The organism is Pseudomonas veronii, from assembly GCF_001439695.1.
Lineage (GTDB): Bacteria > Pseudomonadota > Gammaproteobacteria > Pseudomonadales > Pseudomonadaceae > Aquipseudomonas > Aquipseudomonas veronii.
The window spans coordinates 115343-173013 of sequence record NZ_JYLL01000004.1 but is presented as its reverse complement, the minus strand read 5'-3'; the positions used below and the strand labels follow the sequence as shown (position 1 = coordinate 173013).

Annotated in this window: 49 protein-coding genes (1 of these 49 cut by a window edge); 20 read left to right on the top strand and 29 right to left on the bottom strand. The window is 61.7% G+C overall.

The annotated features are described in order from the left end of the window. The 6 genes from TU80_RS06940 to TU80_RS06915 all read left to right on the top strand — a co-directional run. Window positions 1–160: the 3' portion of an ABC transporter substrate-binding protein gene (locus TU80_RS06940; protein WP_057004109.1), read on the top strand. The gene continues 1115 nt to the left of window position 1, outside the view; 160 of the gene's 1275 nt are visible here — the last part of the coding sequence; its start codon lies off the left edge, out of view; it ends in the stop codon at window positions 158–160. A 21-nt stretch (window positions 161–181) separates the two neighbouring features. Beyond that, window positions 182–1144 (top strand): carbohydrate ABC transporter permease, encoded by a 963-nt coding sequence (locus TU80_RS06935; RefSeq protein WP_057004108.1) that lies wholly within the window; start codon window positions 182–184, stop codon window positions 1142–1144. After that, a complete protein-coding gene (locus TU80_RS06930) occupies window positions 1141–1983 on the top strand; it encodes a carbohydrate ABC transporter permease (RefSeq protein WP_046383410.1) in 843 nt (280 codons plus the stop codon). Before TU80_RS06935 ends, TU80_RS06930 begins: the two co-directional genes overlap by 4 nt. Before the next feature lie 27 nt (window positions 1984–2010). Beyond that, complete coding sequence (locus tag TU80_RS06925) at window positions 2011–3156, top strand: ABC transporter ATP-binding protein (RefSeq protein WP_057004107.1); 1146 nt, start codon at window positions 2011–2013, stop codon at window positions 3154–3156. Continuing rightward, on the top strand, window positions 3153–4655 hold the full coding sequence (locus TU80_RS06920) for a glycoside hydrolase family 32 protein (RefSeq protein ID WP_169850538.1): 1503 nt from the start codon (window positions 3153–3155) through the stop codon (window positions 4653–4655). The genes TU80_RS06925 and TU80_RS06920 overlap by 4 nt, the downstream gene beginning before the upstream one ends. A 75-nt stretch (window positions 4656–4730) precedes the next feature. Next, a complete protein-coding gene (locus TU80_RS06915) occupies window positions 4731–5723 on the top strand; it encodes a LacI family DNA-binding transcriptional regulator (RefSeq protein WP_046383407.1) in 993 nt (330 codons plus the stop codon). A 14-nt stretch (window positions 5724–5737) separates the two neighbouring features. Here the strand turns inward: TU80_RS06915 and TU80_RS06910 are convergent, their stop codons facing one another. Next, window positions 5738–6106 (bottom strand): winged helix-turn-helix transcriptional regulator, encoded by a 369-nt coding sequence (locus tag TU80_RS06910; RefSeq protein WP_057004105.1) that lies wholly within the window; start codon window positions 6104–6106, stop codon window positions 5738–5740. A gap of 148 nt (window positions 6107–6254) precedes the next feature. Here TU80_RS06910 and gstA point away from each other — a divergent pair, with 148 nt between their 5' ends. Further along, the gene (gstA, locus tag TU80_RS06905) at window positions 6255–6884 is read left to right on the top strand and encodes a glutathione transferase GstA (RefSeq protein WP_046383405.1); all 630 of its coding nucleotides are present in this window, start codon (window positions 6255–6257) and stop codon (window positions 6882–6884) included. 6 nt (window positions 6885–6890) lie between these two features. Here gstA and ppsA read toward each other — a convergent pair whose 3' ends face one another. Together ppsA and glgA are read right to left on the bottom strand one after the other, a co-directional pair. Beyond that, on the bottom strand, window positions 6891–9347 hold the full coding sequence (gene ppsA, locus TU80_RS06900; protein ID WP_017845789.1) for a phosphoenolpyruvate synthase: 2457 nt from the start codon (window positions 9345–9347) through the stop codon (window positions 6891–6893). Beyond that, window positions 9344–10936: a glycogen synthase GlgA gene (gene glgA, locus TU80_RS06895; protein WP_057004104.1), complete on the bottom strand. Its 1593-nt coding sequence runs from the start codon at window positions 10934–10936 to the stop codon at window positions 9344–9346. The genes ppsA and glgA overlap by 4 nt, the downstream gene beginning before the upstream one ends. A 250-nt stretch (window positions 10937–11186) precedes the next feature. Between glgA and TU80_RS06890 the strand changes: the two genes are divergently transcribed. Together TU80_RS06890 and TU80_RS06885 are read left to right on the top strand one after the other, a co-directional pair. Then, entirely contained in the window at window positions 11187–11996 is an 810-nt protein-coding gene (locus tag TU80_RS06890; RefSeq protein ID WP_057004103.1) for an ABC transporter ATP-binding protein, read from the top strand. Continuing rightward, window positions 11993–12772: an ABC transporter permease gene (locus tag TU80_RS06885; RefSeq protein WP_169850537.1), complete on the top strand. Its 780-nt coding sequence runs from the start codon at window positions 11993–11995 to the stop codon at window positions 12770–12772. Before TU80_RS06890 ends, TU80_RS06885 begins: the two co-directional genes overlap by 4 nt. An 18-nt stretch (window positions 12773–12790) precedes the next feature. On the opposite strand, the gene glgP is transcribed toward TU80_RS06885, so the two are convergent. Then, a complete protein-coding gene (glgP, locus tag TU80_RS06880) occupies window positions 12791–15292 on the bottom strand; it encodes an alpha-glucan family phosphorylase (protein WP_057004102.1) in 2502 nt (833 codons plus the stop codon). Window positions 15293–15316: 24 nt separating this feature from the next. Next, window positions 15317–16522 (bottom strand): acetate/propionate family kinase, encoded by a 1206-nt coding sequence (locus TU80_RS06875; protein WP_057004101.1) that lies wholly within the window; start codon window positions 16520–16522, stop codon window positions 15317–15319. A 431-nt stretch (window positions 16523–16953) separates the two neighbouring features. Here TU80_RS06875 and arcD point away from each other — a divergent pair, with 431 nt between their 5' ends. Beyond that, on the top strand, window positions 16954–18444 hold the full coding sequence (gene arcD, locus TU80_RS06870; RefSeq protein WP_057004100.1) for an arginine-ornithine antiporter: 1491 nt from the start codon (window positions 16954–16956) through the stop codon (window positions 18442–18444). An 87-nt stretch (window positions 18445–18531) separates the two neighbouring features. Beyond that, window positions 18532–19074, top strand: a complete 543-nt coding sequence (locus TU80_RS06865) for an Hsp20/alpha crystallin family protein (RefSeq protein ID WP_046383400.1) — start codon at window positions 18532–18534, stop codon at window positions 19072–19074. 322 nt (window positions 19075–19396) lie between these two features. Here the strand turns inward: TU80_RS06865 and TU80_RS06860 are convergent, their stop codons facing one another. From TU80_RS06860 to TU80_RS06850, 3 genes are all read right to left on the bottom strand, one after another. Further along, window positions 19397–19651: an Lpp/OprI family alanine-zipper lipoprotein gene (locus tag TU80_RS06860; protein ID WP_017845783.1), complete on the bottom strand. Its 255-nt coding sequence runs from the start codon at window positions 19649–19651 to the stop codon at window positions 19397–19399. A gap of 116 nt (window positions 19652–19767) precedes the next feature. Next, complete coding sequence (polX, locus tag TU80_RS06855; RefSeq protein WP_057004099.1) at window positions 19768–21555, bottom strand: DNA polymerase/3'-5' exonuclease PolX; 1788 nt, start codon at window positions 21553–21555, stop codon at window positions 19768–19770. Further along, window positions 21552–22085 carry a c-type cytochrome gene (locus TU80_RS06850; protein WP_169796383.1) on the bottom strand — a complete coding sequence of 178 codons (534 nt, stop codon included), beginning with the start codon at window positions 22083–22085 and terminating at the stop codon, window positions 21552–21554. Before TU80_RS06850 ends, polX begins: the two co-directional genes overlap by 4 nt. A 275-nt stretch (window positions 22086–22360) precedes the next feature. Between TU80_RS06850 and TU80_RS06845 the strand changes: the two genes are divergently transcribed. Beyond that, window positions 22361–23707 (top strand): erythromycin esterase family protein, encoded by a 1347-nt coding sequence (locus TU80_RS06845; RefSeq protein ID WP_057004097.1) that lies wholly within the window; start codon window positions 22361–22363, stop codon window positions 23705–23707. Between the two features lie 21 nt (window positions 23708–23728). Here the strand turns inward: TU80_RS06845 and TU80_RS06840 are convergent, their stop codons facing one another. The 6 genes from TU80_RS06840 to groL all read right to left on the bottom strand — a co-directional run bounded on the left by TU80_RS06840 (window position 23729) and on the right by groL (window position 28793). Continuing rightward, complete coding sequence (locus tag TU80_RS06840) at window positions 23729–24418, bottom strand: phosphoribosyltransferase (protein WP_057004096.1); 690 nt, start codon at window positions 24416–24418, stop codon at window positions 23729–23731. Window positions 24419–24462: 44 nt separating this feature from the next. Beyond that, window positions 24463–25347, bottom strand: a complete 885-nt coding sequence (locus TU80_RS06835; RefSeq protein WP_046383395.1) for a universal stress protein — start codon at window positions 25345–25347, stop codon at window positions 24463–24465. A 47-nt stretch (window positions 25348–25394) separates the two neighbouring features. Continuing rightward, window positions 25395–25790, bottom strand: coding sequence for a hypothetical protein (locus tag TU80_RS06830; protein WP_057004095.1), 396 nt, complete (start codon window positions 25788–25790; stop codon window positions 25395–25397). A 30-nt stretch (window positions 25791–25820) separates the two neighbouring features. After that, window positions 25821–26432 (bottom strand): Spy/CpxP family protein refolding chaperone, encoded by a 612-nt coding sequence (locus tag TU80_RS06825; protein WP_046383394.1) that lies wholly within the window; start codon window positions 26430–26432, stop codon window positions 25821–25823. Between the two features lie 126 nt (window positions 26433–26558). After that, complete coding sequence (locus tag TU80_RS06820) at window positions 26559–27119, bottom strand: nitroreductase family protein (RefSeq protein ID WP_057004094.1); 561 nt, start codon at window positions 27117–27119, stop codon at window positions 26559–26561. Window positions 27120–27173: 54 nt separating this feature from the next. Then, window positions 27174–28793, bottom strand: a complete 1620-nt coding sequence (groL, locus tag TU80_RS06815) for a chaperonin GroEL (protein WP_057004093.1) — start codon at window positions 28791–28793, stop codon at window positions 27174–27176. A 253-nt stretch (window positions 28794–29046) separates the two neighbouring features. On the opposite strand from groL, the gene TU80_RS06810 reads away from it, so the two are divergent. Further along, window positions 29047–29544, top strand: coding sequence for a BCAM0308 family protein (locus TU80_RS06810; protein WP_046484231.1), 498 nt, complete (start codon window positions 29047–29049; stop codon window positions 29542–29544). A gap of 14 nt (window positions 29545–29558) precedes the next feature. On the opposite strand, the gene mgtA is transcribed toward TU80_RS06810, so the two are convergent. Beyond that, window positions 29559–33140 carry a magnesium-translocating P-type ATPase gene (mgtA, locus tag TU80_RS06805; RefSeq protein ID WP_082643808.1) on the bottom strand — a complete coding sequence of 1194 codons (3582 nt, stop codon included), beginning with the start codon at window positions 33138–33140 and terminating at the stop codon, window positions 29559–29561. A gap of 198 nt (window positions 33141–33338) precedes the next feature. On the opposite strand from mgtA, the gene TU80_RS06800 reads away from it, so the two are divergent. Beyond that, window positions 33339–33908: a GNAT family N-acetyltransferase gene (locus TU80_RS06800; RefSeq protein ID WP_057004092.1), complete on the top strand. Its 570-nt coding sequence runs from the start codon at window positions 33339–33341 to the stop codon at window positions 33906–33908. A 21-nt stretch (window positions 33909–33929) separates the two neighbouring features. Here the strand turns inward: TU80_RS06800 and TU80_RS06795 are convergent, their stop codons facing one another. The 7 genes from TU80_RS06795 to TU80_RS06765 all read right to left on the bottom strand — a co-directional run bounded on the left by TU80_RS06795 (window position 33930) and on the right by TU80_RS06765 (window position 42247). Further along, window positions 33930–35618 carry an HAD-IIB family hydrolase gene (locus tag TU80_RS06795; RefSeq protein WP_057004091.1) on the bottom strand — a complete coding sequence of 563 codons (1689 nt, stop codon included), beginning with the start codon at window positions 35616–35618 and terminating at the stop codon, window positions 33930–33932. Window positions 35619–35655: 37 nt separating this feature from the next. Continuing rightward, window positions 35656–36381, bottom strand: coding sequence for a dienelactone hydrolase family protein (locus TU80_RS06790; protein ID WP_046383389.1), 726 nt, complete (start codon window positions 36379–36381; stop codon window positions 35656–35658). Between the two features lie 296 nt (window positions 36382–36677). Continuing rightward, window positions 36678–37811: an NAD(P)H-hydrate epimerase gene (locus TU80_RS06785; protein ID WP_057004090.1), complete on the bottom strand. Its 1134-nt coding sequence runs from the start codon at window positions 37809–37811 to the stop codon at window positions 36678–36680. A gap of 66 nt (window positions 37812–37877) precedes the next feature. After that, window positions 37878–39314, bottom strand: a complete 1437-nt coding sequence (locus TU80_RS06780; protein ID WP_017845767.1) for an NAD(P)(+) transhydrogenase (Re/Si-specific) subunit beta — start codon at window positions 39312–39314, stop codon at window positions 37878–37880. 9 nt (window positions 39315–39323) lie between these two features. Further along, window positions 39324–39665 carry an NAD(P) transhydrogenase subunit alpha part 2 gene (locus TU80_RS06775; RefSeq protein ID WP_017845766.1) on the bottom strand — a complete coding sequence of 114 codons (342 nt, stop codon included), beginning with the start codon at window positions 39663–39665 and terminating at the stop codon, window positions 39324–39326. Beyond that, window positions 39662–40801 (bottom strand): NAD(P) transhydrogenase subunit alpha, encoded by a 1140-nt coding sequence (locus TU80_RS06770; protein WP_017845765.1) that lies wholly within the window; start codon window positions 40799–40801, stop codon window positions 39662–39664. The genes TU80_RS06775 and TU80_RS06770 overlap by 4 nt, the downstream gene beginning before the upstream one ends. A 63-nt stretch (window positions 40802–40864) precedes the next feature. After that, complete coding sequence (locus TU80_RS06765) at window positions 40865–42247, bottom strand: NAD-dependent succinate-semialdehyde dehydrogenase (protein WP_046383385.1); 1383 nt, start codon at window positions 42245–42247, stop codon at window positions 40865–40867. Between the two features lie 399 nt (window positions 42248–42646). Between TU80_RS06765 and TU80_RS06760 the strand changes: the two genes are divergently transcribed. Next, complete coding sequence (locus TU80_RS06760) at window positions 42647–44491, top strand: response regulator (protein ID WP_057004089.1); 1845 nt, start codon at window positions 42647–42649, stop codon at window positions 44489–44491. A 10-nt stretch (window positions 44492–44501) separates the two neighbouring features. Here the strand turns inward: TU80_RS06760 and TU80_RS06755 are convergent, their stop codons facing one another. The 3 genes from TU80_RS06755 to TU80_RS06745 form a co-directional block, all read right to left on the bottom strand. Further along, window positions 44502–45182: a BON domain-containing protein gene (locus TU80_RS06755; RefSeq protein WP_017845762.1), complete on the bottom strand. Its 681-nt coding sequence runs from the start codon at window positions 45180–45182 to the stop codon at window positions 44502–44504. A 126-nt stretch (window positions 45183–45308) separates the two neighbouring features. Next, window positions 45309–46691 carry an MBL fold metallo-hydrolase RNA specificity domain-containing protein gene (locus TU80_RS06750; protein WP_057004088.1) on the bottom strand — a complete coding sequence of 461 codons (1383 nt, stop codon included), beginning with the start codon at window positions 46689–46691 and terminating at the stop codon, window positions 45309–45311. Window positions 46692–46726: 35 nt separating this feature from the next. Continuing rightward, window positions 46727–47647, bottom strand: a complete 921-nt coding sequence (locus tag TU80_RS06745) for a universal stress protein (protein ID WP_057004087.1) — start codon at window positions 47645–47647, stop codon at window positions 46727–46729. Between the two features lie 283 nt (window positions 47648–47930). Between TU80_RS06745 and TU80_RS06740 the strand changes: the two genes are divergently transcribed. The 3 genes from TU80_RS06740 (at window position 47931) to TU80_RS06730 (ending at window position 50940) form a co-directional block, all read left to right on the top strand. Continuing rightward, window positions 47931–48578, top strand: a complete 648-nt coding sequence (locus TU80_RS06740) for a BON domain-containing protein (protein WP_057004086.1) — start codon at window positions 47931–47933, stop codon at window positions 48576–48578. 79 nt (window positions 48579–48657) lie between these two features. After that, window positions 48658–50481: an ATP-dependent zinc metalloprotease FtsH gene (gene ftsH / locus TU80_RS06735; protein ID WP_057004085.1), complete on the top strand. Its 1824-nt coding sequence runs from the start codon at window positions 48658–48660 to the stop codon at window positions 50479–50481. A gap of 33 nt (window positions 50482–50514) precedes the next feature. Beyond that, complete coding sequence (locus TU80_RS06730; protein WP_046383380.1) at window positions 50515–50940, top strand: potassium channel family protein; 426 nt, start codon at window positions 50515–50517, stop codon at window positions 50938–50940. A gap of 3 nt (window positions 50941–50943) precedes the next feature. On the opposite strand, the gene TU80_RS06725 is transcribed toward TU80_RS06730, so the two are convergent. Next, the gene (locus TU80_RS06725; RefSeq protein WP_057004084.1) at window positions 50944–53313 is read right to left on the bottom strand and encodes a phosphoketolase family protein; all 2370 of its coding nucleotides are present in this window, start codon (window positions 53311–53313) and stop codon (window positions 50944–50946) included. Window positions 53314–53675: 362 nt separating this feature from the next. On the opposite strand from TU80_RS06725, the gene TU80_RS06720 reads away from it, so the two are divergent. Further along, the gene (locus TU80_RS06720) at window positions 53676–54305 is read left to right on the top strand and encodes a helix-turn-helix domain-containing protein (protein ID WP_017845755.1); all 630 of its coding nucleotides are present in this window, start codon (window positions 53676–53678) and stop codon (window positions 54303–54305) included. Between the two features lie 30 nt (window positions 54306–54335). Continuing rightward, window positions 54336–55319 (top strand): zinc-dependent alcohol dehydrogenase family protein, encoded by a 984-nt coding sequence (locus tag TU80_RS06715; RefSeq protein WP_057004083.1) that lies wholly within the window; start codon window positions 54336–54338, stop codon window positions 55317–55319. 13 nt (window positions 55320–55332) lie between these two features. Here TU80_RS06715 and TU80_RS06710 read toward each other — a convergent pair whose 3' ends face one another. From TU80_RS06710 to TU80_RS06700, 3 genes are all read right to left on the bottom strand, one after another. Continuing rightward, window positions 55333–55584 (bottom strand): Lpp/OprI family alanine-zipper lipoprotein, encoded by a 252-nt coding sequence (locus tag TU80_RS06710; RefSeq protein ID WP_017845753.1) that lies wholly within the window; start codon window positions 55582–55584, stop codon window positions 55333–55335. Window positions 55585–55694: 110 nt separating this feature from the next. After that, complete coding sequence (locus TU80_RS06705; protein ID WP_057004082.1) at window positions 55695–56615, bottom strand: universal stress protein; 921 nt, start codon at window positions 56613–56615, stop codon at window positions 55695–55697. Window positions 56616–56666: 51 nt separating this feature from the next. Continuing rightward, the gene (locus TU80_RS06700; RefSeq protein ID WP_017845751.1) at window positions 56667–57581 is read right to left on the bottom strand and encodes a universal stress protein; all 915 of its coding nucleotides are present in this window, start codon (window positions 57579–57581) and stop codon (window positions 56667–56669) included. Between the last annotated feature and the right edge of the window lie 90 nt (window positions 57582–57671).

Sequence of the window (57671 nt, the reverse complement as noted above, 5' to 3'; positions counted from 1 at the left end):
GGTCATGCGCCCCGCCTCAGTCACTGCCGAGCGCTATCCACGGGTCTCCAATGCGTTCTTCGATCGGGTGCATGGCGTGTTGGCGGGTGAGTTGCCCGTCGATCAGGCGCTTGCCGAGCTGGAAAGCGAACTCACGCGCATCAAACGCCGGAACTGGTAAGCCACAAGGAAGGAAATCACCATGTCTGTCTCTACTCCCCACGCCTCCTGTGACGAGCCCCTGCTCGCCAGGGAGACGCCCATACAGCGCCGCCGCCTGCGCGCCGCCTGGCTGTTTCTGACACCGATGTTGCTGTGCCTGGCCCTGGTAGCGGCCTGGCCGCTATTGCGCACATTCTGGTTCAGCCTGACCGACGCCAACCTGGCGGACACGCGTGGCGCAACCTTCGTCGGCTTTAGCAATTACCTGTTCTACAACGGCTCCGGCTGGTCGGGCATCCTGGTCGATCCACAATGGTGGAACGCGGTGCGCAACACGCTGCATTTCACCATGGTGTCGGTGGGCCTGGAAATCGTCCTCGGGCTGCTGGTGGCATTGCTGCTGAACATCAAGTTCACCGGCCGGTCCCTGGTGCGTGCGTTGATACTGATTCCCTGGGCGATTCCTACGATTGTCTCGGCGAAAATCTGGTCGTGGATGCTCAACGACCAGTTCGGCATCATCAATCACCTGATGCTGAGCCTCGGCCTGATTGACATGCCGTTGGCCTGGACGGCTGATGCGAGTCTGTCGATGTGGGCCGTCATCATCGTCGACGTCTGGAAGACCGTGCCCTTTGTCACGCTGCTGATGCTGGCGGCCTTGCAGATGTTGCCGAGCGATTGCTACGAAGCCGCCAGGGTCGATGGCATTCATCCGCTGCACGTGTTCTGGCGTGTCACGCTTCCACTGTTGATGCCTGCATTGCTGGTGGCGGCGATCTTTCGCATCCTCGATTCGCTGCGGGTATTCGACGTTATCTATGTGCTGACCTCGAACTCGTCGAGCACCATGAGCATGTCGGTCTATGCGCGCCAGCACCTGGTGGAGTTCCAGGACGTGGGCTATGGCAGCGCGGCGTCGACGTTGCTGTTCCTGGTCGTCGCGGTGATTGCGTTGCTGTATCTCTACCTCGGACGTCGTCAACTGGAGGTGCGCTCATGAGCCCGCGTCTACTCAAAAAAGCGCTGTTGCGCCTCGGGTTCTGGTGCCTGATCGGAATTTTGCTGCTGTATGCGGTCTTCCCTTTCTACTACGCCATCGTGACGTCGCTGAAGCCATCCAGCACCTTGTTCGAGGTGAGCTACTGGATCGACCGTCCCGACTTCTCCAATTATGCGGCGGTACTCCATCAACCCTCGTTCCTGAAAGCTATCGGCAACTCGCTGGTGGTTGCGCTGTGCGTCGTGACGCTGGCGTTGTTCCTCAGCCTGACCGCCGCCTATGCCTTGGGCAGGGTGAAGTTCCGTGGGCGCGGCACAGTATTGATGATGGTGCTTGGCGTCTCGATGTTTCCCCAGGTCGCGGTACTGTCGGGGCTGTTCGAAGTGATCCGCGCCCTGGGCCTGTACAACACGTCCTGGGCGTTGATCCTGAGCTACACGATTTTCACCCTGCCCTTCACCGTCTGGGTGCTGACCACATTCATGGGCCAACTGCCCCATGAGCTGGAAGAGGCGGCAATCATGGATGGCGCTTCGCCGTGGGTCACGCTGACGCGGGTGCTGTTGCCGCTGCTCTGGCCCGCCCTGGTCACCACTGGCTTATTGGCCTTTATCGCAGCGTGGAACGAGTTCCTGTTCGCCCTGACCTTCACCCTCACCGACACGCAACGCACGGTACCGGTCGCCATTGCCTTGATTTCCGGCGGGAGCCCCCATGAGCTGCCGTGGGGACTGTTGATGGCCGCTTCGGTGCTGGTCACGGTCCCATTGGTGATTCTGGTGCTGATCTTCCAGCGCCGAATCGTATCCGGCCTCACTGCCGGCGCGTTAAAGGGTTGATGCCCAACAAATACAAGGAACAGCATCGTGATCAAATTGAAACTGGACAACGTGAACAAACAATTGGGCGGCGCGCGGATTCTTCGCGACGTCAGCCTGGAGATTGCCGCGGGCGAGTTCGTGGTGTTCGTTGGCCCTTCGGGCTGCGGAAAATCGACCCTGCTGCGACTGATCGCCGGGCTGGATTCGATCTGCGGCGGCGACCTGCTGATCGACGGACGACGGGTCAACGACCTGGAACCGCGTGAGCGCGGCGTCGGCATGGTGTTTCAGTCGTATGCGCTGTACCCGCACATGAGTGTCTACGACAACATCAGCTTCGGTCTCAAACTGGCCAAGACGGAAAAGAGCAGCTTGCGCGAGCGCGTGCTGAAAACTGCGCAGATCCTGCAACTGGACAAACTGCTGCAACGCAAACCAAAGGAACTGTCCGGAGGCCAGCGTCAGCGTGTGGCCATGGGCAGAGCCATGGCGCGGGAGCCGGACATTCTGTTGTTCGATGAACCGCTTTCCAATCTGGACGCATCCCTGCGGGTGCAGATGCGCAACGAAATCGCCCGTCTGCATGCTCGACTGGGCTCGACCATGATCTACGTCACCCACGACCAGGTGGAAGCGATGACCCTGGCCGACAAAATTGTCGTGCTCAACGGCGGCCGCGTGGAGCAGGTCGGCTCACCGCGCGAACTCTATGAACGCCCGGCCAGGCGCTTTGTCGCCGGTTTTCTCGGTTCGCCCAGAATGAACTTTATGCCGGCGCGCCTGCATGCCCCAGGCAAAACCAGCCTGATCGACACCCCAGTAGCGGGCATGACTGCCCTGCCCTTCGACAGCTCGAACCTGCCGGCAGACGCGCAGCTGAGCCTGGGGATTCGCCCGGAGCACCTGTCGCTCAAAGCGGCTGAGGGCGCCAACGGTGTCGTCGTGACCGGGGTCGAATACCTGGGTAGCGAAACCTATGTACACCTCGAATCGGGTCAGGACGAACCCCTGATCTGCCGTTGCGAGGTCAACGCCGGATGGCAGGTGGGCGATCGGGTCGAGCTGCAGCTGGACACTGACAACCTGCACCTGTTCGACGCCGACGGCACCGCCTTGAAACGCCATCCGGCCGCCGCCGAACACCTGCCCGATGACGTCGCTCTGCATTCATTCCGAGCACGCGCCCTATGACTTTGTCCTTGAATACCCTGAGCGAGCCAATGCCTTCAGCCCTTGACCTTGCGCAGCGCGCACTGCATGACGGTGCGTCTCGCGTCGTCGACGACTATCGCCCCGGCTATCATATTGCGCCACCGGCCGGCTGGATGAACGACCCGAACGGGGTCGTGTACTTTCGTGGCGAATATCACGTGTTCTATCAACATTACCCATTCGAAGCGAAATGGGGCCCGATGTATTGGGGGCACGCCAAGAGTGCCGACCTGGTTCATTGGCAGCACCTGCCCATTGCGCTGGCGCCCGGCGATGAGTGCGACCGTGACGGTTGTTTTTCCGGTAGCGCAGTGGTGTGTGGGGATACCTTGGCACTGATCTATACCGGGCACACTTGGCTTGGGGAAGTGGGCGACGAACGCTCGATCCGTCAAGTCCAGTGCCTGGCCACCAGTGTCGACGGCATCCGCTTCGTCAAGCATGGCGCAGTCATCGAGACCGCGCCGCAAGACAACATCATGCATTTTCGCGACCCCAAGGTATGGAAGGAGGATGACGCTTGGTACCTCATTGCCGGCGCACGCCTGGGCGACAGGCCGCTGCTTCCGTTGTACCGCTCCACCGATCTGCACACCTGGGAGTTCCTTGACTATATTGCCGCGGGCAGCGACGGCGATGGTTATATGTGGGAGTGTCCGGACCTGTTTCGACTGAACGGACGCGACGTGCTGCTGTATTCCCCGCAAGGCATGCTTGCCCAAGGGTACGAACGGCTGAACAAATACCAGACGGGTTATCGAGTGGGCCGACTCGACAGCGCGTGGCACTTCACCGGCGGGCCGTTTATCGAGCTGGATAACGGCCACGATTTCTACGCCGCGCAGACCCTCGTGGCCGCCGATGGTCGGCGTCTTGTCTGGGCCTGGCTCGACATGTGGGAAAGCCCGATGCCGAGCCAGGCGCATCACTGGAGCGGCATGCTCGGATTGCCACGCGAACTTGAACTGTGTGCCGATCGCCTGCGCATGTTTCCGGCCCGGGAACTCACCGCACTGCGCGGGACGCTGCTGCCGGCTACCGCGTGGTGGGAGGCGTCGGGAAGCCGCTGGGTGCCGCAAGTGAATGGCGATATGCTGGAAATCCATGTGCATCTGGATTTACTCGGCTGCACCGACGGCCACTTGGGAGTCGCCTTGCGTTGCAGCGACGATGGCCAGGAACAAACCCTGCTCTACTACGATGCGGCGTTGCAGCGCCTGGTTCTTGACCGCAGCCGCTCGGGTGCGCAAGTCAGCGGCCAGCGCAGCGTGGCGATAGACCCGACACAAGGGCAACTGGCACTGCGGGTGTTCCTCGATCGTTCGTCCATTGAAGTGTTCGACGAAAACGGCAGCTTCAGCCTGAGCAGTCGCCTCTACCCGCAGCCCGGCAGTCTGGGGGTGAAGCTCTTTGCAAGCGGGAGTGGTGGGCGTGTCGCCATTCCCAAGGCATGGCCACTCGCCTCGGGATGGTTATGAACCGTGTCATTCGAGTCGCGAGAAGCGCAGGCCATGTGTCATGATTCGGCCTCAACCTGACCGGTCTCGCTTCGCATGACTTCAGTGAAAGACGTTGCACAGCTAGCCGGCGTGTCCCTGATGACGGTTTCCCGAGCGCTCAACAACCCGGAAAAATTGAGCCCCGAAACCTATCAACGGGTGCGCCGCGCCATCGACGAATTGCAATTCGTGCCCAGCCTGTCGGCGCGCAGGATTCGCGGCGACAACCTCCAGACTCGAACCATCGGCGTATTCGCGCTGGACACCGCGACAACCCCGTTCGCCGTCGAACTGCTGCTGTCCATCGAACAGACCGCGCAGCAAGCCGGCTGGAATGTATTTATCCTCAACCTGTTAAGCAACCCGCCCACCGACCAGAACATCGACCTGATGTTATCGCACCGTCCCGACGGGTTGATCTTCAGCGCCATGGGGCTGCGCCAGGTGTGCATTCCCGAGCGATTGAAGAGCACCCGCCTGGTGCTCGCCAATTGCCTGGCGGATGACAGTCGCCTGGTCAGTTATGTGCCCGACGATGAAATGGGGCAGTATCGAGCCGTACATCACGCCTTGAGCCAAGGCTATCGGCGCCCTCTGTTGATCAATCTCCCAAAACAGAGCCTGGCGTGGGGGCTGCGGCAAAAAGGCCTGCAGCGTGCCTGTCAGGCATTCGGGCTGTTGCCTGAGGCACTCCTGCAATATGACCTTTCCGATCATGACGCCTATGGTGAAACCGCGACCATCCTCGACCGGCACATCATCGAGGGTCGCCCCCAATTCGACATTCTGATCTGTGGCAACGACCGGATTGCTTTTTGTGCCTACCAGGTGTTGTTGGGCCGCGGGCTGAAAATCCCCGATGATGTCGCCGTGCTCGGCTACGACAATATGATCGGTATCGCCGAACTGTTCATCCCACCGCTGACAACGGTACAACTGCCGTACTACGAGATCGGTCGCAGGGCCGCCCGACACCTGATCGACGCCGTCGAGGTATCGGGAGCCCAGTCAGTCGATTGCCCGTTGGTTGCCAGGGCGTCGCTCTAAGGGCAGCCATTGCCTCAACCACGCGCACTGTCAGTCAAGACCGAAGACATGCTCACAATCTCCTCACATGGGCGACTCTTGACCCACAGCCCAAACTCTTTCATTACCGTAACGACCGGTTCCAATCGTCGCCCGTCCACGGTGAGTTCGTACTCAACCGTCACGGGTACGGTGGGGAACACCGTCCGTTTGACCAGCCCGGCTTGCTCAAGGGCGCGCAAGTCGAGGGTCAGCATGCGTTGCGAAATAGCCGGAATGTCGCGCCTCAGCGCATTAAAACGCTTCGGCCCATCGAGCAGGTAGGACGCAAGAAGCAGGCGCCAGCGGCCACCCAACAAACGCATCGCTTCTTCGACCGAGCAGCCAGAGATGTTGTCTTTCATAGTCAGAGTCCTGGCCGGGTGTAGGTATATTTTTTGTACCTATACTACAAAATAGTGCGTTCTTCCTATTTTATACCGGGCATCTAGAATCAGCTGAAGCGCGCTCTCCATTGGATTGACAGCGCTCCCCCTGTTCTGGAGTTTGCCAATGAAGTTGTACTACATCCCCGCGTCTTGCTCGCTTTCGCCCCACATCGTTCTGAATGAATTGGGTCTCGATGCCACGCTGATCAAGGTCGATCACAAGACGCACCTTACCGACTCGGGCGCCAACTACTTCGAGGTCAACCGTCTGGGCTACGTACCCGCCATCGAGCTGGACGATGGCACGCTCCTGCGTGAAGGCCCGGCAATCGTGCAGTATTTGGGCGACCTGAAGCCGGCGCTTGGGCTGGTTCCCGCTCATGGCACCCTCGATCGATACCGACTTCAGGAATGGCTGAGCTTCCTGTCGTCTGAGATTCACAAGGGCTACATTCCGCTGTTGTACGCCACACTCGCAGGTCAATACGTCGAGACTGCCAAGCCAAAGCTGGAAAAGCGCTTCGCCTGGATCGACGAACAATTGAGTACCCGTCCATACCTCATGGGCGATGCCTTCACGGTGGCGGATGCCTATCTGTTCGCATTGACCGGCTGGGGCCAGGCCTCTTGGCTGACCAGCTATTACAAGGCCGACATCCACTTCGAGCACTTGCATAACCTCCGGGCCTGGTATGACCGGGTCAAGGTGCGTCCTGCAGTGCGCAAAGCATTGCGAGACGAAGGCCTTGCGTGAAAGGCCTCACGTGCCGATGTTGCCCCGGTCGGCCTCATCGCTCGGTAACCGCTGCGCCTGCACCGCCAGCACATGCCGAATCGTCGCCAGCACCGCGTCCGGGCTTAGGCTCATTGAATCGATGCCAATCGACACCAAAAACTCCGCCATCTCGGGATAATCCGACGGCGCCTGCCCGCAGATTCCCGAGTGTCGGCCGTTACGCTTGGCGCCTTCTACCGCCAGGCGAATCATCTGCTTGACGCCCGGGTCGCGCTCATCGAAATCGAAGGCGACGATTTCCGAGTCGCGGTCCACGCCGAGCGTCAACTGGGTCAGGTCGTTGGAACCGATCGAGAAGCCGTCGAACAGTTTGGCGAACGCGTCGATCTGGATCACGTTGTTGGGTATTTCGCACATGATGTAGACCTCCAGCCCGTTTTCTCCGCGCTGCAGGCCATGGCTGGCCATGGTCGCCAATACCCTTTCGCCCTCCGCCACGGTGCGGCAAAACGGGATCATCAACTTGATGTTGGTGAGGCCAATGTGTTCGCGCGCCCATTTCATCGCCGCGCACTCCAGCGCAAACCCTTCGGCATAAGCCGGATGGCTGTATCGGGACGCGCCGCGAAAACCGATCATCGGGTTGTGTTCTACCGGCTCGAAATACTGCCCACCCAGCAGGGTCGCGTACTCATTGCTCTTGAAGTCGCTCATGCGTACCACGCACGGTTTTGGGTACACCGCTGCGGCAATGGTGGCGACGCCTTCGGCCAAGGTCTTGATGAAAAAATCCGTAGGGTCCGCATGCGCGGCGCTCAGCACGGCGATTTTTTCACGGGTGGCGTCATCCAGCTTTTCCGGGTGGACAAGGGCCATCGGATGGACCTTGATGCATTCATTGATGATGAACTCCATGCGCGCCAGACCGATCCCGTCGACCGGCAGCGAGGCCAGGCTGAAGGCCTGGTCGGGGTTGGCCAGGTTCATCATGATGTGCGTGTCGGGATGCCCGAGTTGGCTGAGGTCCGTTTCCTCCACATCAAAATCCAGGATGCCGTCGTAGACCGTTCCGATTTCGCCTTCGGCGCAACTGACGGTCAACAAGGCGCCGGTTTTGATTGTCGCTGCCGCATTGGTGGCGCCCACGATCGCGGGAATACCCAGCTCCCGCGCCACGATGGCCGCGTGGCAGGTGCGTCCGCCGCGGTTCGTCACAATCGCGGCGGCGGTTTTCATCACCGGTTCCCAATCCGGAGTCGTGGCTTCGGAGACCAGCACTTCGCCCGGTTGAAACTCGCTGAGCTGTTTCACATCGTTGACGATACGGGCCTTCCCGGCGCCGATGCGGGTGCCGACCGCCTTCCCCTTGAGCAGCACTGGCGAGCGTTGCTTGAGGTGATAGATCTGCAGCACGCTGCCTTTTTTCTGCGAGGCCACCGTTTCGGGGCGCGCCTGGACCATATACAAGTGGCCATCGATCCCGTCTTTCGCCCACTCCATGTCCATGGGTTTGTAGAAACCGGCTTTGCTCGAATAGTGGTTTTCAACCTTGATGGCATAGTCAGCCAGGACCATCACATCCCCGTCCGAGAGGCAAAAGCGCGTTTGTTCTTCGTCGGGTGTTTCGATATTCGCGGTGTACTCCTGCGCGATGTTCCCGGTATTGAGGGTATCGGTAAACACCATCTTCTTTTCTTTGCTGCCCAGGCTACGCTTGAGCACGCCACGATAACCGGCGACGAAGCTGGGTTTGTGTACGTAGAAACTGTCCGGGGCCAGCGCGCCCTGCACCACATTCTCCCCAAGCCCCCACGCGGCGTTGATGAACACGACATCCTTGAAGCCGGTTTCCGTATCCAGGGAAAACATCACGCCACTGGCCCCGAGATCACTGCGCACCATTTTCATGATGACGACGGCGAGATCGACTTTGAAGCAATCAAAGCCGTTGTCGTATTTGTAATGGATCGACCGATCGGTGAAGTTGGAGGCCAGGCAACGCTTGTAGGCATCGAGCAGCGCATCTTCATTGGCGATATTGAGATAGGTCTCGTTCTGCCCGGCAAATGACGCCTGCGGCGAGTCCTCGGCGGTTGCCGAGGAGCGCACGGCCAGTGAAAGGCTGTTGCCATATTCGCGCTTGAGCTGGGCGTAACTGTGCAGTATCGCGCTCTTCAGGTCTTCCGGCAGCGTACAGCCATACACAATCGCCCGCGCCCGTTTACCGCGGGCTTGCAGGTCCTTGATGTCGTTGGGGTCGAGGCCGTCGAGCGCGGCATGCAGCGGCGCCCACGCCTTGTTGTGCTCAAGGACATAACGGTACGCGTCTGAAGTAACGGCAAACCCGTTGGGTACGCGGATGCCCTGGCCTGTCAGGTTCTGGTACATCTCTCCCAGCGAGGCGTTCTTGCCACCGACCTGTGCGACGTCGTTGATACCCAAGTCCTTGAACCAACGAATGTGCGGCTGTGAATGGGTCACGATATCTCTCCATTGAGTGAGGGGGCCGCCAGGGATACCCGATTGGCCTTCAGCAATCGCAGATACAGGGCGCTGTAAGGCTTTATGGCTTGGTGCCAATCGAACGGCTTGCGCATGGCGCGGCAACGCATTGCATTGAGCAGTTCAGGGTTGGCGAACACCTTGATCGCCCGCGTCAGTGCTGCCGCGTAGCTTTCCACGGTGGGTTCCTCGAACAGAAAACCGCTCACGCCATCTTCGATCGTGTCGGCCAGCCCACCGGTATTACGGGCTACCGGTAATGAGCCGAAACGCTGCGCATACATCTGGCTCAGGCCGCACGGTTCATAGCGCGACGGCATGAGCAGGAAGTCACTGCCGGCAAACATGCGCCGGGCATCCGTTTCGTTGAAGCCGATAAGCACACCGACCTGGCCCGGGAAGCGCTGGGCCAGCTCCCGTGCGGCCTCCTCTTCCTGCGGTTCGCCACGGCCGATGATGGCGATCTGCCCGCCCTGCCTGACGATGTGCCCGGCAACGCCAATGGTCAGATCCAGGCCTTTCTGGAAGACCAGACGCGATACCACCGCGAACAGAGGCCCCGTCGACGGCTTGAGATTGAACAACTGACGGACATAGTGGGCGTTCACCGCCTTGCCGAGCCAATCGTTAGCGGCAAACCGGCAGATCAAGTGCTCATCGGTTTCGGCGTCCCAACTGGCGTCGATACCATTGGCTATGCCGCTGAGCAGCCCTTGTTCGGCTTTGCTCTGCAGAAAGCCGTCCAGGCCGCAACCGAACGCTGGCGTGGTGATTTCCCGGGCGTAGGTCGCGCTGACGGTGGTGATGTGGTTGGCATAGGCCATGCCGGCCTTGAGCAATGAGAGCTTGCCGTAGAACTCCATACCGTCCGAGGCCAGCGCGTGCTCGGGGATGCCCAGTTCGCGCCGGGAACCGCTGCTGACCATGCCTTGATAGGCAAGGTTATGGATGGTGAAAACGCTCGGCGTGGCCTGCCCACGCCAGCGCATGTACGCCGGCGCGAGGCCGGCCGGCCAATCATGCGCGTGTACCAGCTCCGGACGCCACTGGCACTTCACCGCGCCTGCGGCGAAGTCGGCTGCAGCCAGGCCGAGACGGGCAAACCGGATATGGTTATCCGGCCAGTCACGGCCATTGTTATCCCCGTAAGGAGTGCCTTCACGCTCATACAGTTCGGGACAGATCACCAGGTAAATGACCAGGCCATCCGTCATGTCCATCCGCCCGATCTTGCACGCCGGCAATGCCGCATGGCCCTCCAGCTCGCTGATCACATGGACCGGATTTCCACTGTTGAGCACTTGCGGGTAACCCGGCATCAACACGCGCACATCGTGCAGGGGATGCAGGGCCCGGGGCAATGCCGCCGATACATCGCCGAGCCCGCCGGTTTTCACGAGGCCGGCCAATTCGGAGGTCACGAACAAGACCTTGGCTCTCGCCGCCACGCTGGTAATGGCCGGTGAAACCGGCGCTAGCGCCAGCGGATCAACAGTCGAGGTAACCCATTCACTGACCGGCAGATTGAAACGTTCAGCCTGCGGGGAAATGGCGGCTGCGCCCATGATCCTTTTCCTTTTTGTTGAGTCGAGAGTGCGGGAAGACGGTTAAGTCAGTCGCACGAGTATCTGGGGTTGCTCCCAATGGCCTCTGATCTTTATCAACAAATGCGCTTTGCTGCCGCGTGGGACAGCGCCCATTGCGACAGACGACACCTCAGCCTGGCGTTGTTGATTTAGCTCAATGATTTTCCATGGCGCAGGTGTAGAAATTTTAAAGCGAGGGCGTGCGTCCCCGCCCCAGCCTACGGAAGCCACCATGCCCGATGCCAGCGAACCCTTTGCCATCGCCACCCACCAGTTGCGCAAATGCTTCGATCACTTCGTGGCACTCGAAGGGTTGAGCCTGCAAGTGCCGCATGCCTGCATATTCGGCCTGTTGGGCCCGAATGGAGCCGGCAAGAGCACTGCCATCAAGATGCTCACCACCTTACTGGACCCCACTTCCGGCTCGGCGACGGTGGCGGGTTTCGATATCGCGCGCCAACCCGTCGAGGTGCGCCGCCATATCGGCTACGTGCCGCAGATGCTCTCGGCGGACGGCGCATTGACCGCCATCGAGAACTTGAACCTTTCGGCGCGGTTGCAGGGGTTGCGCGGTGCCGAGCGCCGGGCCCGGGTCAAAGAAGCGCTCGCGTTCGCCGGGCTGGAGGCGACGGCCTCAAAACTGGTTCGTGCCTATTCCGGCGGCATGATCCGTCGCCTGGAAATCGCCCAGGCCACCTTGCACAACCCCCAAGTGCTGTTTCTGGATGAGCCGACCATCGGCCTGGACCCCATCGCACGCCGAACCGTCTGGGAACGCCTGGAACACTTGCGCGAGAAAGGCACGACGATCCTGATCACCACCCACGACATGGAAGAAGCCGACACGTTGTGTGATGAACTGGCAATCCTCCATCAGGGACGCCTGGCCGTCGTCGGCAAGCCCGAGTCGCTCAAGGCGCAAGTCGGCGAAAATGCCAGCCTGGACGACGTCTTCGTGCATTTCAGTGGCGTCGGCCTTGAACAAGGCGGCGATTACCGTGGCACACGCGATAGCCGTGATGCGATCCAGAGGTTGGGATGAACCGCCTGCTCAGTTACCTCAACGAGACATTCGCGGTCTGCGACGCCGAGGTGCGCAAGCTGATTCGCGACCCTACCGAGCTGCTGTCCAGAGCCATCCAGCCGGTGCTGTGGCTGGCGGTATTCGGCCAGGTCTTCAGCCAGGTGCGCGGCATTCCCACCGGTAACCTGCGTTATCTGGACTTCATGGCCCCGGGCATTCTGGCGCAGAGCATCCTGTTCAGTGCGATCTTCTACGGCATCGCCATCATCTGGGAACGCGATCTGGGGATCGTGCATAAACTCCTGGTCACCCCGGCGCACCGCAGCGCGTTGATCATGGGCAAGGCCTTCGCCGCAGGCCTGCGCGGGCTGGTGCAAGCGGCCGTGGTCTATCTGGTGGCGATTGCCTTGCACGTTGAAATCCGTTGGGAGTTGATGCCGATCCTGACAGTGGCCGCTGGCGTCTTCGTGGGCTCGTGTATCTTCTCGACGTTTTCCCTGGTCATCGCCTGCATCGTCAAAACCCGGGAGCGCTTCATGGGCATCGGCCAAGTCCTGACCATGCCGTTGTTTTTCGCCTCCAACGCGATTTACCCCCTGGAGTTGATGCCCGGCTGGTTGAAAGTGATTGCCGTGTGCAACCCGCTGACCTACCTGGTCGATGCATTGCGCTCAGGCATGATTGTCGGTGGAACCAGTGTGTATGCCCTGACCACCAGCTTTGCGGTGATGCTCTCGGTGTTCACCGTTCTTCTGCTGTTGGCCGCCAGGCTTTACCCCGGTTTGGCTCGCTGACAATAGGCGTATCGCAGCTCAACGCTGCCACGCAATCAATGGGTTTTCCGCTGGCAGAAAGGCATCCGCGTGCCAGGCGCGAACCCTCGGAGTGTAGTGCTCCAGCGGGCGCGTGGCGGCGACCGAAATGGAATAGATATAACCCTGGATGGCGCCCGGAATCACATCGACGGCTTTCATCAGCAAGCACTCTGCGGGGTACTCGTCGCACAGGCCGCCATAGAGTTCCACCTTGACCCACAGAGGCGAGATCTCACCCAAATAGACCGGCACGCGAACGCACAGGCAGTCGCCATCGCGATGCCCCTCGACCGCGCCGAAGTGAATATTGTCCCAGGCCGCCGTCAACGCCTTCTGCCAGGCACGGAGCGTGCGCGCCAGTGCCGCGTTATCCTCGCGGCGGCGTCGAAACGCCTGAATCGCCGGTTGGTAAAGATGCTCCAGGTATTCCTGCAGCATGCGATTGCTGCTGTAGTACGGCCCCAGCTGCGACATGCTGGCGCGCATGCGTTGCACCCAGTCGCGTGGAATACCCTGTGCATCGCGTGAATAGAACGTGGGGACGACCTCGTTTTCCAACAGGCCGTACAAGCGCTCGGCGTCGACGTCGTCATCGCTCGGCGCGTCATCCCCGATCGCCCAGCCATAGGCGGGCTGGTACGCTTGTGCCCACCAACCATCGAGTTCCGAGAGGTTCAACCCGCCGTTGACGAGCACCTTCATGCCACTGGTGCCGCAGGCTTCCCAGGGCCGACGCGGGGTGTTGATCCAGACATCGACGCCTTGCACCAGGTGTTGGGCCATTTCCAGGTCGTAGTCTTCCAGGAACACCACATGCCGGCGCAGCCCCGGGCGATGCACGAAGTCGAGCCATGCCTGGATCAGTTGCTTGCCGCGCTCATCGGCGGGATGAGCCTTGCCAGCGATGAGCAGTTGTACCGGATGCTGCTCGTTGGTTAACAGCCGCGCCAGGCGGTCGCTGTCGTGCAGCAGCAGGTTCGGGCGCTTATAGTCGGTGAAGCGTCGCGCAAACCCGAGCGTGAGGCAGTTTGGGTCAAACACCTGCCCGCCCTCCGCCACCTGCTGCGCCGACTCGCCACGCTGCTCGAGCTGCCAGGCCAGGCGCTTGCGCGCATAGGTCACCAGGTCGCGCCGTTGCTCGGCAGCCATGTTCCACAAGGCCTCGTCGTCATTGTTGGCGACCGTCGCCGGCAGCAACTCGACTGCGCCGCGCCAACGCTCCTTGCCGCAGCTTGTGGTCCACAGATGATCGGACCACATTGAGTCCCAGGACGGCACATGCACACCGTTGGTGACATGCCCCACCGGTATCTCTTGAACAGGCCAGCGGGGATACAAATCGCTGAATAGCCGTCGGCTGACCTCGCCGTGCAAGCGGCTCACGCCATTGGCTTGAGCGCACCCACGCAGCGCCAGAAAAGCCATGTTGAAGGGTTCATCCGCGTCCGACGGATTGCGTCGGCCCAACGCCAGCAACTCGTGCGAGGTGAGGCGGCAGTCGTCGAGATAGCCGCGGGCATACTTGAGTACCAGTTCCGCGGAAAACACATCGAAACCCGCAGCCACTGGCGTATGGGTCGTAAACACGTTGCCTGCCCGCGTCGCCCACCAGGCTTCCTGGAACGATGTGCCCTTCTGATGCATGAAGCGCCGGGCACGCTCCAGCACCAGCAGTGCAGCATGACCTTCGTTGAGGTGGCACACATCGACATTGATCGCCAACGCTTCGAGTGTGGCCCAGCCGCCGATGCCAAGCACCACTTCCTGCAGCAAGCGCATCTCCGAACCGCCGCCGTACAACTTCGAGGTGATGCCACGGTCGCTGGCGCCGTTGAGCAGGTCATTACTGTCGAGCAGGTACAGGCTGGTACGCCCGACGATGGCCTGCCACACGCGTAAATACAGGGTCCGGCCGGGAAGCGCCAAGGGGATTTTCAACCACGCGCCGTCCTGTCCAAACGTCGGCTGGATCGGCAGGCTGGTGGGGTCGTTATAGGGGTAGGCCTCCTGCTGGCGCCCCATCGCGTCGATGGATTGTCGAAAATAGCCTTCCTGATAGAGCAACCCCACCCCGAGCACCGGTACGCCCATGTCGCTTGCCGTCTTCAGGTAATCCCCGGCCAGCACACCGAGCCCGCCGGCATAAAGCGCCAGCGCCTCGCTCAGGCCGAATTCCATGCTGAAGTAGGCGATCTGCTTGGAATCGCCGGCGTTTGTCTGCTGCGCATACCAACCCGGCTCGCTGAGGTAGTGCCGATGCTCTTCGATGGCGTGCGCGAGGGTTTGCGAGAACGTCGCATCTCGGCAGAGTTCTCCTAGCCGGTGCGGCGAGGTGTTCTGCAGTATCAGCCAGGGGTTGTGGGTACGCTCCCACAGCTGCGGGTCGATGCTTTTCCAGAGCTCGTCGAGCGCATGGTTCCAGGTCCAGCGCAGGTTAAGCGCAAGCTCGGTCAATGCGCGCAACTGCTCTGGCAGTTCGCGTGGCAAGAATGCATACACGTCGACACCTCAAGGCGATAGTGGCTAAAGCGCCTCGCTCGATGCCGGCGCCGGCAGCAAGGCCAGGCTGTGTCGAGCGATGACTGCATTTTCATCAGTGGCGATGACCCAGGCCGATACCGGGCTGTCCGGCGTCGTCAGGCAGGCTCCGGTGGGCGGGTGCTGGTTGCGGGTTACGCCTAACCAGGCGCAACCGTCGAGAATCCCGTCACGCACGGTGGGTGCATGTTCGCCAATGCCGCCGGTGAACACCAACGCGTCGAGCCCGCCGAGCAATGCGGCCAGCGCGCCGATTTCCTTGACGGCACGCCGTACAAACAACTCAATGGCCTGCGCGGCCCCTTCGGCGTGGCTGGCCAGCAGCGTCCGCATGTCACTCGCCACACCGCCAGAGACGCCCAGCAATCCGGACTCGTGGTACAGCAGGTGTTCGACCGCCGCCGTGCTCATGCCGCGTTCGCGCAGCAGGTACAGCACGATGCCGGGGTCCAGGTTGCCCGGGCGGGTGCCCATCAACAGCCCGTCCAGGGTGGAAAACCCCATGGTGGTGCCGCAACTGATGCGGTTACGCATCGCGCACAGGCTGGCACCGTTGCCCAGGTGTGCGACCAGGGTGCGCCCGGCCGCCGCGCGCGGGTCGTAATCCGCCAGGACCCCGGCAATGTACTCGTAGGACAAACCATGGAAGCCGTAACGCCGCAGGCCCGCCTCGCTCAGTGCCCGGGGCAGGCCGTACAAGGTTTCCAGCGGGTCGAGCGTGTGGTGAAAGGCAGTGTCGAAGCAGGCCACCTGAGGCAGCTCGGGATGTTCGCGGGCCATATGGAGAATCGGTGCCAGGCACAAGGGCTGGTGCAACGGTGCCATTGGAATCAGTCGTTGTATCTCGTCGATCAGCGCGCTATCGACCCGCGCAGCCACTTCCCGACGGGCGCCGCCATGGACCACCCGATGCGCCGCGCCGACAATCTGCCATTGGCGGTTGCTGCCCAGCCAACGCATCAGGTTGCCCAGGGAAACTGCGTCCATGCAACTGTCGGCGCGCCATTGCTCCTGATGTTCGGCCTCGGATCCTGGGGCCTGGTACGCCAGCGTTGCCCTGCCCTGGCGCACTTCAATCATGCCGCTGCCCAGGCAATGGACCGTTGGTGCCGCCACGAAGTAAAGGGAAAACTTGAGGGTTGAAGAGCCCGCATTCAGCACCAACAACGCCGGGCAAGGGGCATCCATCATGCGCGGCTCCACAGCGCCGGGGAATCCACGGCCTGACGGGAGCCGCCAAGCAGTAACCGTAATGCTCGCATCATGGGCCGCCTCGACACTCGATGAGGTTACAGGGAACCTTGCCCCAGGTTGGCCTAATCCTGGCATCCACGGGGCGCGGCGGCTTGATCTTCCTCAATAAAATGTGCCCGTTACGGTTCAGCGCGTTCCTGGCGCATCAATATCATCGACGAACAACACTTTGGCGTTTAACGACGAAAACACCCGAGGGAAAATTTTTTTGAAAAACAATTCAATCAGTTAAGTATTGCGACTGATCCGCAGACACTTACATCTGATCTAAATCAACCAGACCCAGCCCCTTCGCGCAGAAATTAGATGCAGCAGTCGCACCCTCGCATTCGACGGTGCAGATACTCACGTTTTCGTGGAGGCTCGTCATGGCTACGCATCTGCAAGGCTCTCAACCGATCGTCCCGCCGGCTGTCCAACCCGTGGCAGGCAGTCTGCGCAAGGTAGAACCCAAGCGCTTGTCGCTGAGCTTGTTGATTGCCCTGGTGGTCGGTTCGATGATCGGCAGCGGCATTTTCAGCCTGCCGCAAAACATGGCTGCCAGTGCGGGCGCCGGTGCGATTCTGATCGGTTGGTTGATCACCGGCGTCGGCATGCTGTCGCTGGCGCTGGTCTATCAGACCCTGTCCAACCGCCAGCCCGCGCTGGACAACGGTGTGTTTGCCTATGCACGTGCGCTGGGTGGCGAATACCTGAGCTTCAACTCCGCCTGGGGTTATTGGATCAGTGCCTGGATCGGCAACGTCAGTTACCTGGTGATCCTGTTCGCTGCGCTGAGTTACTTCTTCCCGGTGTTTGGCGAAGGCAATAACAAGGCGGCGATCGCCGGTGCGTCCGTGGTGTTGTGGGCGTTGCACTGGATGATCCTCAGGGGCTTGCGCACCGCTGCGCGGGCCAATGCGTTGACGACGGTCGCGAAGATCGTGCCGTTGCTGTTGTTCATCGGCCTGGTGATCGCCGCGTTCCAGCGTGAAACGTTCACTGTCGACTTCTGGGGCTCGCCGGCGTTGGGCAGTACGCTCGATCAAGTCAAAAGCACGATGCTGGTCACCGTTTGGGTGTTTATCGGGATCGAGGGCGCCAACGTGTTTTCTGCCCGTGCGGCGGAGCGGGCCAATGTCGGGCGGGCCACGGTGATCGGTTTTGTCATCACGTTATTGCTGCTGATTTCGGTGTCCTTGCTGTCGCTGGGGGTGCTCAAACAACCGGAACTCGCCGCCTTGAAGAACCCCTCGATGGCGGGCGTGCTGCAGGCCGCGGCCGGGCCATGGGGCGCAGTGCTGATCAGCATCGGCCTGATCGTTTCGGTCGGCGGCGCCCTGCTCGCCTGGACGTTGCTGGCGGCCGAGTCGGTGTTCACGCCCGCCAAGGAAAAGGTCATGCCTGTCTCGCTGGGCGTGGAAAACACCCAAGGCGCGCCAGCCAATGCGCTGTGGCTGACCAACGGCTGCATTCAATTGTTCCTGCTGCTGACCTTGTATTCGAGCGCTACCTATCTCGCGCTGATCTCCCTGGCCACCTCGATGATTCTATTGCCGTACCTGTTCAGCGGCCTGTATGCGCTGAAACTGACCTGGAAGGGTGACACCTATGCCGGCCACCGCGGCCTGCAATTGCGCGACATGGCCATCGCGGCCGTCGCCACACTGTATTGCATGTGGTTGCTCTATGCCGCCGGGCCGAAATACATGCTGCTCAGCGCCCTCCTCTACGCCCCGGGCTCGTTGATCTACCTGGGCACCCTGCGCGCCCGTCAGGGACAAGCGCTCAGCGGCCCCGAGACCGGCCTGTTGATCATCATCTGGGCGGCCGCGGCCTATGCCGGCTGGATGCTGTGGTCGGGGACGCTGACCTTGTAACGATGGGCTTGCCCCCGTGTTCTGTCCTGGCAGGCCGCGCAGAGGCCGTTCTGCTGCCTGCCTTCTATCTGAGAGGAGTACCGAAAGATGAGCAATTCCGCAAAAAAAATGCCGGTCACTACCGAACACAAATCCGACCAGCATCCCGTGACGACAGACCTGTGGCGGCCGCTGGAAAAACTGCGGCAACAGGTGGACCACCTGTTTGATGACTTCAATCTCGGTTCCGGCCTGTCGCCCTTCAGCCGGGGGCTGTTCGACGTTGAACCGTTCTGGCGTCGCGAGCTGATCGGCCATGGCATGCCTGCCGTGGACATCACCGAGAAAGACAAAAGCTACGAGATCACCGCCGAAGTACCCGGCATGGATCAGAAAGACATTGAGGTCAAACTGTCCAACGGCAGCCTGATCATCAAAGGCGAGAAACAGGAGGACAAGGAAGAAAAACGCAAAGGCTACCACCTTAGCGAGCGTCACTACGGTTCCTTCGAGCGGGTGTTCAACCTGCCCAAAGGTATTGATGCCGATAAGATCGACGCGAGTTTCAGCAAAGGCGTGCTGTGCATCTCGTTGCCGAAAAAGCCAGAAGCCATGAAAGCGGATAAAGTCGTGCCGATCAAAGGCGAATGAATCCCAGGCTGCACTGCCCCTTGGCGGGAAACCGACAAGGGGCTTTTTTTATCTGCAGTGGTTCAACGCTTCATCCCCGGAAAATATCGAACAGCTCGATCTTCAAGAGCGTGCGAATGCACAGGTAACGCCTGCCGAACGTCAGCCTAAGCCACATGTTCAGCGTCAGTCCGTTACGCGAAGAGATGATAGTCGGGGAAAACCACGCCAATGCTGTTGAGTCGACGCGCAGGTGCCAGATGTGCTGCCTGGCAGGACTGGTTGCAGGCCTGCGGCTGTCTTGCAGCAAACCCGACGACGTGTCGGGTGCTGCAACCGTTCACTATTTGCGGCTGGCTTTTTCGAGCATCCGGCTGGCGCGCTCATTGGCCTGGTCGGCAGTCTGTTGCGCCTGATTGGCCGCCATCGCCGCCTGCTCCGCTTTCGAGTAGGCTTCATCGGCTCTGGCGCGTGCCGACAGCGCAGTGCTTTGAGCAGCCTCCAGGCGTGCATCCAGTTCTTTGGCCGGTTTGTTACTGCAACCAGCCGATAACGCGAGGAGGACGCTGAGCAACACTACGGGTAAACGCATATTCATGGGTATTCTCCTTGAGGGTCGTAGCAGGAACGCTCCGGCTACGGTTCAAGTATCCGGCGCCGTCGGTGCGGGGCTCTGATTTTTGTCAACTTTCGACCAAGAATCAGACCGAACCGTCAGTTCCCGGCGCCTTGCGGACGTCCGCCTGCCGTAGCGGCCAACAACGACTTCAGCGCGCTCAGCGAACGGGTATTGAGTACATCGCCCTTTTCCAGCCAGGCACGCCGGGCTTGCGCGACGCCGTAGCGCAAGTATGCAAAATCCGCGGTGCGCTGGGCATCCGAATTGATGCTGATCAGCACGTGTTGGTCTTTGGCGTATTGGCATTGAAGGTCGAACAGGTCCATGCGCTGGGGTTGCGCGTTGAGTTCCAGGCAGCAGCCGCGTGCAGAGGCGGCCCTGATGACGGCCGACAGGTCCATGTTCAACGGCGCGCGCTGATTGATCAGGCGACACAGCGGGTGCGCCAGTAGCGTGAAATAGCGATGATCCATGGCCCTGAGCAGGCGTTGCGTCTGTTGCCGCAGCGTCAGGCCGAAATGCGTGTGGACCGCGCCCACCACAAGGTCCAGGCGAGCGAGGACAGCGTCTGGCAGCCCTAGGCTGCCATCTTCCAGTATCTCGACTTCAACCCCCTTGAGCAAGGTGATGCCGCGCAGGCGGGCGTTGAGCGCATCGATCTGGTCGATCTGCTTCAGCAGCCGCTCGCTGTCCAGGAAATGATCGGTGATCGCCAGGTATTCCAACCCAGCTTGCTGCGCGGCCAGTGCCATCTGTTCCAGGGTATTGGCGCCATCCGCGTCGCAGGTGTGCGCGTGCAAGTCACCCTTGAGATCACTCACTTCCACCAGCCTGGGCAAACGCCCGCTGAGTGCCGCCGCGACCTCACCGCGATCTTCGCGCAGCTCCGGCGTGATCCACGGCAACCCCAGGGCCTGATAAACCGAGACCTCCGTGACACCCGCCAGGCGTTCCTGGCCCTTGAACACGCCATACTCGTTGAGCTTCAGGCCCTGTTCCCGCGCCTGCTTGCGAATCGCAATGTTGTGCGCCTTGCTGCCGGTGAAATACACCAGCGCGGCGCCCCAGTCCGCGGGCTTGACCACCCGCACGTCGACTTGCAGGCCGGAGTCCAGTACGACACTGGCCCGCGTGCGGCCTTTGACCAATACGGTGGACACCTCCGGGTGCTTGATCAGGTGTGCAGTGACCGCCACTGCGGGCTCTGCTGCCACCAGGATGTCGATGTCGCCCACGGTATCGCGCATGCGCCGCAGGCTGCCGGCCAGCCTCGCGTCCTCGACCCCGGGCAGTTGATGCAGATACTCGATCAACTGCAGCGCCACGGGCTCGACAACGCCCAGCGGCAACCGGCGATCCTTTCCGAGCCCCTTCTGCGCGGCGCTCAATAAGCGCGCCTCAAGCCTTTCGCCAAAACCGGGCACGTGGCGGATGTGGCCCTGCTCGGCGGCCTCGCACAGTTGCTGCGCGGTTTCGATTCCCAGGCCGTGATACAGGTGTTTGATGCGTTTGGGGCCGAGGCCGGCGATGGACAGCAGTTCAACCAGCCCAGGCGGCAATGTCGAGCGCAGGCGTTGCCGTAGCGCACAATCACCGGTGCTGGCGATTTCACTGATCTTGGCCGTCAGATCGACGCCGATACCCGGCAGTTTCGGCAAGGTTTCCCCACGTGCGATGAGCGGCGCCAACTCGACCGTCAGCGCCCTCAGCGTGCGCGCCGCAACCCGATAAGCGCGGATGCGAAACGGGTTGGCGTCATCGATTTCGAGCAGGTCGGCGATATCGTCAAACACCGCGGCAATCTCCTCATTGCTCACCGCCCGCGAGCGCTTGACCGTCGACGCCGGCGCGCTCGGCGCCTGCGGTACGGCCGTGAGCTTCATGGCCCCAGCCTGGCCATGTAATGCGCGACCGCCTCGGCATCGGCGTCCGACAGTGTGTGCGCAATCTGGCTCGTCAGGTCACCGCGCTCACGCAGGTCGGCCTGTTGAAACACCTGGATCTGGCGAATCATGTAAGCGGCATGCTGGCCTGCCACGCGTGGGGTCTGGCCATGGCCCCGGCCCTCGGCGCCATGACAGGCGCTGCACTGAGCGATGCCGGATTCCGGCACGCCGTGGCGAAAGATCAATTCGCCCCGCGCGTCAGGCGTTTCGGCTTCAGCCTGCATGGCCGGCTGTTTTGAATAGTAGTCCGCCAGTTCAGTGATCTGCGATTCGGTCAAATGGGTAAAGCCCCACATGTATTGAGTCGAGGCTTTATCCATGCGCGTATGGTTTTTGAAATCCGTCAACTGCTGCTTCAGGTAGTCTTTTTGCTGGCCGGCCAATTTGGGAAACAACGGCGATACCGACTCCCCCGTCAGCCCGTGGCACAGCGAACACACGTCGTTTACCAAGGCCAGCGCGGGCATGGATGCGGTTTTTTGCGATGCCCGGTCGCGGGTGTCGGTACAGCCCACAAGGGCCACCACACAGAGGGCAAGCGTCAGGTGTGATCGATTGATAGAGCACCTCATATCACAAGCCTCCATGAGCAGCGTCGGTAGCCGGCGCGTAACGGGTTCATCCACCTTGGCCCAAGGCCGTGCGGGCTTTATTGACAAAACTCAATGATTCACCTGAGTCAGGGTGTAGGAATAGATAAACACTGAACGGGACGACGGCCGTGAGCACACCCGCCCAACGCATGCTGGATAAACACTATGGCGCGTCTCGGCAGGTCGATAGAGCCGCCATCGCGGCGGTCCTGCACCAATTTGCCGAGCCTCTGCCGGCGTTCGATTCTGCGGCGTTCGGCGAAATGTTCGATCGCTACGCGGATGCGCGGGTGGTGCTGATCGGCGAAGCCAGCCACGGCACCAGCGATTTCTATCGCGCCCGGGCCGCCATCACGCAACGCTTGATTGAGCGGCATGGCTTCTCCATCGTCGCCGTTGAGGCCGACTGGCCCGATGCAGGGCATGTCGACAAATACGTCCGAGGGCTGGCCCCGTCGGCCTGGAAACGCCATATCTTCAGCCGCTTCCCCACCTGGATGTGGCGCAACGCCGAGGTCAAAGCCTTTGCCCACTGGTTGCACCGCTACAACCATCAACGCGCCAGTGAAGACCGCGTGGAGTTCCGTGGCCTCGACGTTTACAGCATGCGCAACTCGATCCATGAGGTGCTGCACTATCTGGACAGCGTTGACCCGCAACTGGCCCAGGAAGCACGGCGGCGCTACGGCTGCCTGACGCCCTGGCAGGATGACCCGGCCTTGTACGGTCACTTCGTCGAACGCAATGGCCTGATGCCCTGTGAACCGCAGGTGGTCGAACAACTCAACGTGATGCTGGCCAAGCAATTGGCCGGGCTCATCCAGGATGACGAAAGTTTTTTCAACGCCACGCAAAACGCCCGCGTGGTGCGTGCGGCGGAACAGTACTACCGCGCCGTCTATCGCGGCTCGACCGCGTCGTGGAACCTGCGTGACCGCCACATGTTCGACACCCTGCGCGCCCTGCTGGAGCACCGGGGCCCGCAGGCCAAAGCGGTGGTCTGGGCGCACAACTCGCATATCGGCAATGCCGCTGCCACGGAGATGGGCTGGAAGGGCCAGTTCAACATCGGCCAGCTGTGCCGCAGTGCCTATGGGCGCGACGCCGTGCTGATCGGCATGAGCACCGACCGTGGCCACGTGGCGGCGGCCGACGATTGGGACGCCGAGATGCTCATCAAGGCGGTGCGGCCTTCCCGTCCCGACAGTTGGGAGCATCAGTTCCTCGAAGCCGGCGTGCCGGCCTCGCTGACCGACTGGCGCGACCCGCAGCGCGTCGAGCTGCGCACGGTGTTGTCCGCCACCCTGCTGGAACGCGCGATTGGCGTGATTTACCGGCCCACAACCGAACGCGACAGCCACTACTTCGAAGCGGTATTGGCCGAACAGTTCGACGCCATGCTCTGGTTCGAGCAGACGCAGGCGGTAAAGGCCCTGGCACTGCCCAAAAACGAGGCGCTGGAAGCGGAAGACGAAACCTTTCCGTTCGGTGTGTAAGGCTCACCTGGCGCGACGCATCTACAGCGGCTGCGCTTCAGTCGATTCGCGTTGCCAGGCCCGCTGCAATAACTCAATGACCTCTGCATCGGTGGTCTGGGGGAAGTTCGAGTACCAGTAACCGATGGACATCATCCGCTCAGGAATCAGCGGGCAAATCACTTCATTGACGATGCAGCGCAGGGTTTCCACCGTATCCAGCGGCGCGACCGGCACCGCCACGACGATCCGCGCCGGGGCCTGCACCTGCACCGCCTGGATCGCGGCGAGCATCGAAGCCCCTGTGGCCAGGCCGTCATCGATCAGGATGACCACCTGATCCTTCAACTGCAGCGGCGCCCGCGTGCCCCGGTAAACCTGCTCACGGCGCGATAACTCGCGAGTTTCGCGGGCGACCACCGCGTCATAACTGTCTTGATCAATCGAATGAGCCCGCAGCACCTCTTCATTGCGGATCTGGATACCGCCACTGGCGATGGCGCCCATGGCGAATTCGGGCTGGGACGGCATGCCGAGCTTGCGTACCACTATCAGATCCAGGCGCACCTGCAGGGCCGTGGCCACCTCATACGCCACCGGGACGCCGCCACGCGGCAAGGCCAGGATGATCACGTCGGGGCGGCGGGCGTATCTGAGCAACGGCTCCACCAGGCTTTGACCGGCCACCGACCGATCCTGCCAGAGCGTTTGCAGCGAAGGGCTATAACTCATGGGTCACCTCATCTGTCGTTTCATTGCACACCGCCTTTGCCGCGCTAGACCGCCAGTACGCCGCAAGGCACCTGATAGAGAATGTGTTCGGTGGTACTGCCCAGCAGCTTCTCGATGCCGTGATACTGGACCCGGCCCATCACGATCACATCCACCTGGTGTTCCTTGGCGAATTGACTCAACACCGCAACCGGATTGCCCAAAACGAAGTGATGACGATCGGAAGGCACGCCATAGTCTCGCGCCAGTTCGAGGAAGGTTTTTTCCTCCTTGCTCGCCAGGTCCTTACTGAGATTGGACAAGGCCATACCGCCCATGTCAGCCATGTAGATCGTCGACATATCGCAGGCATACAGCAGGTGCAGCTCGGCATCGCATTGCAGCGCCAGGCTGGTGGCCTGCTCAATGATGCGCTGGTTCAACACGCTGTTGGCCGGTTGAACATTCGACACGTCAACCGCTGCCACGACGATGCGCGGCAAGGCATGCCCACCACCGCCGACCAGATAGACCGGAATCGGACACTCGCGCAGCAACTGCCAGTCCAGCGGGGTGAAGAACGCGCGCTTGAACGCGGACTCTTGCTGCACTTGTTTGATCAACAGATCGGGCTGCGTCTCGGTGACGTAATCCAGGATGTCTTGCTTGAGGTTGGTGGCCCAGGTCACCTGGGCGGTCACGTTGAGCCCCAGGGCGTGGAGATTCTTGGTTTGGGCGTTCAGCCAGTCGCGGTGGTCCTCGAGGTAGCTGGCCCGGGCCTTTTCACGCACGTTCTCGGCCAGTAGCAATAAGATGTCCAACGGTGCTGCCAGCGCGACAATATGCAGGCTCGCGCCGCTGGCCTTGGCCAGGGCGGCAGCATGGCCGATTGCCGGGGAGTCACGCAGGGCGGGATTGATGATCAGTAACAAACACTGGTATTGGCTCATGATCTGGCTCCAGGGAGGAATGAAAAACAGCCCACGCGTCCACGGTCTTAACGGATGGGGCCAGGCGGCGGCGTCGCGGGAACCATGCGCCATCCCTCAGGACACTGGCGTACGCTCGGGTAATAGCCTTTGGCGGAATCGCAGTAGTACCAGGCCGATGGCGCGGCCGTGACGGGCTGAGGCTCGACCACCACCGTCGGCGGGCTGGCCGGGTAGTAGTAAGTCGGGGCGGGATAGTAATAAACCGGATACGTCGGGTAGTAATACGGCGTGGAGATGCGCGCGGCTTCCCAGCCCAGTCCCAGGCCAAGGCCAAACCCCCACCAGCCTGGCCCGCCCCCATGCCCACCGCCATGCGGCCCGGCATGCGCCGGCAATGCAACGGCGGCAGCCAGCAGGATGAACCCGGTCAGCACGCACTGTTTTACTGAGTCACTGTTCATGATGTTTACCCAGGAGGCTCGCGAATAGCATTACGGTTGGCTGGTCGGGTTGAGCCCGCCGCACCCTTGCGGCCATGCCATGTGCATGGGCATGTGCATGGGCATTCGCCAACCGTCCTGATCGGCGATGCGGTGATGCATCACCGTCCAGAACAGATCGAAGATGGTTTTTTGCTGGGCATCGAGGGCATCGTAGAAGGTTTGGGTGCGTGCCTGAGCCGCGTCCAGACGGACCAGTTGCGCCTGCATCCAGCTGGTTTGCGTGCGCAGGCGCTCTATACCTTTGGCCATTCTCTGCGGCGTTGTTTCGTCCTTCAGCGCTTGTCTGGCACTTGCCTTGTCAGTAGCGGCTGGGTTGTCGTTTTCCACTTGCTGATTGGCGTCTGCGATGACGCCTGCGGCCCAGGTTTCCCAGGCGGGCATTTGCTCCGGCTTGAGACTGAGCTTGCCCTTGAGTTCTTCCAGGGTCTGCTGCGTATGCTTGACCCAATCGAAATTCGAGGCGTGACGGAACATACCGCCCTGCCCTGGCCCTAGCCCTAACCCTGGCATCGCGGGGTTGGCAAACGCGCCGGTGGACGGTAACAGCAGAACACTTGCCGCGATCAGCAAGCACTGGCCAAGCAAGCGTGGCTTGTTCATTTCAGCTCATCTCAACGTCGTGGGTTCAATCCGAGCATAGGAGTCGGCCTGGCGGGCGATCTGATCCACGTCAGAAAACCGAGACACCGGTCAACCGCTGGATCAACGGTAGCCCTGCCTGGGGCATCAGCCTATCCAATGGATCTCTGGGGTCTTATGCACGATGGGCGCGGGCACAGACTTCGGGTGCCCCACGATAATCGGTGCCACGGGCATCCACTCGGCGGGCAGGCCGAGCGCCTGCTTACCCTGCGGCGTATTCAGAAAGCCCTGGGCGAAACCGATCCAGCACGTCCCGAGCCCCTCGGCATACGCCGCGAGCATCAGGTTCTCGGCCGCCAAGGCACAGTCTTCGACAATCCACTGATTGGGCGCGTTGCCCGAGATCAGCACCAGGACCGGCGCGTGGTAGAAAATCTGAAAACTGTCCTCGCTGAGCAACGCTTGGAAGTGGCTGGAGTGCGTTCCGGCGGGCGTGGTGGCGAGCATCCAGGCCCTGGCTTCGCGGGAAACCCGCTCCAGCAGCGCCTGGTCGCGGATCACCGTGAACGTCCACGGTTGTTGGTTCATCGCGCTGGGCGCCTGGGCGGCGGCATCGATCAAGCGACAAATGAGTTTTTCATCGAGCGGTTCTGGCGTGTAGTCACGTGTCGAGCGCCGGCCGGCGATTGCCTTGGTTACGTTCATGGGTGCATGCCTCCATCAGGGCGATTCAAATCGAAGCAAGGCGCGAGCAGGTGCTCAACCTTCAGGGAACGACGGTTGGGCTGGCGGTTCTTTTTCTGGGATATCGGTAATGGTCGCTTCGGTCAGCAGCAGGATACTGGCCACGGAAACTGCATTTTCCAGGGCAATACGCACGACTTTGGTCGGATCGATGATGCCGGCTTCGTACATGTCGACATAGGTATTGGCGGACGCATCAAAGCCAATGTTGCCCGGCTCCGCCAGCATGCGCGCAACGACCACGCCGGCGTCCACCGCCGAGTTTTCCGCAATGCGCCGCGCCGGTGCTTCCAATGCCCGACGCAGTATCTGCAGGCCGGTGCGGACATCGCCCTCCTGCCGGGCTTCCTCGGCGGCGATCAGCGGCACCGCTTTGAGCAGCGCGAGGCCGCCGCCGGGGACAATCCCTTCGGTGATCGCCGCGCGGGTCGCCGAGATCGCGTCATCCAGGGCGTCCTTGCGCGCTTTCATTTCGGCTTCGGACGGCGCGCCGACCCGGATCACCGCGACGCCGCCGGACAGCCTGGCCAGCCGCTCCTGCAGCTTTTCACGGTCGTAATCGCTGGTGGTAGCCGCCATTTGCCCGCGGATCTGCTGCAGGCGTGCGTCGATCGCTGCGCGTGTACCGGCGCCGCCGATCAGCGAAGTGCTGTCCTTCGACACCACCACCCGATGGGCCCGTCCCAACTGCTGCAGGTCGACCTGTTCGAGGCTGATCCCCAGTTCGTTGGAGACCACCGTGGCGCCGGTCAATACAGCCATGTCCTGCAGCATGTCCTTGCGCCGGTCGCCAAAGCCCGGGGCCTTGATCGCCACAGCCTTGAGCACGCCGCGGATGTGGTTGACCACCAGCGTGGTCAACGCTTCGCCTTCGATGTCATCTGCGATCAACACCAGGGGCTGACCGCTTTTGGCGACCTGTTCCAACAACGGCAGCAAGTCTTTGAGTGCGCCGATCTTGTGGTCACAGAGCAGCAGGCAGGCATCGTCGAGTTCGACCTGCATTTTCTCGGTGTCGGTGACGAAATAAGGTGAGACATAACCCCGGTCAAAGCGCATGCCCTCCATGACCTCGACCACCGTTTCGGTGGTCTTGGACTCTTCGACGCTGACCACGCCTTCAACGCCGACCTTCTCCAGCGCGTCGGCCACCAGTTGACCGATGACCGCGTCGTTATGCGCCGACAGCGTCGCCACCTGGGCTTTTTCCTTGGGCGTGCTGACGGGGCGGGACTGCGCCGCCAGCGACTCGACGACCAACTGCAGGCCCCGATCCAGGCCGCGCTTGAGATCGATCGCGCTGGCCCCCGCGACCACGTTGCGGATGCCGTCGGCCAGGATCGCATGGGCCAGCACCGTTGACGTGCTGGTCCCGTCGCCGACCGCGTCACCCGTGCGTTCCGCGGCCTGGCGCAGCATTTGCGCGCCGAGGTTCTCCTCGGGGTCCTGCAGGTCAATGCGTTTGGCAATCGTGACGCCGTCATTGCAGACCGTCGGGTTGCCCCACTTGTTCTGCATCAACACCGACTTGGACTTCGGCCCCAGCGTCACGCGCACCGCGTCCGCCAATTGGGTGGCGCCGCTGAGGATCTTCTCGCGGGCAGCCGCGCGAAACACGATTTTACTGTGAGCCATCAGGGTGCTCTCCTCTCACGTCGACGGAACTTGCATGCTTCTCTGAAGTGCCTGCGGCGAGGTTGACTTTTATCAACAAACTCACACCCCTTGCCGACGCCCGCCGCGACGCTTACACCGGCGGTCGCCGGGCGCTCTGCGAGTTGACAAAAATCAACCCGCTCGGGCGGAAACAGCGTCCAAATCAACCGGTGAAATCCACCCGATCGTCAACACGCGGGTTTGCCCCTCTCGATGCGTCAGGAGAAACACCATGGACAAGTATCAGCAGAGTCAGAAAAACAAGCTGTTCAAAACGCCGCCCCATGATCCCTATTGCTTGCCGCGGGTTGAAGGTTCGGCGGTGTGCCCGCAGTGCGACGCGGTGTATCAGGCCGGAAACTGGACCTGGAACCGACCTGAAAACGCGGTGGTGCATAACGCGCAAACCGTCACCTGCCCGGCCTGCCGCCGCATCGCGGACAACATGCCGGCCGGCACCCTGATGCTATCGGGCGGCTTCTTGCAAAAGCACCATGATGAAATCATCCACCTGATCGAAAACACCGAAAAAACCGAAATGGCCGAGCATGCGCTGGAGCGCATCATGCGCGTGACGGAGGTGGCGGACGACCTGATGGTGACCACCACCGGCATTCATCTGGCCAATCGCCTGGCGCATGCACTGGAAGGCGCATTCAAAGGCAAGGCGCAGTACCGCTACGGTGATAGTCAGTACGGCGTGAACGTCACGTGGGCACGTAACGAGTAACCCCTCACGCCACGCTACGGCGCAGCGCGAGCGCGGCTCAACCGCTGGCGACGGTAAAAGAGCCGCTTGACCCATTCCGCCGCGCCCATGTAGGCCAAGCTGATTGCCAGCACTGTCAGCAGGATCGGCAGTGGCAAGGGCACCAGGCCGAACCAGGACGCGATCGGGCTGTAAGGTAGCCCGACGGCCAGCAGGCCGATGGCTGCGGCGCTGAGCAACAGCAGTGTGGCCGGGCGGCTTTGGTAGAACGGGCGGTAGGTTCGCACGATGAAGATTGTCAGCAGTTGGGTCAGCAGCGATTCGACGAACCAGCCGCTGCGAAACACTTCCGGGCCCTTTTCCGCCAGCTGGTACAGGGCCGCGAACGTGAGCACATCGAACAGCGAACTGACCAGCCCGAACACCACCATGAAGTTGCGGATTTCCCTGATATTCCAGCGGTGCGGGGTGTTTTCCCATTCGCGGTCGACGTTGTCGCTGGCGATCCCCATGGAGGGGATATCGGACAGGAAGTTGTTGAGCAGTATCTGCTTGGCCAGCATCGGCAGGAACGGCAATACCAACGAAGCCAGGGCCATGCTGATCATGTTGCCGAAATTGGCGCTGGAGACGATGGAAATGTACTTCAAGGTATTGGCAAAGGTATGCCGGCCCTCTTCGATGCCTTCGCGCAACACATCGAGGTTGTGCTCCAGCAACACGAAGTCGGCGGCCTGCTTGGCCACGTCGGCGGCGTTATCCACCGAGATCCCGATATCGGCGACTTGCAGCGCCGGGGCATCGTTGATGCCATCGCCCATATAGCCGACAACGTGCCCGGTCTTCTGCAGGGCGCGGATGATGCGTTCTTTCTGGTTGGGGTCGACCTCGGCAAAGAGCGTCGTCAGTGGCGCCAGGTGCATCAATGCTTCGTCTTTCATCGCCGCCAGCTCGGCGCCGGTGATGATGCGCTCCACGGGCAGGCCCACGGCCATGCCGACATGGCGGGCGACCAGATGGCTGTCGCCACTGATGATCTTGACTTGCACGCCCAGGCGCTCAAGGTTGGCGAGAGTGTCTTTCACCCCCGGCTCCGGCGGGTCGAAGAACAACAGAAAACCGCGGAAGGTCATGGCCTTTTCTTCATCCCGGCCGTAGTGCGGCTGGTCCGGCAAGACCCGCGTGGCCAGGCCCAAAACCCTGAAGCCCTGCTCGCTCCAGTCGGCGAAACGCTGCGCGATGGCGGCCCGCTCGGTGTCGCTCAGCGCCAGCAACTGTTCGCCGCGGCGCACCTGTGTGCAAACCTCGAGCACATTGTCCAGCGCCCCCTTGGTCACCATCAGCCGGGCGGCCTCAGGCGCATTCGCGACCACCACGCTCAGGCGCTTGCGCACGAAGTCATACGGCACTTCATCGAGCTTGCTCGCGCCGGGGCATGGCGCCAGGGTTTTGCCGGCCAGGGTGATCGCATCATCCATGGCGTTGCGCATGCCGGTCTGCAGGCTGGAGTTGAACACCGCCAGTTGCAGGATCGTGGCATCGGCATTGCCCGCCAGATCCATGGCGCCGTCCAGCACGACGACGCCGCGGGTCAGCGTACCGGTCTTGTCGGTACACAGGATGTCCATCGCCCCGAGGTTTTCAATCGCATTGAGGTGACGCACGATGACCCCTTTGGCGGCCATGCGTTGCGCGCCTTTGGCCAGCGTGATGCTCAGGATCGCCGGCAACAGTTCCGGCGACAGCCCGATGGACAACGCGATGGCAAACAACAGAGTGTCGAGCGCGGGACGATGCAGCAGGATATTGATGCCGAACACCACGATCGTGATCACCAGCATCACCCGCAACAGCAAGCTGCCGAAGCGACGCAGGCCGCGCTCGAACTCCGTCTCGGGCGGGCGCAGCGTCAGGGTCTTGGCGATGCGCCCGATCTCACTGTCCGAGGCGTAGCGCGTGACCAGCACTTCGGCGGTGCCGCTGCGCACCGAGGTGCCCATGAACACGCAATTATGCCGCTGCCCGAGCGTGGCATCGGCGGCGCAGTCGCCCGGCAATTTTTCCACCGGGAAGGTTTCGCCGGTCAGCAGGCCTTCACCGATGAAGCAATCGAGCGCCTGCAGGATCCGACCGTCGGCCGCGATCAGGCTGCCGGCGCTGAGTATCAGGATATCCCCCGGCACCACCTCGCTGGCGGCGATGTCCACGGCCTTGCCGTCGCGCCGCACCGTGGCGCGCAGCGCGATCTTGCTGCGCAGTTGCTCCACCGCCGTACTGGCGCGATTTTCATACCAGGCGCTGAGAACCGCGCTGATCAGCACGATGCAGCCGACAATCGCCGCATCTAGCCAGTCCCCCACCACCACGGCGACCAGCGCGCCCACGATCAGGATCAGCACCAAGGGCGTCCGCATTTGCTCCAGCACCAACCGGGCCAGGCCGCGCGGTCGGTCCTTGGGCGTGGCCGGTGCGCTGCGCACCCGCGCGTTGGCGTCGGCCTCGCTCAAGCCCTGCGGCGTGCTGTGCAGGCTGCTGAACACCTGGCTGACTGGCGGGCTCCAATAATCGCCGGTTGCCACGCGGGCGGGCGGCTTGACGTTGGATCGCCATTCACGATGGGCCAACCAGAGGCCGGGCAGCATCGGCAACCAGAACGTCAGCCCGCGGAATAACAACGTGGCGGAAAGCGCCACCGCAATGTTCACCCCCACCCAATGCAGCGTGACCACCGCCGCCGCTTCAAAGGCGCCGAGCCCGCCCGGCACAATGCCGATACTGCGCAGCACGCTGGCCAGCATAAAACCGGCAAACAGCCCCAACGGCGGCGCGGACACACCCAGCGCGCGCACCAGCACCCACAATGTGGCGCTGTCGAGCACAATGATCACCAATTCCAGCAAGGTAATGCGCCAGAGTAACCCTTGGCTGCGCACCAGTTGCTTGTCGGCCCCGGTGAGCAATGACGCGATTCTGGCGACAATCGGAAAATGTCGCCCCGGCAAATGCGCGACCAGGCGCCGATTGCCGGCCAGCCTTGGCGTGACCACTGCCAGCAACAGGCTGACGGCGACGAACACCAGGCACGCCGTCATCACCGCAGGCGTGGCATGGCCCTGGAAGATCACCACCGGTAACGCCACGCCGACCGACACCGCATAGGCCAGGAAATACCCGGACAAATCCAGCACCAGGCTCGCCAGCACCAGCGGTTTTGCGAACCCGAGGCGGACGAAGGAGGCCACGACCGCAAAGGCGCCGCTGATGCCGGAGGACGGCAGGGCCTGATCGACAAACAGCTTCATCACGCTGAGTTTGCCCGCCTCCCAGAGTGAAAGCGGCTGCGCCCCGGCCCTGAGCACCACCCGAAAGACCTGCCCTTGCGCCATATACGTCAGGACTTGCAGCGCCAGGGCGCCGACCAGCCACAGCGGCTCTGCCTGGGTCAGCAAGTGTGTGAAGGATTCGACGTCGGTGAATTGCAGCGCCACGCCGACCACTGTCGCAAACATCGCGGCGCCGAGCAGCCACGTCAGCCACAGCGCGGAACGGCTGTAATGCTGTTCCTCTTCAGGTACAGCCGGATCGATGAAACCAGCAGTGGGCGGTTTGACAGGCATGCCGTGCCCCTGAGCGAATCAGCAGAGAGTCCGATTCTGGCGCGGTCTGGGCGGGGCCGTTTGATCCAGGTCAACCTGCCCCTGGACGGTCTGTTAGTCCGCATCACGCTTTCTGACCTTGATCAATACGCCTGCCGCGCATCCCCCTCAGTGTGAACAGGGCCGTTCTTCGACCCCACTGTGCGCTGGAGCCCCCCAATGCTAGCTAATCAACACACCGCTGCTCTGATTGCCGAGATGGATAAAACCTCGCCCGCCGAGCATTGGCTGGAAAAACTGCACGACGGAACGCATGTGCTTATCCGTCCGTTGTCGACGCACGATCACCTGGGCCTGCTGCATTTTTTCCAGCGGTTGTCGCCGCTGTCGCTGCGGTTCCGGTTTTTGGGCGCGGTGACCCATGTCGATGCGAGCGCAATCGATACACTGCTGAGCGAGTCGGCGCAGATCAGCCGCGGCTACCTGGCCTTGATCCACCATGACGGCGAGTTGCAGGTAATCGGTGTCAGCCGCTACCGGCGTGCCACCGATCAGGACGAACAGTGCGATTGCGCGGTCGCCGTCGCCGACCCGTGGCTGCGCAGGGGCCTGGGCCGTTTATTGCTGGGGCATCTGATCGATGCCGCCAAGCGTGAGAGGTTTCGCAAAATGTGCTCGACGGACCTGTCGACCGATTACCCGATTCATGGCTTGTACAAACAATTGGGTTTTACCTCGGCCTATCTGGGCCGGGATTTTGATCGCATCGTTCACGAGCTGGAACTGTAGACGCGCACGCCGCCCGACCATTCACTGCGGTTCCAAGTGGTAGCGCGATTGCACCAGGTGCGCGATCTGTTCCTGGGCATCCCGCAGCGGTACAGACGCATCGTTTTCCAGCAGACGGGTTTCGTTGGCCAGCACGTCGTCGCGGATCACCTCGCGAAACCAGTTGGAAAAGTCCCCGGCCTCGCGGTGTTGGCGGAACGCGGGATCGTCCAGGCGCGCAAGCGAAGACAAAAACTCCGCAAGGTTCGAGGCGCGCTGGTCAAGGCTGGGAAAGTAGAATGCATGCCAGGCGCCCACATCCCCGACCGCATACTTGCCGCTGTGGCGATGATGTTTCTGCTCGGGTTGCTGCTGCGCCATCAGCACCACGTCGCCGCCATGACGAACGTCCCACAGACAGAAATAGTCGGGCTCGGATGAGCGCGCCGGGAATTCGGGGCAGCGTCGCTGCGTATGCTGGGCGTAGCGTTGGACCAGTTCGCGGGCGGTGCTGCCCAGGGTCACCAGCACGTCTACCGCGTCCAGCAGCGACGGGCAGACTTGATCGAAGTCCAGGGCAACGATGATCGCCCCCATATTCGCCAGAAACCCCGAAGGCCAAGCGGCGCAATGGGGCAGCATGTAGTGGGCCTCGTCCACGACCATCCAGTACGGGCGGCCGGTGCTGCTGCGTAGCTGCTGGATAAACGGCAGTAATTCGCCGAACAGCTGCACGCGGGCGGCCGGGTCCAGGGCCAGGGTGCTCACCACCACGTTAAGCCGCGCCTGTAACAGGTGATGCAACGATTCTTCGGTTGTCGGCGGAGTGGTCAGGCCACCGACCGTGACCGCACCGTCCAGCGACAGATAGTCGCCTTCCGGATCAATGATGCAGAAGCCCTGGTGGGCCTCGACCATGCGTTCTGTCAGCCAGGTCACGTAGCTCGACTTGCCGGAGCCTGAATTGCCGATTACCAGCAGCACCGATTCCGGCGGCAACCACACCTTGCGTGCATCGGCGGTTCGCCCCAGTTGCACGCCGATACGCTCGACCGGCACCAGCGCGGCGTCCTTTTGCAGCAGCATGTCTATCAGCTCGCAGACCCCGCGCCCGTGATCCTGGCTCAGGCAGATATCCGCGCGGGCCTTGATTGAGTCGATCGCGTTGTTCACCGCCGCCGCACAACCGCAGATCGCGAGAAACGCGTGGTCATTTTCGGCGTCGCCCACGCCGACCACGTTCAGTTCGCAGATGCCCAGCCTCAGCAACGCGGCACTCAGCCCCGAGGCCTTGTTCACCCCCGTCGGCAGGACCATGATCGCGTCCTTGTTGAACGTCATCTGCAGCTCCAGGCCCAGCTCGCGAATCGAGCTGATCACCGCGTCCTCGAACGGATGCCAGGTCGCGATAACGGACCTGCCGACGGACAAGGATGAAACCCCTTTGTCGCGCAGGCGCTCGACCAGTTCGGTGGAGGCCGAATCGGCGATGAGTTCCTCGGTGTCAGTGCGCGGGTCGTACAGGAGCGCGCCATTCTCCACGACCACCAGGTCAAACAGATCGAGCTGGGTAAAATGATGCTTGAGCGCCTGCAACTCCCTGCCGGTAATCAACAGCAACTTGCGACCGCTGGCCTTGAGGCTGGCAAGCGCTGTACAGACGTGTGCGGGAACATTGCCGTTTTCGGCAATGGTTCCGTCATAGTCGACCGCCAAGGCTAAGAAATGCATGTTCGCTCCATGACGGGTTGGGTTGTACAGGCCCGCGCTAAGAAGATGAAACCTTGCCATTGATTCCGGGCAGCGGCTCGCTGGGCAAAGGTTCCTTGTGCAGGTACTTTTCGAACCAATCGCCGGTCAGCCTGGCTACGTCCGCCAGTGTGCCCGGCTCTTTGAAAAGGTGCGTCGCGCCTTTGACGACCTCCAGGCTTTGCGTGCAGTGCAACGCCCGACTGGTTCGCACATTCAAGCGCAGGATCATCGGGTCTTCCGCGCCCACCACTTGCAACGTCGGCGCTTTGACCTCGCACAACGCCTGGGCGGCCAGATCGGTGCGCCCGCCTCGACAGACCACCGCCCGCACACCGCCCACGTGAGCGGCGGCGACCAGCACGGCGGCGGCGCCCGTACTGGCACCGAACAAGCCCATGGCAAGTCGGCGTAATTCAGCGTCTCGGGCGATCGCGTCGATGACCTTGACCAGTCGATCGGCGAGCAATGCAATATCAAAACGCAGCACACCGGTCAGGTTATCCCAGCGCTGCTCTGTCCTTGTCAGCAGGTCGATCACCAAGGTGCCCATCCCGTGGCGCGCCAGGTACTCCGCGATAAAATGGTTACGCGGGTTCGAATGACCGCCGCCACTGGCATGGACGAGAACGACCAGGCTTTCGGCGCCTCGCGGCAATCGCAGATCACCGGCCAATTCATAGCCGGCAAAGTTAAACTTTTTGTATTGGAGCTCAGATACTGCAACACCGCAGTGAGAGGCCATTAGTTGAATACCTTCGTATATAACCTTTTCGAGGGGCAAGGTACTTCAAGAGTGGCTTCATCTTTCTTTTTGATTGTTCGTCAGGTCGATGGATTGGGCATGAACGCCTATCAGGTTAAAACCGAAAAAAGCCCGGCCTGCTCTGTTGGATACACGACGATGACCTGAAGCCTCTGGGGGGTAAACTGCGCTTTTCCGGCAAAGCGTACTTGATAAATATCAAACGCACGCCCATCCACGTTTCAAATCGGACATTTGACGTGCAATACACCACTCGCCGACATGTCTACGGACAATCAGCCGTACAGTCGACGCAATAACCCAGGTAAAAGATGCGGCACGTCTTTGGCCAGTAACCCTGGGCCGAATTCGGCAGCGACCACATCATGCAACCACACGCCCGCTGCCGCAGCCGGAAAGGCCGGCATGCCCTGGGTCCGCAGCCACCGAATAATGCCGCCCAAAAGCTCGCCGGTGGCGGCCGAGGGCACACTGCAATGGATCACGGCGCGGCCATCGGGGCAGGCAATCACCGTGTCACTGCCGCGATGCACAACCACAGCCGAGCCGTGCTGGGCAGCGGCTCGAGTGCGGGTCAGTTTGTCGCCGACGAAGTCGAACATCCGCCGAAACTCGCTCTCGTGAAGGGTCAGCACCTGCGTGGCATCCGCCGCAACGACCGCTGGGTGCCCCGCGACAGTATCGAGACCGGCTCGCGGTAAGTCGGGCAGCCACAACCCAGGGTGATTCTCAAATGCCTGGGGGACGATGGCGTCGAGCACCGCTTCGGGCGTGCCAATATCGGCCACAATCACTTCGCCACACAGATCGCGCCCCGGTAACAGCAGATGCCCCGGCTTTTTGCGAAAAAACGTCACCGTCAGCACCGCCGCCACCGCGCCCAACGACTCACCGCTATCGCCCATCACTCCGCTGGGCGTGTCGACCGCGACAATCGGCACCGTGCCACGGCCAGCCGCAGCCAGGGTGTCCAACACCTGCCCCTCCAGCGCACGGGCGAGGCCGGCGCCGAACACCGCGTCGACAATCAGCTCGGCCCCTTCAAGCACCGCGGGGCTCAGGGCTTGCACCTCGCCGGGCCAGCGCTGTGCATGTTGCCCGGCTTCGCCTTTCAGCGCGGCGCGACTGCCCCACATCGCCACCCGCACTGGCCAGCCCGCTTGCGCAAGCCGGTACGCGCAGACAAAACCATCGCCGCCATTGTTGCCCGGCCCGCAGAGCACCAGCAGCGGCCGGGGTGTCCAGCGCCGCTGGATTTCGCGTGCCACCGCCGCGCCGGCATTGCTCATCAACTCGAAAGACGACACGCCGGCAACCACCGAAAGCCGGTCGGCTTCCGCCATCTGGCGCACCGTCAGCAAGGCCGCCTGGCGCGCGCCGTTATCGAGGTCGGGACTCAACGTGTTCATGCTTTTCACACTCTCGATCGCTACTGAAGTCACTCACCGCCTGCGCGGTGACGTCGCCCCGCTCGGCTACCCCAAGCCTCTGACCGCCTCGATCATCTTGACCAGGACGGCCTGTGCATCGCCGTACACCATGTTGCAGTTTTCCGCATAAAACAGCTGGTTCTGAATACCAGCATAGCCCTTGCCCTCCCCGCGCTTGACCACGTACACGTGATGAGCCTTGTCCACATCGAGGATCGGCATGCCGTAGATGGGCGAGGCTTTGTCGCTGCGCGCGGCGGGGTTGACCACGTCGTTTGCCCCGATCACCAACACCACATCGGTGTCGGCGAAATCGGTGTTGATGTCGTCCAACTGGAAGATCAGGTCGTAAGGCACACCGGCCTCTGCCAGTAGCACGTCCATTTGTCCCGGCATACGCCCCGCCACCGGGTGGACCGCGAATCGCACAAGCACGCCGTGGGCCTGTAACAACTTCACGAACTCATAGAGCTTTTGTTGGCCCTGCGCCACGGCCAGGCCATAACCGGGCACGATGATGACTTTATTGGCGTACCGCATGGCGACGCCGGCATCACTCGCCGCCGTCGGCTTGAGCTCACCCACGATCGCCGCGCCTTTGCGCACGGGTTGGCCACCAAATCGGGCAAACAGCACATGCGCGACCGTGCGATTCATGGCCTTGGCCATCAGCAATGTGAGCAGCACGCCCGCAGCGCCGACCAGCATGCCGGCGATCATCATGGCCGGAACCTGCAACACAAACCCTTCCAGGCCGACCGCCAGGCCGGTGAAGGCATTGTAGATGGAGATGACCACCGGCATATCGGCACCGCCGATGGGCAACGTCATCAGCACACCGAACAACAGCGCGCAGCCGAAGAACACTCCAATCAACCACAGCACGCCGTTCAACGAACCGTGTTCGGCGTGCATGACCACCATCAGCCAAGCGCCTACGCACAGCGTCACCAGCATCAGCAAGGCATTGATCAGTTGCAGGCCTTTCATGTGCAGTGGCTTGTTGATGCGGCCATCCAACTTGGCCCAGGCAATCAAGGAGCCGGATAACGAAATCGCACCGATCAACGCGCCAAACAAGGTGCCGGCCAATGCGGAAAGGTCGAACACTCGGCCCCCGAACAACTCCATGGCGGCGATCGCGGCGGCAGCGCCCCCGCCCATGCCGTTGTATATCGCGACCATCTGCGGCATGGCGGTCATGGCCGCCTTGCGCCCGCTCCACCACGCTGCGCCACCGCCCAGCAGCAGCGCGACGAGCGCGAGGCTGACGTTGACAGGCAAATGTGGCCGGGCCGCCTCACTCACCGAAAATACGTAGAGAAAACTAACGATAACGGCGGCCGCCATGCCCCAACCGGCGACATGGATGCCACCGGCCGCCGTGACCGGCGAAGACATGCGCCACAACCCGAAAATCAGTAGAAAAGCGGCGAAGAAATACACCAGCCCTATCAGCCACTGCGACGTCATAATCAACATGGTCAAACCTCAAACCTTTTCAGGCTTCCGGGTGGCAGAGTGATGAGCTTTGCGCCGCTTGGGTTCCGGCGCGCTGGTCTGGAACATCGCCAGCATCCGGCCCGTGACGGCGTACCCGCCTGCGGCATTCCCCGCGCCCAGCAACACCGCGACAAAACCAGCCGCCTGTTCGGCCACGCTCGCCGCATCGAGCAGGCCGATAAGCCCGCCGATCACCACGATGCCATGGATAAAATTCGAGCCCGACATCAACGGCGTGTGCAGAATCGCCGGGACCCGCCCGATGATGACCCAGCCGGCGAACGCGGCGAGCATGAAGATATAAAGCCCGACGAAGCCAACACTGTTCATGAGGTCTTCTCCTGGGTTGCGGCATCCGCCGGGTTCAGCGAATGCATGAGTTTGCCGGCGTGGGTGAGTACCGTTTGCGCCAGAATCTGATCGTCCCAGTCGATGCTGATGACGTTGTTCTTCAACATCAGCGCCAACAGGTTGAACTGGTTTTTCGCATACAGCAGGCTGGCGTCCTGGCTCAACGATGAGGGCAGATTCAACGGCGCCATCAGGGTTACCCGACCGATCGTGACGGTCTGTCCGGGCACGCAGCCTTCGCAGTTGCCGCCGCCTTCGGCGCCAAGATCGACGATCACCGCGCCAGGCTTCATCCCGGCAAGCTGTGCGGCACTGATCAGCCGCGGAGACGGCCGCCCCGGCACTGCCGCCGTGGTAATGACCAGGTCCGCCTGTTGGATATGCTCCGTCAGCACTTGAGCGACTTGGGTTTTCTCTGCCTCACTCAGCTCCCGTGCATAGCCGCCCTTGCCTCGCGCATCGACCCCGACATCGACAAACTCGGCCCCCAGGGACCGCGCCTGTTCCGCGGTTTCCGGGCGCACGTCGTAGCCCTCCACCACCGCGCCCAGGCGATGGGCAGTCGCGATCGCCTCCAGCCCCGCCACGCCCAACCCCAGGACCAATACCCGCGCCGGCCCCACGATACCCGCCGCGGTGGTGACTTTTGGCAGGATGCGAGACATCTGTACCGAGCCCAGTTGGACCGCATAGTACCCAGACAACGCCGATTGACTGGACAGTGCATCCATCGACTGGGCCCGCGTGATGCGCGGCAGGCGCTCCATGGCAAAACACGTGATTTGGCGCTCCAGTAAACGTTGCACCAAGGCCGGATTCTTCTGCGCATACACAAAACACAGGAGTACCGACCCGGGCTTCATCTTGCCTACGACTTCCAGCGAGGGCGCCTGCACCGCGAGAAGCACATCGGCCTCATGCAGCCACTGTCCGCCGCTGGACACGAACAGCACATCCGAATAAGCAGCGTCCGGCAAAAAACTCGCTTCACCCGCCCCCGCCTGCATATGAAGCCTTGCCCCCAGCGCGCATAACTTCGCGCAGAGGCCAGGCACGAGGGCCACACGTCGTTCGTGCGGGTGGGTTTCTTTCAGCACAGCCACATTGACGTACATCGCGCGCTCCGTTGAAGGCACCCGCGCATGGCCGGGCACCCGGAATGTAAACAGGACAAGGCTTCAGATCGGCGCCTGAGCCAACACGTAACGCACCAGTTTTTTATTCACGAACTGCTGGATACCCATGTCGCCCAACTCGCGGCCATAGCCGGAGTCCTTGATGCCGCCAAAGGGCAACTCGGCGTCGCTCCAACTGATGTTGTTGATGAACATCATCCCGGTCTCGACGCGACTTGCCACACGACGCCCCCTGTCCAGGTCACGTGTAAACACCGAGCCGCCCAGGCCGAAGTCGGAGTCGTTGGCCAGGGCAATCGCGGCGTCTTCGTCCTTGACGCGGAAAAACAGCGCCACCGGGCCGAAGAACTCATCCCGGAACGCCGGGTTTTCAGGGGCAATGTCAGTGAGAATGGTCGGCGTCATAAAGGCGCCGGGGCGATCGATACGTGTGCCCCCAAGCAGAACCTTCGCTCCGTGATCGGTCGCCGTGCGAACCTGCCCGAGCAACTGCACCAATGCCGCTTCCGAAGACAGCGGGCCCAGGGTCGTCGCTTCGTCCATGGGATCGCCGGGTTTCAGCGCCGCGAGCCCGGCCTGAAAGCCCTTCAGGAAGGCATCGGCGACCTTATCCACGACAATGAAGCGTTTTGCCGCGCAACAGGTCTGCCCGCAGTTGTACATCCGCCCCCAGATCGCCCATTTGACGGCCAGCTCCAGGTCGGCGTCTTCCAGCACAATGAACGCGTCGCTGCCGCCCAGCTCCATGGAAGACGGTTTCAGGTTCTGCCCGGCCCAGGCCGCCAGGCTGCGGCCCGCGGCGACACTGCCGGTCAGTGCAACCCCGCGAACACGCGGGTCATCGACCACCTGTCTGGACTGTTCATGGGAGATCGACAAGTTGGTATAAAGCCCGGCAGGCGCGCCGGCTTCGAGCAGGATTTGCTCGAAGGCCATCGCGCATTGAGGCACGCAACCAGCATGCTTGATCACCAACACGTTGCCTGCCATCAAATGCGGACCGGCCACGCGAGCCAACTGATAGAACGGAAAGTTCCACGGCTCGACCCCGAAGATCACGCCGATGGGGCTGCTCTCCATGTGCGCCTCGCCTTGGCTCGGCTCCAGCGCTTGCGGGGCCAGGAAGCGTTCCGCGTTCTTGGCGTAGTACGCCATGATATCGGCGCTGAATTTGACTTCGCCTCGGGCCTCGTCGATGCGCTTGCCCATTTCCAGTGTGATCTTACGGGCCAGGGCATCGAAGCGCTGATGCATCAATTCACCGGCCTTCGCGATGATCGAGGCGCGCTGGGCATACGTTGTGTGTTTCCACGTCGCATAGCACTGCGCCGCAGCCGCCAGTTTGTGCTCCAGTTGCTCAGCCGTCAGCGTATCGAATTGTGCGAGCAACTCGCCGTTGTATGGATTGATCGTTGTATAAGCCATAACGGTTGCCTTCCCATGAGATTGAGTTAACCAACGTCAACCGGCTACCTTCAGCCGCCGTCCCCACGAACCGGCATTACGTTGGCCTGAATGCATTCAGCTGGCTAGCGTCGGAAACTACTTACGTCTGCCCCCTTGAGCCCGGGCCAGGGCCTGAAGAGCGGGCACTCTAACGGTGCCGTCGGCGCACTTCGTTGGCGCAAAGCGCGGTGATGTGAACCGAAAGGCGGCCTGAACAAGGCGCTCAGCGTGAATGGCCTGCTGGCTCGCGATCAACCGAGCGGTTTAGAACCGTCGGGGTTCGGTAAATACTTACATAGATCAATTAAGCCGCCTTACAAACTGCATAGGATTGCGCATCAGGCAATACGACTTTGCGTCTTGCCAGGAGGGGTAATCATGCAAGTCAAGCAATCCATGTCGGAAGATGTGTTGCCACGTCAGGCATCAGGCCCGGCATCGGCCTACTGTCCTCTCCCCGCTGAACGGTTGGGCGGCATCGATCAGAAACTTCGCCAGACCGCGCAATTGGTTTCACTCATCGTCGGGCAGCTTGAGGCCTGTGAATTCGACCCCGCGACACCGGCGCGCAGGGTGCTTGAACAATTGGATGCCACGCTGGAGAAATTGTTGAGTCGATTCGGGCTCGACCAACCCGCCCCCGCGACAGACTATGATCGCCACGCAGCGGTGGATTTCCCCATACAGGCCCTCTTCAAGGCATTGGCTCAAGACTTTTTGCCGTTGGCCGCCGCCCAGCACCGCAACCTGCGAATCGTGCCGTGTTCGTCGTGGGTCAGGAGCCTTCCCGATTGCCTCAGGCAACTCTTGAGCGGTCTGCTTGCCAACATCATGGACAGTACCAGTACGCTGCGCCTGACACTGGGCTGCAGGCGCCACTCGGAGTGGCTGAGCATCGAGCTGTGGTTCGCGGGCTGCAAAAGCCGCGACGACGCCTTGCGTATCGTGTCGATGCCTGTCTATGAGGCTTCGCTGCCGGGTGCCTGTGGCAAGCCTGCCCTTCGCTCGATAGCGGAACTCAGCGCGATGCTGGGTTTACAGCTTCAGGTCAAAACCGCCGACGAACGCGCGACGCTGATCTCCATCAGCGCGCCGTTATCGCCGTCAGTCGTTCAGCCCGGCGCGCGCAGGCAACAGAACGCTCGAGCGCTGGGCATGGCTCGCACGTGCCTGCTGTTGATCGTGGAACCGGACGCCCTGCTAGGCGATATGCTCAGTTGCGGTTTGGGGGCGCTGGGCTATCGAACGGCAGCGGTGCGCGATAGCGTCGCCGCGTTGGAATGGATCGCGCGCTCGGGCATTCAACCGGACCTGATCTTGACCGAGCACGTGCTCGAGCGGTCCTCGGACGGCGTCCAACTGGTGCAAAAGATTCGCGATCAATTCAGTCGAGCCACACCCGCGGTCATATTGACCGCCGAGACGAAAAAGCAGGTTTCCCAGTCCGCCCTGACCGCCGACTGCATGCTCCTTCGCAAACCGGTGAGCCTGAACCTGCTGCGCGTCACCCTCGCCAGTGCATTGAGTACACACGCCGAAGTACACGCTGTTCACGCCATGCCCCCGTCGCGCCAACCCGTCATTTACGTGGTGGACGACGACGCCGCGCTGCGCAGCGACTTGCGCACGCTATTGGAGTCGGAAGGTTACCTGGTGCGCGACTACGGCGCTGCCGAGCAGTTTCTCGACAGTTATACCGCTGACCAACCGGGCTGCCTGATCATTGATGCGCGCCGCTCGGGCATCAGCGGGCTTGAGACGGTGGCCCGTCTTAAAGCACAGGGCGACGAGTTGCCCGTTCTGATGATCAGTTGCAACAGCCGCGTTGCCGATGTCGTCGATGCGATGAAGGCTGGGGTATGCGACTTCATTGAAAAGCCGTTTCGTTATCAGCAGCTGTTAACCAGCGTGAAGAAAGCGTTGGCCAGCCAAGTCGCAACCGAGAGTTCCCAGGTCCTTCGCAAGGCTGCGATTGACCATATCAACCACCTCACCGCACGGCAGCGCCAGATTCTGGCGATGGTGCTGGACGGTCATCCGAGCAAAAACATCGCTGCCAACCTGGGGATCAGTCAACGGACAGTGGAAAAGCACCGAGCGTCGATCATGAGCAGGACCGAAGCCAGGTCGATTCCCGAACTCGCCCGCATCGCCCTGGCAGCCGGCGAAAAAACACTCTCGGCGGCTGCCAATGACAAACGCAATGGACTCATCCGCGGGTAATCGCGGACGGTTATGTCGAACCCGGCGATTCAAGGCCGCTGGGCGATACCATCAGATTGTCGACAACCTTCTGCACACCCGCAGTGCCCGATGCCGTCAACCGCGCCATATCCCGCTCCGGGAGCGATCCGACAACCCCCGAGAGCGTGACTTCCCCGCCCTCCACGCGCACGTCGATAGCGTGGGCGTCGATGATCGCCTTGCGGCGAAACGCTGATTCGATATCGGTCTTGATGGTTTGCGCAGAGGCATGGGCCTTGACGACGATATCGTTACTGATCCCCTTGATCCCTTGCAGATAGCGCACCGCATAGCCGGCCGTCTGGCGCTGATGCTCAGAGTCCACTTCTCCGCTGAGCACCAGCCAGCCATCGGTCACGCTGACTTTGACGCGGTGGTCCGCCAGCGAGGTATTCCATTGCAATGCGGAAACGGCGGCCGCGACAAGATCACTGTCGGTCCGCACATGACTGGAAGGCAGCACGACATCGATCTGGTTGAGCAGATCCACGACACCGGCGACATGTGCGACCGCCTGTTCCGCGTGCCAGCGCTCGGCGTGACTGGCGACATTGCCGGAAAGCGTGACGATGCCATCGGACACTTGAACCAAAATCTGATCGGCTTTGAGTGCCAGGTCCCAATTCAGTTCTTCGATCACCTGTTGCCTAAGCTTTTCATCGGTATTCATAAAAAAGCTCCAGAATTTTTCAAAAGTCTCAATCAGCCAAAGCGTATCCGGTTGCGATGTTTTTCAGCAGGTCGGAAAGTACCCATCCTTGGCGCGGGAGCGGTGATTCAGGCGCGTTTTTTGGCGCTAGACCGGCAAAGGCTGCGCGACCGCCGGCAGTTCGACACTGTCCCGATACTCCGGCACCGACACCGACCAGCCCAGTTCCTGGCTGATGCGCCGCCGCAGCACGTCCGAGGCGTTCGGCTCGCCATGTACGACGTAGGTGTGTTTCGGCGCACGCTTGAAGCCGCGCAGCCACTGCATGATTTCATCGGCATCGGCGTGTGCGGACAGGGTTTGCATCGGCACCACCTCGGCGTTGATCGGCACGTCCTGGCCGTGGATACGCACCGACGGCACACCCGCGACAATCTGCGCGCCACGTGTGCCGCCGGCCTGAAAGCCTGGCACCAACAGGGTGTTGAGCGGGTTGGGCGCCAGCGCCTTGAGGTGGTGCAGCACCCGCCCACCGGTGGCCATGCCACTGGCGGCAATGATGATCGCGGGGGTGCGCTGCTGGTCCAGGTCAATCGACTGTTGCACGGAACACACAAAGTGCGTGCCATCGCACATGCCCTGGCAGTCCTCCAGCGACAGCCGATGCTCTGAGCGAAAGCGCTGGTACAGGCGGGTGACGTCGGTGGCCATCGGGCTGTTGAGGTAGATCGGCAGGTCCGGGATCGCGTGCTGTTGTTTGAGTCGATACAGGTGATACATCAGCAGTTGCGCGCGCCCCACCGCAAACGACGGCACCAGGGTGATGCCGCGCCGCAGCGCCGTGCGGTTGATCACGTCCGCCAGTTGCTGTTCGGGAGGCTCAGCGGGGTGTCGACGATCGCCGTAGGTGGATTCCACCAGCAGGTAATCGGTCTGCTCGATGGTTTCCGGGGCGAACATCAGGGGATCGTTTGGCCGCCCCAGGTCGCCGGAACACACCAGCGTGACGCCATCGGCGACGACTTCGACCGTCGCCGCGCCAAGAATATGCCCGGCGTCACGCAGCAGGATGGTCAAGCCCGGCGCGATCGCGACCCGGTGGTGCAGCTCGATCGGCCGCAGCAGCTTCAACGCGCGCTCGGCGTCCTGTTCGGTATAGAGCGGCAGCGCCGGGTCGTGCTTGGAGAAACCATGCCGATTGGCGAATTCGGCCTCTTCTTCCTGCAGGCGGCCACTGTCGCGCAGGAGGATTTTCGCCAGCTCGCAGGTGGCCGGCGTGGCATACACCGGCCCGCGATAGCCGTTGCGCACCAGTACCGGCAGGTAGCCGCTGTGGTCCAGGTGGGCGTGGGTCAACACGATGGCGTGCAGGTCTTGAACCGGCAGCTGGAACGTGTCCCAGTTGTGCAGGCGCAATTGCTTATAGCCCTGGAACAGGCCGCAATCGATCAGTACGTGCAGGTCGCGATGCTCCAGCAAGTACTTGCTGCCGGTGACCGTACCGGCCGCCCCGAGAAATGTCATACGCATGGCTATGTCCTTGAGGTCTCATGGAATCGGTGGTTTCAGTCAACCCAGGGTGATGGCTTGACGATCATCAAACTGCAGGAGGTGCGGTTCAGCACACTCTCGGCGGTGCTGCCGATCAGCCGGTCAAGCTTGTCGCGATAGACCGTGCCAAGCACCACCACGTCGAATGCATTGCGCCGGGCGAACAAGCTGATCACTTTGTGCGGAATGCCGGTCAGCACATGTTGGCGTTCCTGCTCGACCCCATAGCGTTCGGCGAGCACATCGAAGGCTTCCACCTGCGCGTCATTGACCGCCTCGCCCAAACTGCTATCCAGGCTTTGGGTCGGCACGCTCGTGGGGGTATCGCCCACCACCGACCAGTTGCTGACATTGAGCAGGTGCAGATGGGCATCGCACACATGCGCCAATGTCGAAGCCAGTTCGAGGACGCGCTCGTTCAGCCCATATGTGAGTTCTTCGAGGTGCGACAGGTCAATGGCCGCGAGTACTTTCAGCGGTTTGGGGTGCCTGGCGTCGGTGACCAGGTGCAGACAGGCCGGACAATCGCGCAACAACAGCCAATCCAGGGGTTGATGGAAGGTCCGGTCAAGGGCCGAGACATGCTGGACGTCTTTGATCACCAGGTCGGCGTGAAAGTCGTTCACATACGCCAGCACATGCGCCAGGTTGGGTTTGGCCCACACCACTTCACAGCTGACCGCCAGCCCCGCACGCCGTTGAAAGCGCACTTGCTGCTCCAACCAGTGGCGGTGGACCTGCAGGTAGCCTTCCCTGGCCTGAGCCATCGCGTCATGGTCAAACAGGCCGGCCACCTCCAGCGATGCGACATAATCAAACGCCACAATGTGCAACAACGCGCCGGTTGCAATGGCCAGTGCCTGGGCCCGGTCAAAGGCCGGGGTGCGTGTCATCTCCGAGGGGGCAATCAATAAAATACGTTTGAGTGGCAGCATTAGATACCTCGGCCTGGGCGCATGTAATCACCTGACTGCAACCCGACGTCCTAGCGAGTAGCGTGGTGCCCTGTTGTTGTGACTGAAAACCGTCGGTCAAGTATCTGGCGCCATAGGGCGCGCGCTCTGATCTTTGTCAACTAATGGCTGCCTTTCACACAATGAGTGAATCACTCAGGCCTTGTTGATATAGCTCAATGATTTTCCGTGGTTCGAGCGTAGAAACCAGTGACTGGCCACTCTCGGCCCGTCATCAGCCACGAATTCGATTGAGGACACCATCATGAGCGACTTGAGTTTGCGCAAAGCCATTATGGAAGAGCTTGAATTCCAACCGCAGATCGATGCAGCCAGCATCGGTGTTGCCGTGGAAAACGGCGTTGTCACGCTCACCGGACATGTCAGTAGCTATGAACAGAAGGTCTGCGCCGAGCACGCGGTAAAAGGCATCAAAGGCGTGCGCGCAGTCGCCGAGGAGATCCAGGTGCGCCTGCACAAAGGCGCCGGAACCGCGGACGACACCATCGCCTCCCGCGCCCTGAGCATCATCAACTGGAGCGCCGACGTACCGGCGAATGCGGTTAAGGTCATCGTTCAGAACGGCTGGATCACCCTCGAAGGCCAAGTCGACTGGCAGTACCAGAAAGAAACCGTAGAGAAGGCGGTGCGCAAGCTGTCCGGCGTGCTTGGGGTGGATAATCGGCTGACCCTGAGCCCGCGGGTAGACATCGTCGATATCCGCAAACGCATCGAAGATGCGCTCAAACGCAATGCTGAAGTGGACGCCAAGGATATTCATGTCAGGGTCGACGGTGATGTGGTCCGGCTCGACGGCAAGGTTCACCTGTGGCGCGAGCGCAAGCTCGTAGAACGGGCGGCCTGGTCGGTGCCGGGCGTCACGCGGGTGGAAGATCACCTGCTGCTCGCCTGAGGTGATGCAGGCTCCAGTGCGCCGACTGGGGCATCCAACGTTTGTGTCTGCCTTGCGTGCCCTTTTTTGAGTCAAGGTCATGAAAAAGAACCATCAGTGGAACCTGTCTTACTTTCTGACCGCGTTTGTCGTGTTCACCGTTGTGCAGTTTCTATGGACGGAACACCGCGTGGTGCAAAGCATCCCGTACAGTCAGTTTCTGCAGTTGCTGAACGAGCAGAAAGTCAGCGACCTGCAGGTCGAGAAAGACCAGATCAGCGGCAAGCTGCAAGTGCCGATCGACGGCCATAACCTGTTCACGACGGTGCGGGTCGACCCGACGTTGGCCACCAGCCTGGCGCAGTCGGGCGCGAGCTTCACCGGGGTCACTGACAATACCTTTTTAAGCGGCCTGCTGGGTTGGCTGCTGCCTTTTATGCTGATCATGGTGGTCTGGCACTTTTTGTTTCGCGGCGTCGCGGAAAAACAGGGCCTGGGCGGGCTGATGAACATCGGCAAGTCCCGGGCCAAGGTGTTTGTCCAGCGCGACACCGGGATCACCTTCGCGGATGTCGCCGGCATCGACGAAGCCAAGGCCGAACTGGTGGAGATCGTCTCGTTCCTCAAGGACAAGGCCAAGTACGCACGGCTGGGCGCGCATATTCCCAAAGGCACGCTGCTGGTCGGTCCGCCGGGCACCGGCAAGACCCTGGTGGCCAAAGCCATCGCTGGCGAAGCCGGGGTGCCGTTTTTCTCGATCTCGGGCTCGGAATTCGTCGAGATGTTCGTCGGCGTCGGCGCCGCGCGGGTCCACGATCTGTTCGAACAGGCGCGCCAAGCGGCGCCGTGCATCATTTTCATCGATGAACTGGATGCCCTGGGCAAGATGCGTGGCGTCGGTGTAATGGGCGGCAATGACGAAAAGGAACAGACTCTCAACCAGCTGCTGGCCGAACTGGACGGCTTCGATCCCCGCGAGGGCGTGGTGCTGCTCGCTGCGACCAATCGCCCGGAGATTCTCGACCCGGCGCTGCTGCGCGCCGGCCGGATCGACCGCCAGGTGTTGATCGATCGCCCTGACCGCAAGGGGCGGCAGGCGATTCTCAAGGTCCACCTGCAGAAAATCACCGTGGACAAGGCCCTCGACAGCGAGCGCATTGCCGACATCACCACCGGTTTCACCGGCGCCGACCTGGCGAACCTGGTCAACGAAGCGGCGATTGTCGCCACCCGCCGTGGCGCCGACACGGTCGGCCTGGACGACTTCACCGCGGCCGTGGAACGCCTGATCGCGGGCATCGAACGCAAGAGCAGCGTGCTGCGCCCCGAAGAACGCCAGGTGGTGGCGTACCACGAGATGGGCCATGCACTGGCGGCGAGCCACCTGCCGGCCATGGACCCGGTACACAAGGTGTCCATCGTGCCGCGCGCCATTGGCTCGTTGGGCTACACGCTGCAGCGCCCGACGGAGGACCACTTCCTGATCAGTTGCCAGATGCTCAAGGACCGCATCGTCGTGCTGATGGCCGGCCGCGCCGCCGAATTTCTGATATATGCTCAGACGTCCACCGGGGCCGCCGATGACCTGGCCCGTGCGACGGATATCGCGCGGCAGTTGGTGACCCGCTTCGGCATGAGCGCCGAACTGGGGCAGTCGGTGCTGGAGCGACAAAACATGACCTACCTGGGTGAGCAGATGCAGAGTACGGGGCAGAAAGATTATTCGGAGCAGACCGCCAGGGAAGTCGACCTGTGTATACGCGGCCTGCTCGACGAGGCCTACGCCCGCGCCAAGAGCCTACTCCAGGCGCATCGCGCCGACCTGGAGGCCGGCGCGCACCTGTTGATGGAAAAGGAAAGCCTAACCCCAGAGGACTTCCCCGCGCTGCTGCCGATGAAACCCGTGCCGGTCGCCGCAGGTTGAGCGTCGCCCTGAAACCACGCACTGAGGCTCGCCATGCTGGCCGTCACGCTGATTAATACGCTGGTGGTCATCATCGCCGTGGTCATTCATTACGAATGCCTGTTGCGCCTGAACGACTGGCTGCCGCGGCTCAAGGTCTGGAGCCGCTTCAGGATGGTCATCGGAGTATTCGGTGCCCTGCTCGCCCACGCGATCGAAGTCTGGTGCTTCGCCCTGGTCTATTACCTGATGACACGCGACGGCGAGTGGGGCAGCCTGTCGGGCCAGTTCGATGGCTCGTTCATGGACTGCGTGTACTTTTCCTTCACGACCTACACCACCATCGGTTTCGGCGACATCACCCCCATGGGCCACATCAAGTTCCTGACCGGCCTGCAAGCGCTGACCGGTCTGGTGCTGATCACGTGGACGGCGTCCTTTCTGTTCCTGGAAATGCAGAAGTACTGGAAGAACAAGTAGCCCCTAGCCGGCCGGGGTCCATTGCCAGTTCAGCACCTCGGGCAGGTCTTCGCCGTGTTCGATCAGGTACAGCTTGTGTTTCTCCATCATCGCCCAGTAGCGCGCCTGCGCGGTGTGGCGTTGCTCGTGCAGCCGGGGCACGCGCTCGATGACGTCCAACGCCAACCGGTAGCGATCCAGGTTGTTGATCACCGCCATATCGAACGGGGTGGTGGTGGCGCCCTCCTCTATGAAGCCGCGCACATGGAAGTTGTCGTGATTGGTGCGCTTGTACAGCAGCCGATGCACCAGCGCCGGGTAGCCGTGGAAGGCAAAGATCACCGGTTTGTCGGTGGTGAACAACTCATCGAAGGCGGCATCCGCCAGGCCATGGGGATGCTGCGATGACGACTGCAGCACCATCAGGTCCACCACATTGATGACCCTGACCCGCAGATCCGGCACGTATTCGCGCAGCAATGTCACGGCGGCCAGAGTTTCCAGGGTCGGTACGTCGCCGGCGCAGGCCATGACCACGTCCGGCTCCTGATCATCGCGGCAGGCCCAGTCCCAGCGGCCGATGCCCGCCAGGCAATGGCGCACGGCCGCGTCGATATCCAGCCACTGCCACTCCGGCTGCTTGCCCACTACGATGACATTGATGTAATTGCGGCTGCGCAGGCAGTGATCCGCCACCGACAGCAGGCAGTTGGCATCCGGCGGCAGGTAGATGCGCGCCACGTCGGACTTCTTGTTCGCCACCAGGTCGATGAAGCCGGGGTCTTGATGAGAGAACCCGTTGTGGTCCTGGCGCCAGACATGGGACGTCAGCAGCAGGTTGAGCGACGCCAGCGGCTTGCGCCAGGGCACGTCGGCCGCAGTTTTCAGCCACTTGGCATGCTGGTTGACCATCGAATCGACGATATGGATGAACGCTTCGTAACACGACAGCAGGCCATGACGCCCGGTGAGCAGGTAGCCTTCGAGCCAGCCCTCACACACGTGTTCGCTGAGAATCTCCATGACCCGACCATCCGCTGCCAGGTTCACGTCGTCAGCCTCCAACGGGTCCATCCACGCCTTGGCGCTGACCTCGTACACGGCGTCCAGGCGATTGGAGGCGGTTTCATCCGGGCCGAACAGGCGGAAGTTGGCGGCGCCCTGTGCGTTTTTCATCACGTCGCGCAAAAAGCTGCCCAATACCCGGGTCGCCTCGGCACGCAGGCAACCGGGGGCCGGCAGGGCTACCGCGTAGTCGGTAAAGCGTGGCAAGTCGAGCGTGCGTAATACCAGCCCGCCGTTGGCGTGCGGGTTGGCGCTCATGCGGCGGTGCCCGGTGGGCGCCAGCGCGGCGATTTCCGGGAGCAAGGCACCGTCGGCATCGAACAGTTCGTCGGGACGGTAGCTGTTCAGCCATTCCGCCAACTGCTGCACATGCCCCGGCGCCTGAAAGTTGGCCAACGGCACTTGGTGTGCGCGCCAGGTGCCTTCGACCCGACAGCCATCGACAAATTTCGGCCCGGTCCAGCCTTTGGGCGTGCGCAATACCAGCACCGGCCACAGCTGGCGCTCCGGCGTCTCGGCGCGCCGGGGCTGGCGCGCCGCGTGCTGAATCTCGCGGATTTTCAGCAGCATGGTGTGAAGGGTGCGGGCAAGCTCCTGATGCACCTGCGCCGGGTCATCGCCTTCGACGAAGTACGCATCGTAACCATAGCCGTACAACAGCGCCGACAGTTCATCTTCGCTGATCCTGGACAGGACCGTCGGGTTGGCGATCTTGTAGCCGTTGAGGTGCAGGATCGGCAGCACTGCCCCATCGCGCGCGGGGTTGATGAATTTGTTGGAGTGCCAGCTGGCGGCCAGCGGGCCGGTTTCGGCCTCGCCGTCGCCGATCACGCAGGCGACGATCAGGTCCGGGTTATCGAAGACCGCGCCATAGGCGTGCGCCAGGCAGTAACCCAGCTCGCCGCCTTCATGGATCGAGCCTGGGATTTGCGCCGAAACGTGGCTGGAAATCCCATAGGGCCAGGAAAACTGCCGAAACAGCCGCAGCAGGCCATTGGCATTGCGCTCCACCGAGGGATAACACTCGGTGTAGGTGCCTTCCAGGTAGGTCTGCGCGACCACCGCCGGCCCGCCATGCCCGGGGCCGGCGACAAAGAGCATGTTCAAGTCGTACTGGTTGATCAGCCGATTGAGGTGCGTATAGAGCAGATTCAGCCCCGGCGTGGTGCCCCAATGCCCCAACAGGCGCGGTTTGATGTGCGCCAGGGTCAAGGGTGTCTTTAACAACGGGTTGCTCTTGAGGTAGATCTGCCCGACCGCCAGGTAATTGGACGCCCGCCAATACGCGTCCAGCCCTTCCAGCTCCTCTGCACTCAAAAAATCGCTCATACACCCCTCCGTCAAGGCTCGACCCGTGGATTGTCGTTCGTCGATTCTGGGTGCCTCAACTGCGCGAGGCTTGATGTATATCAAGTCTTAAAGCCGGCGCTGAAGCTCAATTGAAACAGGAACTCGGGATATTGAGCAAAAGCGCTGGCAGCGCATTTTCCTCGTTCTCTCTATCACTCAGGCACATGCCTGGACGGAGCGCATGCATGAATGCCCATCACCTGCGTTTAGTCGGTCGCTCGACGGTGCTACCGCACACCTCTTGCCCCAGACCGGTAATCCCCCCCAAAACGGCATGTTCCGGTTGCGGCGTGTCGGCATGCAGCTTGCCGATCGGTCTCGATAGTCCTGACGTGTCCCACTTGGATGCGTTGGTGGTGCAACGCTTCAAGGTCAAAAAAGGCGCAGCTTTATTCCGTACCGGCGACCCCTTGCGTTCGCTGTATACGGTTCGCACCGGCTCGTTCAAGACCGGCATCGTGTCTGTCGATGGCCGTGAACAAGTGACCGGTTTTCAACTCTCCGGCGATATGCTCGGCCTGGACGCCATCAGTGACGATGCACACGCCTGCACGGCGGTCGCCCTTGAGGACAGTGAGGTCTGCCCCATCCACTTCGCCCATCTGGAGAGCCTGGCGCGTAACCTTCCGTCGCTGCAGCACAACCTCACGCGGCTGCTGAGCCGTGAAATCGTGCAGGATCACACCCTGCTGATGCTGATGGGCAACATGAGCTCGGATGAACGCCTGGCCGCGTTCCTGCTGAACCTGTCGCAACGCTTCAGCTCCCGCGGGTATTCGGCCAGGCACTTTGTGCTGAAAATGCGCCGTGAGGAAATCGGTTCCTACCTGGGCTTGCGCCTGGAAACCATCTGCCGCGGCATCGCGCACCTGCGCGACCAGGGGTTGGCGCAGATCGTCGGCCGCAACGTCACGATCCTGGACCTGGAAGGTCTCAAGCGTCTGGTCGCGGGCTGCCGCCGACCGATCTAGCATTACCGCCCGAACACCTGGAGATTCGTCATGCGTGCGATGGTTCTGCACACCCCCGGCCAACCGCTGCAACTGGAGCAGCGCCCGATCCCGGCACCCGGAAGCGGGCAGCTGTTGATCAAGGTCCTGGCCTGTGGCGTGTGCCGCACCGACCTGCACCTGGTCGACGGCGAGTTGCCGCAAGCGCAACTGCCACGGGTGCCAGGCCATGAAATCGTCGGTGAAGTGACGGCCGTGGGCGCCACGGTCGGGGCTGACTGGATCGGCCGCCGCGTCGGGGTGCCGTGGCTCGGCTGGACCTGCGGCGAGTGCGCTTTCTGTCGATCGGGCCGGGAAAACCTCTGCGATCAGGCGCTGTTCACCGGCTGCAATCTGGACGGCGGCTACGCTGAATACACGGTGGCGGACGAACGCTTCTGCCTGCCGATTCCCGACACACTGTCGGACGTTCAAGCCGCGCCCCTGTTGTGTGCCGGCCTGATCGGCTTTCGCGCCTTGCAAATGGCCGCCGACGCCGCCCACCTGGGGCTTTACGGCTTCGGTGCGGCCGCCCATCTGGCGATCCAGGTGGCGCTGGGCCGCGGGCAACAGGTGTACGCGTTCACCCGCCCGGGTGACAGCGCAGGCCAGGCCTATGCACGCTCATTGGGCGCTGTGTGGGCCGGGCCTTCGGACCAACTGCCGCCGCACCTGCTGGATGCCAGCCTGATATTCGCCCCGGTCGGAGCGCTTGTACCGCTGGCATTGGCCGCCACCGTCAAGGGCGGCTGTGTGATTTGCGCCGGGATTCACATGAGCGATATTCCGGCCTTCCCCTATCGACTGCTATGGGGCGAGCGCAGCGTGCGTTCAGTGGCGAACCTGACCCGACAGGACGGCACAGCGTTTTTTCAAACCGTGCAGCACACGCCGGTCCACTGCGACATCACCCGCTTCGCCCTGGAAGACGCCAATCAGGCACTCGCGCACCTGCGCAGCGGGCAGTTCAACGGCGCGATTGTGCTGACCCCATAACACGCAGCAGCGGCTATTTGCGGGTCGCGCTGGTCAGCATATGGATCGCTCTCTCGTTGGCTTCGTCAGCGGTGCGCTGGGCCTGGTTGGCCAGCGCCATCGCCTGCTCCGCCTTGAGGTAGGCTTCGTCAGCGCGCAGGCGCGCCGTGGCGGCATTGTTTTCCGCGGAGTCCAGGCGAGCCTCAAGCTCCTTGACATGTTGACTGCACCCGGCGGACGTTGCCAATACCAGTGCCAACAGTGAAACGGACAGGTAGCGGTTCATGGTGTTTCCCCTCGATTCATCGCGGTAAGAAATCAACAACGCACATTTTCAGTATCCGGCGTGAGCCCGCCGAGCCTCTGACCTTTGTCAATAAAGGATCAGCGGCCGGGCTAGCCCTTGACGTCGCTTCCCGGCTGGCGGATCGCTAAAATGCTGCCCGGCACCGAATACAGCGCCCGTTCGGTGTTGCTGCCGATCAGTCGGTCGAGCCCGACCCGGTGAGCAGTCCCCATGACCACCACGTCGGCCTGGAATTGCTCGACAAACTCCTGAATCACCGGCACTGGCTGGCCCATGACAAAGTGGCGTCTTTCCGGCGGTACGCCATAACGGTCGGCCAAGGTCACGAATGCCTGGTGCAACGACTGGCGCAGCTCTTCGGCGAAGTCCACGTTCCAACCGCCCATGGCCATCGGCGCATCGCCGTTGAATGCCGGGGACAGGTCATAGGCGTACAACAGATGCAGCGGCGCATCGCATTGCAGGGCCATGGAGTAGGCGCACTGAATGATGGTGTCGTTCAGACCGCTGATCTGCGTGCCGGGCTCGAACGGATCGACGGCCGCCACCACGCGATGGGGCAAACCGTAGCGCGCCTGGCTCACCAGATGTAGGGGTGTCGGGCACTCGCGCAGCAGGTGGCAATCGAGCGGGGTGATGAATATGCGCTTGAGAACCGGCTCCAGCTTCACGTCCTTGATCACCAGGTCCGGGTTCAGATCGGCGATCGTGCGCAGGATCTCCAGCACAGGGTGGGTGGTGAAGAGCAATTCAACCGTCACCTTCAGCCCGTTACCGCCCAGGCGCTGGACTTCGTCGATCAGCCAATCGCGATAGCGGTGCAGGTAGTCCTGGAAAACCGACTCATCGACGTGTTCTTCCCACAAATGAATGATCGGCGCAGGTTCGATAAACGCCCTGATATCGAGCGCCGCGCCGCTGGCCTTGGCCAGGGCCACCGCGCGCAGCAGCGCCGGGGAGTGATACAACGAACGGTCGGTGATCAGCAACAGACGTTGATATTGGCTCATTTCGCACCTCGTCGGGCACCGGTTGGTCCTGGCGCCAGGTTCAATCCTTCATCAACTGCGCGTCGGTTTGATCGCCCACATGCTGCACGGCGCGTGGTGCAGCAGGCTTTCGGCGGTAGTGCCCAACAGCTTGTTCAAGCCCCAGTGCTGCACGGTGCCCATAACGATGATGTCGATCTGGTGATCGCGGGCGAAGTCGCAAATGTTGAAGAGCGGCGTGCCCTCGATAAAGTGCCGATGCTCGACGGGAATCCCCTGGCGCTCGGCCAACGCGGCAAACGCCTCATGCTGGGCTTCATTCAACGACTCATAGAGCCCGGCGGCCAGGGGCACCGCGCCGAAGCCCATGTCCTTGGCATACACCGCGGCCCAGTCGTACACATGCAGCAACTCGAGCTGGGCCTGGCATTGCGCGGCCAGCTTGACCGCCGCTTCGACAATCTGGTCGTTGAATATCTGATCCTGCTCCTCGCTGCGCAACACATCGACAATCGCCAGCACCTTGCGTGGCAACGGGTGGCGCGAGTCGGTGACCAGATGCACCGGCACCGGGCAGTCGCGCAGCAGTTGCCAATCCAGCGGGGTGAAGAACACCCGTTTCAACGCTGGCTCTTCCTCGGCATCCTTGATGATCAGGGCCAGCGACATCTCGTTGACGAAATGCAGGATTTCCTCATAAGGATGATGCACCCAGACTACTTCGCTGGTGACCTCGACCCCGCGCTGGCGCATCACCTCGGCCTGCTCGGCGAGCCAGTGGCGATGGGTGTCCAGGTACCCTTCCCGGGCCCGATTGATCTGTTCGGGCGCAAACAACCCGGCGATCGCCAGGGCCTGCAAATAGTCGAATGCCACGATATGCAACGGCAACTGCATCGCGCGCGCCAAGGCAGCTGCACGATCGAACGCCGGTGTGCGGGTCATGGACGAAGGGGCAATCAACAGTAAACGCTGAGTCTGCAACATGGGGGCACCTCGGCACGCGGCCATCTGATTCGGTGGATAGGCCTTCAGATTGAGCGTTCCGGCTCAGCGGCTACTTGATCTTTATCAGTT

Excerpts from the sequence above, each read along its gene's own strand:
- TU80_RS06885 (WP_169850537.1), top strand. The coding sequence starts at position 11,993 with ATGAACCGCCTGCTCAGTTACCTCAACGAGACATTCGCGGTCTGCGAC.
- TU80_RS06920 (WP_169850538.1), top strand. The coding sequence starts at position 3,153 with ATGACTTTGTCCTTGAATACCCTGAGCGAGCCAATGCCTTCAGCCCTT.
- ftsH (WP_057004085.1), top strand. The coding sequence starts at position 48,658 with ATGAAAAAGAACCATCAGTGGAACCTGTCTTACTTTCTGACCGCGTTT.
- polX (WP_057004099.1), bottom strand. The coding sequence starts at position 21,555 with ATGAAGCTCACGGCCGTACCGCAGGCGCCGAGCGCGCCGGCGTCGACG.
- TU80_RS06760 (WP_057004089.1), top strand. The coding sequence starts at position 42,647 with ATGCAAGTCAAGCAATCCATGTCGGAAGATGTGTTGCCACGTCAGGCA.
- TU80_RS06745 (WP_057004087.1), bottom strand. The coding sequence starts at position 47,647 with ATGCTGCCACTCAAACGTATTTTATTGATTGCCCCCTCGGAGATGACA.
- TU80_RS06775 (WP_017845766.1), bottom strand. The coding sequence starts at position 39,665 with ATGAACAGTGTTGGCTTCGTCGGGCTTTATATCTTCATGCTCGCCGCG.
- TU80_RS06930 (WP_046383410.1), top strand. The coding sequence starts at position 1,141 with ATGAGCCCGCGTCTACTCAAAAAAGCGCTGTTGCGCCTCGGGTTCTGG.
- TU80_RS06910 (WP_057004105.1), bottom strand. The coding sequence starts at position 6,106 with ATGAAAGACAACATCTCTGGCTGCTCGGTCGAAGAAGCGATGCGTTTG.
- TU80_RS06715 (WP_057004083.1), top strand. The coding sequence starts at position 54,336 with ATGCGTGCGATGGTTCTGCACACCCCCGGCCAACCGCTGCAACTGGAG.
- TU80_RS06700 (WP_017845751.1), bottom strand. The coding sequence starts at position 57,581 with ATGTTGCAGACTCAGCGTTTACTGTTGATTGCCCCTTCGTCCATGACC.
- mgtA (WP_082643808.1), bottom strand. The coding sequence starts at position 33,140 with ATGCCTGTCAAACCGCCCACTGCTGGTTTCATCGATCCGGCTGTACCT.
- TU80_RS06725 (WP_057004084.1), bottom strand. The coding sequence starts at position 53,313 with ATGAGCGATTTTTTGAGTGCAGAGGAGCTGGAAGGGCTGGACGCGTAT.
- TU80_RS06790 (WP_046383389.1), bottom strand. The coding sequence starts at position 36,381 with ATGGCCTCTCACTGCGGTGTTGCAGTATCTGAGCTCCAATACAAAAAG.
- gstA (WP_046383405.1), top strand. The coding sequence starts at position 6,255 with ATGAAGTTGTACTACATCCCCGCGTCTTGCTCGCTTTCGCCCCACATC.
- TU80_RS06705 (WP_057004082.1), bottom strand. The coding sequence starts at position 56,615 with ATGAGCCAATATCAACGTCTGTTGCTGATCACCGACCGTTCGTTGTAT.
- TU80_RS06935 (WP_057004108.1), top strand. The coding sequence starts at position 182 with ATGTCTGTCTCTACTCCCCACGCCTCCTGTGACGAGCCCCTGCTCGCC.
- TU80_RS06820 (WP_057004094.1), bottom strand. The coding sequence starts at position 27,119 with ATGAACGTAACCAAGGCAATCGCCGGCCGGCGCTCGACACGTGACTAC.
- TU80_RS06740 (WP_057004086.1), top strand. The coding sequence starts at position 47,931 with ATGAGCGACTTGAGTTTGCGCAAAGCCATTATGGAAGAGCTTGAATTC.
- TU80_RS06785 (WP_057004090.1), bottom strand. The coding sequence starts at position 37,811 with ATGAACACGTTGAGTCCCGACCTCGATAACGGCGCGCGCCAGGCGGCC.
- TU80_RS06795 (WP_057004091.1), bottom strand. The coding sequence starts at position 35,618 with ATGCATTTCTTAGCCTTGGCGGTCGACTATGACGGAACCATTGCCGAA.
- TU80_RS06835 (WP_046383395.1), bottom strand. The coding sequence starts at position 25,347 with ATGAGCCAATACCAGTGTTTGTTACTGATCATCAATCCCGCCCTGCGT.
- TU80_RS06845 (WP_057004097.1), top strand. The coding sequence starts at position 22,361 with ATGCTGGATAAACACTATGGCGCGTCTCGGCAGGTCGATAGAGCCGCC.
- TU80_RS06850 (WP_169796383.1), bottom strand. The coding sequence starts at position 22,085 with ATGCCCGCGCTGGCCTTGGTAAACGACGTGTGTTCGCTGTGCCACGGG.
- TU80_RS06780 (WP_017845767.1), bottom strand. The coding sequence starts at position 39,314 with ATGTTGATTATGACGTCGCAGTGGCTGATAGGGCTGGTGTATTTCTTC.
- TU80_RS06865 (WP_046383400.1), top strand. The coding sequence starts at position 18,532 with ATGAGCAATTCCGCAAAAAAAATGCCGGTCACTACCGAACACAAATCC.
- TU80_RS06890 (WP_057004103.1), top strand. The coding sequence starts at position 11,187 with ATGCCCGATGCCAGCGAACCCTTTGCCATCGCCACCCACCAGTTGCGC.
- TU80_RS06915 (WP_046383407.1), top strand. The coding sequence starts at position 4,731 with ATGACTTCAGTGAAAGACGTTGCACAGCTAGCCGGCGTGTCCCTGATG.
- TU80_RS06825 (WP_046383394.1), bottom strand. The coding sequence starts at position 26,432 with ATGAACAAGCCACGCTTGCTTGGCCAGTGCTTGCTGATCGCGGCAAGT.
- TU80_RS06765 (WP_046383385.1), bottom strand. The coding sequence starts at position 42,247 with ATGGCTTATACAACGATCAATCCATACAACGGCGAGTTGCTCGCACAA.
- TU80_RS06830 (WP_057004095.1), bottom strand. The coding sequence starts at position 25,790 with ATGAACAGTGACTCAGTAAAACAGTGCGTGCTGACCGGGTTCATCCTG.
- TU80_RS06755 (WP_017845762.1), bottom strand. The coding sequence starts at position 45,182 with ATGAATACCGATGAAAAGCTTAGGCAACAGGTGATCGAAGAACTGAAT.
- TU80_RS06860 (WP_017845783.1), bottom strand. The coding sequence starts at position 19,651 with ATGAATATGCGTTTACCCGTAGTGTTGCTCAGCGTCCTCCTCGCGTTA.
- TU80_RS06810 (WP_046484231.1), top strand. The coding sequence starts at position 29,047 with ATGGACAAGTATCAGCAGAGTCAGAAAAACAAGCTGTTCAAAACGCCG.
- TU80_RS06730 (WP_046383380.1), top strand. The coding sequence starts at position 50,515 with ATGCTGGCCGTCACGCTGATTAATACGCTGGTGGTCATCATCGCCGTG.
- TU80_RS06875 (WP_057004101.1), bottom strand. The coding sequence starts at position 16,522 with ATGATGGATGCCCCTTGCCCGGCGTTGTTGGTGCTGAATGCGGGCTCT.
- TU80_RS06770 (WP_017845765.1), bottom strand. The coding sequence starts at position 40,801 with ATGTACGTCAATGTGGCTGTGCTGAAAGAAACCCACCCGCACGAACGA.
- groL (WP_057004093.1), bottom strand. The coding sequence starts at position 28,793 with ATGGCTCACAGTAAAATCGTGTTTCGCGCGGCTGCCCGCGAGAAGATC.
- TU80_RS06840 (WP_057004096.1), bottom strand. The coding sequence starts at position 24,418 with ATGAGTTATAGCCCTTCGCTGCAAACGCTCTGGCAGGATCGGTCGGTG.
- arcD (WP_057004100.1), top strand. The coding sequence starts at position 16,954 with ATGGCTACGCATCTGCAAGGCTCTCAACCGATCGTCCCGCCGGCTGTC.
- TU80_RS06800 (WP_057004092.1), top strand. The coding sequence starts at position 33,339 with ATGCTAGCTAATCAACACACCGCTGCTCTGATTGCCGAGATGGATAAA.
- TU80_RS06750 (WP_057004088.1), bottom strand. The coding sequence starts at position 46,691 with ATGCGTATGACATTTCTCGGGGCGGCCGGTACGGTCACCGGCAGCAAG.
- TU80_RS06710 (WP_017845753.1), bottom strand. The coding sequence starts at position 55,584 with ATGAACCGCTACCTGTCCGTTTCACTGTTGGCACTGGTATTGGCAACG.